This is a genomic window from Streptomyces sp. NPDC033174, from assembly GCF_055577795.1.
On record NZ_JBVIPQ010000006.1, the window covers coordinates 161,000 to 216,475 of the forward strand.

At 71.6% G+C, this 55,476-nt stretch carries 53 protein-coding genes and 1 tRNA gene (2 of these 54 only partly in view); 21 read left to right on the top strand and 33 right to left on the bottom strand.

Going from position 1 to position 55,476, the window contains the following annotated elements; all coding sequences use genetic code 11:
* Nucleotides 1-304 carry the 3' end of a hypothetical protein gene (locus ACZ5VC_RS20475; protein WP_469121439.1) on the top strand. Its footprint begins 806 nt before the window's first position, so only the last 304 of its 1,110 coding nucleotides appear in the window; its start codon lies off the left edge, out of view; the stop codon is at nucleotides 302-304.
* Nucleotides 301-1,392, top strand: coding sequence for a hypothetical protein (locus ACZ5VC_RS20480; RefSeq protein WP_469121440.1), 1,092 nt, complete (start codon nucleotides 301-303; stop codon nucleotides 1,390-1,392). Before ACZ5VC_RS20475 ends, ACZ5VC_RS20480 begins: the two co-directional genes overlap by 4 nt.
* 50 nt (nucleotides 1,393-1,442) lie before the next feature.
* Here ACZ5VC_RS20480 and ACZ5VC_RS20485 read toward each other — a convergent pair whose 3' ends face one another.
* The 6 genes from ACZ5VC_RS20485 to rsmI form a co-directional block, all read right to left on the bottom strand.
* On the bottom strand, nucleotides 1,443-2,336 hold the full coding sequence (locus ACZ5VC_RS20485) for a 4-(cytidine 5'-diphospho)-2-C-methyl-D-erythritol kinase (protein WP_469121441.1): 894 nt from the start codon (nucleotides 2,334-2,336) through the stop codon (nucleotides 1,443-1,445).
* Complete coding sequence (gene rsmA / locus ACZ5VC_RS20490; RefSeq protein WP_469121442.1) at nucleotides 2,333-3,193, bottom strand: 16S rRNA (adenine(1518)-N(6)/adenine(1519)-N(6))-dimethyltransferase RsmA; 861 nt, start codon at nucleotides 3,191-3,193, stop codon at nucleotides 2,333-2,335. Before rsmA ends, ACZ5VC_RS20485 begins: the two co-directional genes overlap by 4 nt.
* Nucleotides 3,190-4,488, bottom strand: a complete 1,299-nt coding sequence (locus ACZ5VC_RS20495; protein ID WP_469121443.1) for a ubiquitin-like domain-containing protein — start codon at nucleotides 4,486-4,488, stop codon at nucleotides 3,190-3,192. The genes rsmA and ACZ5VC_RS20495 overlap by 4 nt, the downstream gene beginning before the upstream one ends.
* A gap of 71 nt (nucleotides 4,489-4,559) precedes the next feature.
* A complete protein-coding gene (locus tag ACZ5VC_RS20500; RefSeq protein WP_469121444.1) occupies nucleotides 4,560-5,459 on the bottom strand; it encodes a TatD family hydrolase in 900 nt (299 codons plus the stop codon).
* A gap of 31 nt (nucleotides 5,460-5,490) precedes the next feature.
* Nucleotides 5,491-5,904: a hypothetical protein gene (locus tag ACZ5VC_RS20505; protein ID WP_469121445.1), complete on the bottom strand. Its 414-nt coding sequence runs from the start codon at nucleotides 5,902-5,904 to the stop codon at nucleotides 5,491-5,493.
* Nucleotides 5,905-6,032: 128 nt separating this feature from the next.
* Entirely contained in the window at nucleotides 6,033-6,911 is an 879-nt protein-coding gene (rsmI, locus tag ACZ5VC_RS20510) for a 16S rRNA (cytidine(1402)-2'-O)-methyltransferase (protein WP_469121728.1), read from the bottom strand.
* Nucleotides 6,912-6,984: 73 nt separating this feature from the next.
* On the opposite strand from rsmI, the gene ACZ5VC_RS20515 reads away from it, so the two are divergent.
* Nucleotides 6,985-8,715 carry a dolichyl-phosphate-mannose--protein mannosyltransferase gene (locus ACZ5VC_RS20515; protein ID WP_469121446.1) on the top strand — a complete coding sequence of 577 codons (1,731 nt, stop codon included), beginning with the start codon at nucleotides 6,985-6,987 and terminating at the stop codon, nucleotides 8,713-8,715.
* A 48-nt stretch (nucleotides 8,716-8,763) separates the two neighbouring features.
* Here ACZ5VC_RS20515 and ACZ5VC_RS20520 read toward each other — a convergent pair whose 3' ends face one another.
* A complete protein-coding gene (locus ACZ5VC_RS20520; protein WP_469121447.1) occupies nucleotides 8,764-9,081 on the bottom strand; it encodes a hypothetical protein in 318 nt (105 codons plus the stop codon).
* Nucleotides 9,082-9,339: 258 nt separating this feature from the next.
* Between ACZ5VC_RS20520 and ACZ5VC_RS20525 the strand changes: the two genes are divergently transcribed.
* Both ACZ5VC_RS20525 and ACZ5VC_RS20530 read left to right on the top strand, forming a co-directional pair.
* The gene (locus tag ACZ5VC_RS20525; protein ID WP_469121448.1) at nucleotides 9,340-10,977 is read left to right on the top strand and encodes a penicillin-binding transpeptidase domain-containing protein; all 1,638 of its coding nucleotides are present in this window, start codon (nucleotides 9,340-9,342) and stop codon (nucleotides 10,975-10,977) included.
* Nucleotides 10,974-11,825, top strand: a complete 852-nt coding sequence (locus ACZ5VC_RS20530; RefSeq protein WP_469121449.1) for an EamA family transporter — start codon at nucleotides 10,974-10,976, stop codon at nucleotides 11,823-11,825. Before ACZ5VC_RS20525 ends, ACZ5VC_RS20530 begins: the two co-directional genes overlap by 4 nt.
* 1 nt (nucleotide 11,826) lies before the next feature.
* Here ACZ5VC_RS20530 and ACZ5VC_RS20535 read toward each other — a convergent pair whose 3' ends face one another.
* Both ACZ5VC_RS20535 and ACZ5VC_RS20540 read right to left on the bottom strand, forming a co-directional pair.
* Entirely contained in the window at nucleotides 11,827-12,015 is a 189-nt protein-coding gene (locus tag ACZ5VC_RS20535; RefSeq protein ID WP_469121450.1) for a DUF397 domain-containing protein, read from the bottom strand.
* Complete coding sequence (locus tag ACZ5VC_RS20540; RefSeq protein ID WP_469121451.1) at nucleotides 12,012-12,863, bottom strand: helix-turn-helix domain-containing protein; 852 nt, start codon at nucleotides 12,861-12,863, stop codon at nucleotides 12,012-12,014. Before ACZ5VC_RS20540 ends, ACZ5VC_RS20535 begins: the two co-directional genes overlap by 4 nt.
* A gap of 156 nt (nucleotides 12,864-13,019) precedes the next feature.
* Between ACZ5VC_RS20540 and ACZ5VC_RS20545 the strand changes: the two genes are divergently transcribed.
* On the top strand, nucleotides 13,020-13,442 hold the full coding sequence (locus tag ACZ5VC_RS20545) for an ATP-binding protein (protein ID WP_469121452.1): 423 nt from the start codon (nucleotides 13,020-13,022) through the stop codon (nucleotides 13,440-13,442).
* Between the two features lie 60 nt (nucleotides 13,443-13,502).
* Here ACZ5VC_RS20545 and ACZ5VC_RS20550 read toward each other — a convergent pair whose 3' ends face one another.
* From ACZ5VC_RS20550 to ACZ5VC_RS20570, 5 genes are all read right to left on the bottom strand, one after another.
* Nucleotides 13,503-14,294, bottom strand: coding sequence for an SDR family NAD(P)-dependent oxidoreductase (locus ACZ5VC_RS20550; protein WP_469121453.1), 792 nt, complete (start codon nucleotides 14,292-14,294; stop codon nucleotides 13,503-13,505).
* Nucleotides 14,291-15,451 carry a serine hydrolase domain-containing protein gene (locus ACZ5VC_RS20555; protein WP_469121454.1) on the bottom strand — a complete coding sequence of 387 codons (1,161 nt, stop codon included), beginning with the start codon at nucleotides 15,449-15,451 and terminating at the stop codon, nucleotides 14,291-14,293. Before ACZ5VC_RS20555 ends, ACZ5VC_RS20550 begins: the two co-directional genes overlap by 4 nt.
* A gap of 120 nt (nucleotides 15,452-15,571) precedes the next feature.
* Nucleotides 15,572-16,333 carry an energy-coupling factor ABC transporter ATP-binding protein gene (locus ACZ5VC_RS20560; protein ID WP_469121455.1) on the bottom strand — a complete coding sequence of 254 codons (762 nt, stop codon included), beginning with the start codon at nucleotides 16,331-16,333 and terminating at the stop codon, nucleotides 15,572-15,574.
* Entirely contained in the window at nucleotides 16,330-17,091 is a 762-nt protein-coding gene (cbiQ, locus tag ACZ5VC_RS20565; protein WP_469121456.1) for a cobalt ECF transporter T component CbiQ, read from the bottom strand. The genes ACZ5VC_RS20560 and cbiQ overlap by 4 nt, the downstream gene beginning before the upstream one ends.
* A gap of 1 nt (nucleotide 17,092) precedes the next feature.
* A complete protein-coding gene (locus tag ACZ5VC_RS20570; protein ID WP_469121457.1) occupies nucleotides 17,093-18,166 on the bottom strand; it encodes an energy-coupling factor ABC transporter permease in 1,074 nt (357 codons plus the stop codon).
* A gap of 164 nt (nucleotides 18,167-18,330) precedes the next feature.
* On the opposite strand from ACZ5VC_RS20570, the gene ACZ5VC_RS20575 reads away from it, so the two are divergent.
* Entirely contained in the window at nucleotides 18,331-18,750 is a 420-nt protein-coding gene (locus ACZ5VC_RS20575; protein WP_469121458.1) for an SsgA family sporulation/cell division regulator, read from the top strand.
* A 99-nt stretch (nucleotides 18,751-18,849) separates the two neighbouring features.
* On the opposite strand, the gene ACZ5VC_RS20580 is transcribed toward ACZ5VC_RS20575, so the two are convergent.
* Complete coding sequence (locus ACZ5VC_RS20580; RefSeq protein ID WP_469121459.1) at nucleotides 18,850-21,006, bottom strand: MMPL family transporter; 2,157 nt, start codon at nucleotides 21,004-21,006, stop codon at nucleotides 18,850-18,852.
* A 110-nt stretch (nucleotides 21,007-21,116) separates the two neighbouring features.
* Nucleotides 21,117-21,692 (bottom strand): TetR/AcrR family transcriptional regulator, encoded by a 576-nt coding sequence (locus ACZ5VC_RS20585; RefSeq protein ID WP_469121729.1) that lies wholly within the window; start codon nucleotides 21,690-21,692, stop codon nucleotides 21,117-21,119.
* 135 nt (nucleotides 21,693-21,827) lie between these two features.
* Between ACZ5VC_RS20585 and ACZ5VC_RS20590 the strand changes: the two genes are divergently transcribed.
* Nucleotides 21,828-25,100 carry a S41 family peptidase gene (locus tag ACZ5VC_RS20590; protein ID WP_469121460.1) on the top strand — a complete coding sequence of 1,091 codons (3,273 nt, stop codon included), beginning with the start codon at nucleotides 21,828-21,830 and terminating at the stop codon, nucleotides 25,098-25,100.
* Nucleotides 25,101-25,215: 115 nt separating this feature from the next.
* On the opposite strand, the gene ACZ5VC_RS20595 is transcribed toward ACZ5VC_RS20590, so the two are convergent.
* From ACZ5VC_RS20595 to ACZ5VC_RS20610, 4 genes are all read right to left on the bottom strand, one after another.
* Nucleotides 25,216-25,395 (bottom strand): hypothetical protein, encoded by a 180-nt coding sequence (locus ACZ5VC_RS20595; RefSeq protein WP_468710402.1) that lies wholly within the window; start codon nucleotides 25,393-25,395, stop codon nucleotides 25,216-25,218.
* 119 nt (nucleotides 25,396-25,514) lie between these two features.
* Nucleotides 25,515-26,396: an SDR family oxidoreductase gene (locus ACZ5VC_RS20600; RefSeq protein ID WP_469121461.1), complete on the bottom strand. Its 882-nt coding sequence runs from the start codon at nucleotides 26,394-26,396 to the stop codon at nucleotides 25,515-25,517.
* Nucleotides 26,393-27,310, bottom strand: coding sequence for an alpha/beta fold hydrolase (locus tag ACZ5VC_RS20605; protein ID WP_469121462.1), 918 nt, complete (start codon nucleotides 27,308-27,310; stop codon nucleotides 26,393-26,395). Before ACZ5VC_RS20605 ends, ACZ5VC_RS20600 begins: the two co-directional genes overlap by 4 nt.
* The gene (locus tag ACZ5VC_RS20610) at nucleotides 27,307-28,839 is read right to left on the bottom strand and encodes a flavin-containing monooxygenase (RefSeq protein ID WP_469121463.1); all 1,533 of its coding nucleotides are present in this window, start codon (nucleotides 28,837-28,839) and stop codon (nucleotides 27,307-27,309) included. The genes ACZ5VC_RS20605 and ACZ5VC_RS20610 overlap by 4 nt, the downstream gene beginning before the upstream one ends.
* A gap of 183 nt (nucleotides 28,840-29,022) precedes the next feature.
* Between ACZ5VC_RS20610 and ACZ5VC_RS20615 the strand changes: the two genes are divergently transcribed.
* Nucleotides 29,023-29,658, top strand: a complete 636-nt coding sequence (locus tag ACZ5VC_RS20615) for a MerR family transcriptional regulator (protein WP_469121730.1) — start codon at nucleotides 29,023-29,025, stop codon at nucleotides 29,656-29,658.
* 98 nt (nucleotides 29,659-29,756) lie between these two features.
* On the opposite strand, the gene ACZ5VC_RS20620 is transcribed toward ACZ5VC_RS20615, so the two are convergent.
* A complete protein-coding gene (locus tag ACZ5VC_RS20620) occupies nucleotides 29,757-30,554 on the bottom strand; it encodes an exodeoxyribonuclease III (protein ID WP_469121464.1) in 798 nt (265 codons plus the stop codon).
* Between the two features lie 49 nt (nucleotides 30,555-30,603).
* Between ACZ5VC_RS20620 and ACZ5VC_RS20625 the strand changes: the two genes are divergently transcribed.
* Both ACZ5VC_RS20625 and ACZ5VC_RS20630 read left to right on the top strand, forming a co-directional pair.
* Nucleotides 30,604-31,083, top strand: a complete 480-nt coding sequence (locus tag ACZ5VC_RS20625) for a GNAT family N-acetyltransferase (protein WP_469121465.1) — start codon at nucleotides 30,604-30,606, stop codon at nucleotides 31,081-31,083.
* A 166-nt stretch (nucleotides 31,084-31,249) separates the two neighbouring features.
* A complete protein-coding gene (locus ACZ5VC_RS20630; protein WP_469121466.1) occupies nucleotides 31,250-32,215 on the top strand; it encodes a trypsin-like serine peptidase in 966 nt (321 codons plus the stop codon).
* A 277-nt stretch (nucleotides 32,216-32,492) separates the two neighbouring features.
* On the opposite strand, the gene ACZ5VC_RS20635 is transcribed toward ACZ5VC_RS20630, so the two are convergent.
* The 7 genes from ACZ5VC_RS20635 to galU all read right to left on the bottom strand — a co-directional run bounded on the left by ACZ5VC_RS20635 (nucleotide 32,493) and on the right by galU (nucleotide 37,865).
* Nucleotides 32,493-32,569 (bottom strand) — tRNA-Ala (locus ACZ5VC_RS20635).
* 75 nt (nucleotides 32,570-32,644) lie between these two features.
* On the bottom strand, nucleotides 32,645-33,739 hold the full coding sequence (sepX, locus tag ACZ5VC_RS20640; protein WP_469121467.1) for a divisome protein SepX/GlpR: 1,095 nt from the start codon (nucleotides 33,737-33,739) through the stop codon (nucleotides 32,645-32,647).
* A gap of 142 nt (nucleotides 33,740-33,881) precedes the next feature.
* Entirely contained in the window at nucleotides 33,882-34,496 is a 615-nt protein-coding gene (locus ACZ5VC_RS20645) for a GNAT family N-acetyltransferase (protein WP_469121468.1), read from the bottom strand.
* Nucleotides 34,493-35,008: a MogA/MoaB family molybdenum cofactor biosynthesis protein gene (locus ACZ5VC_RS20650; protein WP_468710412.1), complete on the bottom strand. Its 516-nt coding sequence runs from the start codon at nucleotides 35,006-35,008 to the stop codon at nucleotides 34,493-34,495. Before ACZ5VC_RS20650 ends, ACZ5VC_RS20645 begins: the two co-directional genes overlap by 4 nt.
* Nucleotides 35,005-35,505, bottom strand: a complete 501-nt coding sequence (gene moaC, locus ACZ5VC_RS20655) for a cyclic pyranopterin monophosphate synthase MoaC (protein WP_469121469.1) — start codon at nucleotides 35,503-35,505, stop codon at nucleotides 35,005-35,007. The genes ACZ5VC_RS20650 and moaC overlap by 4 nt, the downstream gene beginning before the upstream one ends.
* A 118-nt stretch (nucleotides 35,506-35,623) precedes the next feature.
* Nucleotides 35,624-36,958, bottom strand: a complete 1,335-nt coding sequence (gene glp / locus ACZ5VC_RS20660) for a molybdotransferase-like divisome protein Glp (protein ID WP_469121470.1) — start codon at nucleotides 36,956-36,958, stop codon at nucleotides 35,624-35,626.
* A gap of 4 nt (nucleotides 36,959-36,962) precedes the next feature.
* Nucleotides 36,963-37,865, bottom strand: a complete 903-nt coding sequence (gene galU / locus ACZ5VC_RS20665) for a UTP--glucose-1-phosphate uridylyltransferase GalU (protein ID WP_469121471.1) — start codon at nucleotides 37,863-37,865, stop codon at nucleotides 36,963-36,965.
* A 94-nt stretch (nucleotides 37,866-37,959) separates the two neighbouring features.
* Between galU and ACZ5VC_RS20670 the strand changes: the two genes are divergently transcribed.
* A complete protein-coding gene (locus ACZ5VC_RS20670; protein ID WP_469121472.1) occupies nucleotides 37,960-38,595 on the top strand; it encodes a 5-formyltetrahydrofolate cyclo-ligase in 636 nt (211 codons plus the stop codon).
* Here the strand turns inward: ACZ5VC_RS20670 and ACZ5VC_RS20675 are convergent.
* The gene (locus ACZ5VC_RS20675) at nucleotides 38,585-41,314 is read right to left on the bottom strand and encodes a penicillin acylase family protein (protein WP_469121473.1); all 2,730 of its coding nucleotides are present in this window, start codon (nucleotides 41,312-41,314) and stop codon (nucleotides 38,585-38,587) included. The two genes, ACZ5VC_RS20670 and ACZ5VC_RS20675, sit on opposite strands and share 11 nt — an antisense overlap.
* A gap of 270 nt (nucleotides 41,315-41,584) precedes the next feature.
* Here ACZ5VC_RS20675 and ACZ5VC_RS20680 point away from each other — a divergent pair, with 270 nt between their 5' ends.
* The 6 genes from ACZ5VC_RS20680 to mscL all read left to right on the top strand — a co-directional run bounded on the left by ACZ5VC_RS20680 (nucleotide 41,585) and on the right by mscL (nucleotide 47,446).
* Nucleotides 41,585-43,123 carry a potassium/proton antiporter gene (locus ACZ5VC_RS20680; protein ID WP_469121474.1) on the top strand — a complete coding sequence of 513 codons (1,539 nt, stop codon included), beginning with the start codon at nucleotides 41,585-41,587 and terminating at the stop codon, nucleotides 43,121-43,123.
* Between the two features lie 240 nt (nucleotides 43,124-43,363).
* Nucleotides 43,364-44,644 (top strand): MFS transporter, encoded by a 1,281-nt coding sequence (locus ACZ5VC_RS20685; protein ID WP_469121475.1) that lies wholly within the window; start codon nucleotides 43,364-43,366, stop codon nucleotides 44,642-44,644.
* Between the two features lie 68 nt (nucleotides 44,645-44,712).
* A complete protein-coding gene (locus tag ACZ5VC_RS20690; RefSeq protein WP_468710424.1) occupies nucleotides 44,713-45,045 on the top strand; it encodes an FmdB family zinc ribbon protein in 333 nt (110 codons plus the stop codon).
* Between the two features lie 103 nt (nucleotides 45,046-45,148).
* Nucleotides 45,149-45,991 carry an S-methyl-5'-thioadenosine phosphorylase gene (locus ACZ5VC_RS20695; RefSeq protein WP_469121476.1) on the top strand — a complete coding sequence of 281 codons (843 nt, stop codon included), beginning with the start codon at nucleotides 45,149-45,151 and terminating at the stop codon, nucleotides 45,989-45,991.
* A 312-nt stretch (nucleotides 45,992-46,303) separates the two neighbouring features.
* A complete protein-coding gene (locus ACZ5VC_RS20700; RefSeq protein WP_469121477.1) occupies nucleotides 46,304-46,807 on the top strand; it encodes a hypothetical protein in 504 nt (167 codons plus the stop codon).
* 138 nt (nucleotides 46,808-46,945) lie between these two features.
* Nucleotides 46,946-47,446, top strand: a complete 501-nt coding sequence (gene mscL, locus ACZ5VC_RS20705) for a large conductance mechanosensitive channel protein MscL (RefSeq protein ID WP_469121478.1) — start codon at nucleotides 46,946-46,948, stop codon at nucleotides 47,444-47,446.
* A 17-nt stretch (nucleotides 47,447-47,463) separates the two neighbouring features.
* Here mscL and ACZ5VC_RS20710 read toward each other — a convergent pair whose 3' ends face one another.
* Together ACZ5VC_RS20710 and ACZ5VC_RS20715 are read right to left on the bottom strand one after the other, a co-directional pair.
* Nucleotides 47,464-47,658: a hypothetical protein gene (locus ACZ5VC_RS20710; protein WP_469121479.1), complete on the bottom strand. Its 195-nt coding sequence runs from the start codon at nucleotides 47,656-47,658 to the stop codon at nucleotides 47,464-47,466.
* A gap of 72 nt (nucleotides 47,659-47,730) precedes the next feature.
* Complete coding sequence (locus tag ACZ5VC_RS20715; RefSeq protein ID WP_469121731.1) at nucleotides 47,731-48,099, bottom strand: hypothetical protein; 369 nt, start codon at nucleotides 48,097-48,099, stop codon at nucleotides 47,731-47,733.
* A 606-nt stretch (nucleotides 48,100-48,705) separates the two neighbouring features.
* On the opposite strand from ACZ5VC_RS20715, the gene ACZ5VC_RS20720 reads away from it, so the two are divergent.
* From ACZ5VC_RS20720 to ACZ5VC_RS20730, 3 genes are all read left to right on the top strand, one after another.
* A complete protein-coding gene (locus ACZ5VC_RS20720) occupies nucleotides 48,706-49,941 on the top strand; it encodes a low temperature requirement protein A (protein WP_469121480.1) in 1,236 nt (411 codons plus the stop codon).
* A 92-nt stretch (nucleotides 49,942-50,033) separates the two neighbouring features.
* Nucleotides 50,034-51,083 (top strand): P1 family peptidase, encoded by a 1,050-nt coding sequence (locus ACZ5VC_RS20725; protein WP_469121481.1) that lies wholly within the window; start codon nucleotides 50,034-50,036, stop codon nucleotides 51,081-51,083.
* Between the two features lie 134 nt (nucleotides 51,084-51,217).
* Entirely contained in the window at nucleotides 51,218-52,039 is an 822-nt protein-coding gene (locus ACZ5VC_RS20730) for a DUF6227 family protein (protein ID WP_469121482.1), read from the top strand.
* A 150-nt stretch (nucleotides 52,040-52,189) separates the two neighbouring features.
* On the opposite strand, the gene ACZ5VC_RS20735 is transcribed toward ACZ5VC_RS20730, so the two are convergent.
* Together ACZ5VC_RS20735 and pfkB are read right to left on the bottom strand one after the other, a co-directional pair.
* Nucleotides 52,190-54,619, bottom strand: coding sequence for a PTS fructose transporter subunit IIABC (locus tag ACZ5VC_RS20735; protein WP_469121483.1), 2,430 nt, complete (start codon nucleotides 54,617-54,619; stop codon nucleotides 52,190-52,192).
* On the bottom strand, nucleotides 54,616-55,476 hold the 3' portion of the coding sequence (gene pfkB / locus ACZ5VC_RS20740) for a 1-phosphofructokinase (protein WP_469121484.1). Its footprint extends 93 nt past the window's final position; the window shows 861 of its 954 coding nt (coding positions 94-954); the start codon falls outside the window, past its right edge; the stop codon is at nucleotides 54,616-54,618. The genes ACZ5VC_RS20735 and pfkB overlap by 4 nt, the downstream gene beginning before the upstream one ends.

The following is a 55,476-nucleotide window of genomic DNA, read 5'->3' on the forward strand; positions in this document are numbered from 1 at the left end:
GGAAAAGCTGCTGGCGGTGTCGTCCGCGAGCTGGTGGGGCGTGGCGGTGGGTGAGGTGCGCACCGAGTACGGCGCGGAGCTCGCGGCCGCGGGCAGGAGCCGGCCGCCGAAGGCCCGGCGTGTCTACGAGCTAGCCGCCTGGGCGCAGGCCACCTGCCGGCAGGGCACGACCCTGCACCGGGTGAGCGTGTCGGGCGAGGGCCGCGACACCTTGCCGTCCCGTGTCGACACCCTCCTGGACCGCTATCTGGACGCGTCCCCCGACTGCCACGACATCAAGATCCTCGGGAAGGTGTGGAAGTGAGCGGCGACCGGGACCAGGACCGGTACTGGCGTCGGCGGCGGGTGCGTCTGACGGCCGGCTGGACGGCGGCGGTCGTCGCCGTGGCGGGCGCGTTCTTCTGGCTGTCGGGCGGCTATGACGCCTGGCGCAACGACCGGGCGCTGGAGTCGGTCTGCGACGGCGACCTGGCGGCCGGACAGGTGCGGGCACTGTTCGACGACGCCGAACTGACCTCCTCGGGCGAGCACCACCAGGGCGACTGGTACTGCCGCGTACGCGCGGCCGACTCCGACGAGGACGGCAACCTCCGGCTCAATCTGGTCATCCGGTCCGCAGACGCGACCCGGGTGTTCGTCGACCCCGGCTACCGCGCCGCGCCCCTGGGCAACGGCTGGACCGGTTCGTTCGACTTCGACCCGGACCAGGGCGGCGACGACCGGAACAAGGCCACCGCGTCGCTGCTGCTCGACTGTGGCGCCAAGCCCGGGGACGGCTTGCTGGCGACGGTCGAGGCACAGATCGGCGCGGGCGACTTCGACCTGCCGCGGACCCGGGACCGGCTGGCCTCCGTGCTGACGGAGACGACGACGTCGTACGCGCGCCGCACGGGCTGCGAGGCCCGGCCGGGCAAGCCGGTGAAGGACGTCGGCGTCTCGGTGAGCACCTGGGACTACAAGCCGCTGGCCCAGGTCTCGGGGACCTGCGCGGGAGTCCTGGACGCCGCGGCCGCCGGGCGCTGGGGCGTCCGTACGGCGGTGGAGACCGTGGCCGTCCCGTCGCCGGTGGAGAGCTGTGCGCTCAGGGGGCTGCAAGGGGCGTCGCTGTACGACTTCAGCGCGTACTACGGTCCGTTCGCCGGACAGAAGCGGTTCGACCTGAAGTACGCGCCGCCCGAGAAGGGCGTGGCACCGGACGGCCACTATCTGCTGAAGGCCCGGTGCCCTGGCGCCGGCAACACGGCGGTGTACGAGGTCCGCACGCGCGGCGAGCGGTTCCAGAGTTCGTCGCTGGTCCTCGACCACCCGGGTCTGCGTGCGGCGCTCCAGCGCTTCGCGGACCGGTCGGCGAAGCGGCACGGCTGCCAGGCCCCCACCTCGCCCTGGGGCTGAGCCCCCGGTCCCGGGCGGCCGGGTCCCGGCGCCCTGGGCCCCTGGCCCTCTCAGAGCACCCGCGCGCCCGGCGCCGGGGAGGAGGCCACCCGTGCCGTGCGGCAGGTCCCCGACGCGAGCAGTGCCTCGGCGACCGTCCGTCCGGCGTCCGCGTCCTTCGTGAGGAAGGCCGTCGTCGGGCCCGAGCCGGAGACCAGCGCGGCCAGCGCGCCCGCTTCCGTGCCCGCCGCGAGGGTGTCCGCCAGCGAGGGCCGCAGGGAGAGCGCGGCGGGCTGGAGGTCGTTGCCGAGGGCGCCCGCGAGGGCGGTGGCGTCGCCGGTGCGCAGGGCGTCCAGGAGCTTCGGGGAGGCGGCGGGGGCGGGGACCGTCACGCCTTCGGTGAGCCGGTCGAACTCGCGGAAGACGACGGGCGTCGACAGCCCGCCGTCGGCGACCGCGAACACCCAGTGGAACGTGCCGCCGACCTCGAGTTCCGTCAGCTTCTCGCCCCGGCCGGTCCCCAGGGCTGCCCCGCCGACCAGGCTGAACGGCACGTCGCTGCCCAGTTCGGCGCAGATGTCGAGGAGTTCGGCGCGCGTCGAGTCCAGACCCCACAGCGCGTCGCACGCGAGCAGCGCGCCCGCGCCGTCCGCGCTGCCGCCGGCCATGCCGCCGGCGACGGGGATGTCCTTGGCGATGTGGAGGTGGACGTCCGGGGAGATGCCGTGCCGCGCGGCGAGCAGTTCGGCGGCGCGCGCGGCGAGGTTCGTACGGTCCAGCGGGACCTGGGCGGCGTCCGGCCCGGTGCAGCTGACCGTCAGCGACTCGGCGGGCGTGACGGTGACCTCGTCGTACAGGGAGACGGCGAGGAAGACGTTGGCGAGGTCGTGGAAGCCGTCGGGGCGGGCGCCGCCCACCGCCAGCTGCACGTTGACCTTGGCGGGGACCCGTACGGTGACGCTCACGCCTTGGCCTCCGCGATCCGGGCGAACTCCTCCACGGTGAGGGATTCGCCGCGGGCCTGCGGGGACACCCCGGCGGCGACCAGCGCGGTCTCGGCGGCGGCCGGGGATCCGGCCCAGCCGGCGAGCGCGGCGCGCAGGGTCTTGCGGCGCTGGGCGAACGCGGCGTCGACGACGGCGAAGACCTCGGCCTTCGACGCGGTCGTCTTCACCGGCTCTGCCCGCCGCACCAGGGAGACGAGCCCGGAGTCGACGTTCGGCGCGGGCCAGAAGACGTTGCGGCCGATCGCGCCGGCCCGCTTGACGTCGCAGTACCAGTTGGCCTTGACCGAGGGCACGCCGTAGACCTTGTTGCCGGGCGAGGCCGCGAGCCGGTCGGCGACCTCGGACTGGACCATGACGAGGGTCCGCTCGATGGTCGGGAAGCGGTCGAGCATGTGCAGCAGGACGGGCACGGCGACGTTGTACGGCAGGTTCGCGACGAGTGCGGTGGGCGGCGGCCCGGGAAGCTCCTGGACCTGCATGGCGTCGGAGTGGACCAGCGAGAAGCGGTCCGCGCGCGCCGGGATGCGGGCGTTGATGGTGGCGGGCAGGGCCCCGGCCAGTACGTCGTCGATCTCGACGGCGACGACACGGTCGGCGGCCTCGATGAGCGCCAGGGTCAGTGAGCCGAGGCCGGGCCCGACCTCCACCACGACGTCGTCCTCGCGCACCCCGGCGGTGCGGACGATCCGGCGGACCGTGTTGGCGTCGATGACGAAGTTCTGACCGCGCTGCTTGGTGGGGCGTACGCCCAGCTTCGCGGCCAGTTCACGGATGTCGGCGGGGCCGAGGAGGACGTCGGACTCAGTGGTGCTCACCGGTACAGCCTACGGCCGCAGTGCGGCCACGGACTCGCCCCCCGCTGCACGTAGAGCTTCTTGGCCCGGAACGTCTGCTCCGCGGCGGGCGCGTTCTGCGCGGCGCCGCTGCCGCCGAGGGCGCGCCAGGTACCGGGGTCGAACTGGTAGAGCCCGCCGTACGTCCCCGAGGAGTCCACGGCGCCGGGCCGCCCGCCCGACTCGCAGTGGGCGAGCGCGCCCCAGTCCAGACCGTCGGCGCCGGCGACGGACGAGGGCAGCGGCCTGGTGCCGACCTTGATCCGCTGGGTGACGGGCTCACGGACGATCTCCTCGCCGATCTTCCTGGGCTTCTGCTTGACGCCGTTGACGGTCCGCAGGGCGTAGGTGACGCGGCGTACGCCCTGCGCGCCCTGGCGCTCGACGACCTCGGTCCCGGCGAACAGCGACGGATCGCGGGTCTTCTCGGTGTCGTACGGGATGGGTTCCTCGCGGATCTCCTTCGTGCCGGTGATCCGCATGACGGTGATGGTCTGGCCGTCGCGGGGGAAGCTGTCGGGCGGCACGGACGTGGTGTCCTGGCCGCTGAGCGTGATGCCGGCCTGCTCGACGGCCTCGCGGACGGTGGCGGCGTTGGTGCGGATGGTGCGTTCGCGGCCGTCGGCCATGAAGGTCACGGTGCGCTCGGTGCGCACGTCGAGGGTGAGGCCCTTGCGGCTGATCTCCAGCGAGCGGGAGACCGAGAGGAAGGCGCCCTCGGCACGGACGCCGAGCTGGCGCAGGGCGCCGTCGACGGTGCGGGCCGTGGTCCACAGGCGGCGGCGCTGTCCGTCGAGGGTGAGGGTGACGGGCCGGCCGTAGCGGACGACGACCTCGTCTCCGTTGGCGAGGGCGGCGCCCGGGCCGGGGGCGACCAGGTCGTGGGCGCCGACGTCGACGCCCTCGTCGGCGAGGAGTTCGTCCACGTCGTCGGCGAAGGTGTGCATGGTGCGCGGGACGCCGTCGACGCTGAGCCGGATGGCCTTGTCGTTGGCGACGAAGGCGCTGGTGCCGCCGGCGAGGAAGGCGACGACGAGGGCCTGGGGGATGATCCGGCGCAGCCCTTCGGGGCCGCCCGGACCGGCCTTGCGGCGGCGGGCCGCCCGCCGGGCCTCGGCCCGGCCGCCCACGGGGGCGGGGGCCGGGGCCACCGCCTGTCCCGGGACGAGGACCGCTTCCTGCGTGTCGTACTCGTGGAGGGACGGCGGTGCGTCGACGGTCCTGGCGGCTCGGCGCCCGCCCCGTGCGGCTCGGTGACTGCCCTGCGAGGTGCTCACGAGGCCCGGACCCTAGCGGAGCCTCGGTCACTCTCCAAAGCAGCGCGGCTACACAGGGTCGCTGTAATGCATCAGTAATCGAATGCGCGGGCGGTATTGGTGGCGATGGCCCCGGCCAGGACGTCCTCGCCGATCCCTCGCACGGCCGCCATCGCCCGCACGGTGACCGGGATGAGGTACGGGGCGTTGGGCCGCCCCCGGTAGGGCGCGGGGGTCAGGAACGGCGCGTCGGTCTCCACGAGGACGAGGTCCAGCGGGGCGGCGGCGAGGGCGTCGCGCAGCGGCTGGGCGTTCTTGAAGGTCACATTGCCGGCGAAGGACATGAAGTATCCGGCGTCGGCGCAGACCCGGGCCATGTCGGCGTCGCCGGAGTAGCAGTGGAAGACGGTCCGCTCGGGAGCGCCCGCGTCGGCGAGGACGCGCAGCACATCGGCGTGCGCGTCGCGGTCGTGGATGACAAGCGCCTTGCCGTGGCGCTTGGCGATCTCGATGTGCGCGCGGAAGGAGCGCTCCTGCGCGGCCATGCCCTCGGGGCCGGTGCGGAAGTAGTCCAGGCCGGTCTCGCCGACCGCCCTGACCTCGGGCAGGGCGGCGAGCCGGTCGATCTCGGCGAGCGCGTCGTCGAGCGCCGCGTCCCCGCCTGCCTCGCGGGCGCCCTGCCGGGACCAGCCTCCCCCAGCCCCTGGGGGCTGGGAGGTGCCCCCAGGGTCCCCGAGGACGATCCGAGGGGCTTCGTTGGGGTGCAGGGCGACGGCGGCGTGCACGTTCTCGTACGCGGCGGCGGTCTCGGCCGCCCAGCGGGACCCCTTCAGGTCGCACCCCACCTGCACGACGGTGGTGACACCGACCGCGGCGGCCTTGACGAGCGCCTCCTCGACGGTGCCGGCCTGCATGTCCAGGTGGGTGTGCGAATCGGCCACGGCCACCGGCAGCGGCTCGGGCAGGGGCGGAGGGGCGTCCTTCGAACTCATGGGCCCGATGGTACGAGGGCCGGCGGCGGGCCTACTTCTTCTGGAAGGGGTGCAGCAGGTCCGAGAGGTGCCAGTGGTGGGGCTCGCGCGGCGCGCCCTCGGCCGGTTCGACGGACTCGGGCTGCTGGGCGACCGGTCCGGCCGGCGGGGACTCCGGCATCTTCTTGCGCGTGGGTTCCTGCGCCGCCCTCTCCATCAGGTTCCGCACGGAGGAGACCTGGCCGGCCCGCATGATCCGGACCACATGGCTTCCGCAATTGAGGCACGTGGGGCTGGAGAGCGGGGAAGGTACCCGTTCCCCGTCCGTCCTGTAGACGATGAATTCATGGCCGGAGGCGTCGATGTGGTGCTCTATGTCATACGCCTGCTCCCAGCCATGGCCGCAGCGCATACAAGCGAAGGCGTACGCCTCGTGGCCGACGGATGTGCCGGTGATCTCACTCATGCCAGCTCCTCTCCACTGACCCAGTGGACGCCTTTTCCGGCGGGAGCGCATCAGCGCCGGTCGAACAATGGAACGCTCTTTGGCGTTCCCTTGCCGAAAGGCCCGCTGCACGGTCTTGGCTTTGCCTTTTACGATAGACCTTTACTTTCCGCAGGGGCTTCTCGAGCCGCGTTCTTTGCCGCCACCACGGCATCGAAGACCTCCCGCTTGGGAAGGCCCGCCTCGGCCGCGACCGCCGCGATGGCCTCCTTGCGGCGCTCCCCCGCCTCCTCGCGGACGGTGACCCGGCGCACCAGCTCCTCGGGGCCGAGTTCGGCGGGGCCCGTCTCGGGGGCGCCCTCCACGACGACGGTGATCTCGCCGCGTACGCCCTCGGCCGCCCAGGCCGCCAGCTCGCCGAGACCGCCGCGCTTCACTTCCTCGTACGTCTTGGTCAGCTCACGGCAGACCGCGGCGCGGCGCGACGCGCCGAAAACCTCGGCCATCGCGGAGAGGGTGTCGTCGAGGCGGTGGGGGGCCTCGAAGTAGACGAGGGTGCGGCGCTCGTCGGCCACCTCGCGGAGCCGGCCGAGGCGCTCGCCGGCCTTGCGGGGCAGGAAGCCCTCGAAGCAGAAGCGGTCCACTGGCAGCCCGGACAGGGCGAGCGCGGTGAGCACGGCGGACGGTCCGGGGACGGCCGTGACCTTGATGTCCCGCTCGACGGCGGCGGCCACGAGGCGGTAGCCGGGGTCGGAGACGGAGGGCATGCCCGCGTCCGTGACCAGCAGCACCCGCGCGCCGCCGGCCAGCGCCTCGACGAGTTCGGGGGTGCGGGCCGACTCGTTGCCCTCGAAGTACGAGACGACACGGCCCGAGGTGTGGATGCCGAGCGCCCTGGTCAGCCCGCGCAGCCGCCGGGTGTCCTCCGCGGCGACGATGTCGGCGGTCTGCAGCTCGGCGGCGAGCCGTGGCGGAGCGTCCGCGATCTCACCGATCGGGGTCCCTGCGAGTACGAGTGTTCCGGTCACCGTTCCTGTCACAGGAGCCATCCTCGCAGCCCGGAGAGGCGACTCGCACAGACGCGTTCCCTACGATGGCGCGGTGACCAGTACTGCGCCAGAGGCTCTGCAGGGCCAAGACGCCGGGGAAGAGCCGCCCGCGTGGCAGCAGCGCCTGCGCCGATTCGGGTATGCGCCGCGGAAGGAGATCGGGCTGCGGGAGCGGCTGGTGCCGCCGTACACGCGGCCGTCCTGGCGGGTGTGGTCGCTGCTCGGGGTCTCCCCGGCGCTGGCGGACCGGCTGACGCGGATCGCCGCGTGGGGCGGGCCGGTGCTGGTGGCGCTGCTCGCGGGGGTGCTGCGGTTCTGGCACCTGGGCAGCCCGAAGGCGGTGATATTCGACGAGACGTACTACGCGAAGGACGCCTGGGCGCTGGTCAATCAGGGCTATGAGGGTGCCTGGCCGAAGGACGTCGACAAGTCGATCCTCGCGGACCCCTCGGCGGTGCCGGTGCCGGTGGAGCCGGGTTATGTGGTGCATCCACCGGTCGGCAAGTGGGTCATCGGGCTCGGCGAGCAGCTGTTCGGATTCGATCCGTTCGGCTGGCGGTTCATGGTGGCGGTGCTCGGCACGCTGTCGGTGCTGATGCTGTGCCGGATCGGCCGGCGGCTCTTCCGTTCGACGTTCCTCGGCTGTCTGGCGGGTCTGCTGCTAGCGGTGGACGGGCTGCATTTCGTGATGAGCCGCACGGCGCTGCTCGACCTGGTGCTGATGTTCTTCGTGCTTGGCGCGTTCGGCTGTCTGCTGATCGACCGTGACGCGGCGCGGCGGCGGCTGGCGGCTGCGCTTCCGGTGGACCCCGACGAAGACAGCGGGGTGCTGCGTCCGGACGCGGAGGTCGCGGAGACGCTGCGGCTGGGCCGGCGTCCGTGGCGCATCGCGGCGGGCGTGATGCTGGGCCTGGCGTTCGCCACGAAGTGGAACGGGCTGTACATCATGGCCGCGTTCGGTCTGATGGCGGTGCTGTGGGACGCGGGCGGCCGCCGGACGGCGGGCGCGATCCGTCCCTACGCGGCGGTGCTCAGGCGGGACCTGGTCCCGGCGTTCGTCTCGGTCGTCCCGGTGGCGATCCTCACCTACATCGCCTCCTGGACCGGCTGGATCGTCTCGGACAAGGGGTACTTCCGGGACTGGGCGGCCAAGGGACACGGCGGAGGCGCCTGGTCGTGGCTGCCGGACTGGCTGCGCAGCCTGTGGCACTACGAGACCGAGGTCTACAACTTCCACGTCAATCTGACGTCCGGTCACACGTACCAGTCCAATCCGTGGAGCTGGATCGTGCTGGGCCGCCCGGTGTCGTACTTCTACGAGGACCCGGCGGCGGGCCGCGACGGCTGCCCGGTGGACGCGACGGAGAAGTGCGCACGGGAGGTTCTGGCGATCGGTACGCCGCTGTTGTGGTGGGCGGCGTGTTTCGCGGTCCTGTACGTGCTGTGGCGCTGGTTCTTCCGGCGCGACTGGCGGGCGGGCGCGATCGCGTGCGGAATCGCGGCGGGCTGGCTGCCCTGGTTCCTTTATCAGGAACGCACCATCTTCCTTTTCTACGCGGTCGTGTTCGTGCCGTTCCTGTGTCTCGCGGTGGCGATGATGATCGGCGCGATGGTGGGGCCACCGGGATCGGACGAGCGGCGGCGGACGATCGGCGCGGTCGGGGCGGGTGTGCTCGTTCTTCTCATCGTCTGGAATTTCATCTATTTCTGGCCGCTGTACACCGGCGAGGCGATTCCGATGGATTCCTGGCGGAGCCGTATGTGGCTCGATACATGGGTCTAGCCGACCACGTCGTAAGAGGGGGCGGCCGAAGCGCTCACCGATCGCCTTTCATCTCGAGTTCCGGATGGTCTCCTCGAACGCCCGATCCATGTCGAACAGGGGCTCCCACGTGACCTGAACCACGTGGCCGTATGTCTGGTTGTGGAACGCCTGATAGCGCCCAAAGGCATCGGGATCCTCTACTTCGATCAGCACATAGCCACCCCATCCTGTGCCATACGTCTGGTGGTGCGTCACGCCCCCGTCCACTCCTCCCCAGTTGCCCGCTTGAGCGAAGGCCTTGAAGGCTTCGGCCCATGCTTGGTCGAGTTCGGACTTGCTCACACCATCCCGATACGCGAATCGCTGAAGATAGATTTGACCCATCGGTGTCTCCTCTGCGTCCCGGTTACCGCCGGTGCAGCGCAACGGCTGCCGGTTGTCGGCTGCTCGACGTTGTACGCGGACCGACCGGAGGTCGGTCCAGGACAATTCTCAGCTGCCGAACCCGCCACCGCCATCTGTGAGCCCCGGCCGAGCTCCGTTCAGGTAACAGCTGCCTTCGCCGTCGCTACTTCACGTAGAGTGCGTCCAGTCAGTCACTTGAACACGTTCAAGTGAACTCTTGGGGGAGGGACTGAACGGATGCGCAGCGGAGCGAAGGTCGCCGTTGTCGGGGGAGTCTTCGTCGTCGTCGCGGGCGGCGTCGGCTACGGCGGCTACAACCTCTGGAACGGATTGAGCGGCGGCGGCACGTCCACCAGGTCGGCCGAGGGACCCAGGAAGACCGGCCCGTTGGACGCCGAGGAGACCAGGACCACCGCGGAGGAGTTCCTCGCCGCTTGGGCCGCGGGCGAGAGCGAGAAGGCCGCCGCGCTCACCAACAACTCCGGCGCCGCCGGACCGGCCGTCCAGGGGTTCCGCGAGACGGCCCATGTCTCCAAGGCCGTCATCACCCCGGGCACTCCGGTCGGCGCCAAGGTGCCGTTCACGGTCGCCGCGACCGTCACGTACAACGGACAGTCCAAGCCGCTCACCTACTCCTCGTCACTGACCGTCGTCCGCGGCCTGACCAGCGGGAAGGCGCTTGTCGACTGGCAGCCGACGGTCATCCACCCGCAGCTCACCAAGACCGGCACGCTCAGGACCGGCGAGGCGAAGTCGGCGGAGATCAAGGCCGTCGACCACAAGGGCGTCGAGCTGACGAAGGAGAAGTACCCCTCGCTCGGGCCGATCCTGGACCAGCTGCGCACCAAGTACGGGGCGAAGACCACCGGCACCCCCGGAGTCGAGCTCTACATCGACAGCGGGGTGGAGGGCACGGCCGACACCACCCTGCTCACGCTCGCCAAGGGGAAGCCGGGCGAGCTGAGGACCACGCTCGACGCGGGAGTCCAGGCGGCCGCCGAGAAGGCCGTGCAGAAGTACGGGCACGCGTCGGTGGTGGCCGTCAAGCCGTCCACGGGCGAGGTCAGAGCGGTCGCCAACAGCCCGGCGGCCGGCTACAACACGGCCTTCCTCGGCGCCCAGGCCCCCGGCTCCACGATGAAGATCGTGAGCGCGGCGATGATGATGGACCAGGACATCGCCGGGCCCGGCACCAAGGTCGAGTGTCCGCCGACCGTCTCGTGGGAGGGGTACACCTTCCACAACCTCAAGGACTTCTCCATCCCGGACGGGACGTTGAAGGACTCCTTCCGCCGCTCGTGCAACACCGCCTTCATCAAGGCGATCAAGCCCCTCAACGCGAAGAACATCGCCGGTACGGCCCTGGGCGAGACCGCCCGGAAGTACTTCGGCATCGGCGAGAACTGGCAGACCGGCATCCCGGCCGCCGACGGGAACGTGCCGGAGTCCTCGGGCGTGGAGACCGCCGCCTCGTACATCGGCCAGGGGAAGATCACGATGAGCGCGCTCAATGTCGCCTCGATCGCCGCCACCGCCAAGAGCGGCGGCTTCAGGCAGCCCGTCATCGTCCCCAGGGACCTCGACAACCGTGAACTGGCCACCGCCCAGCCGCTCCCCGGCTCCATCGCCTCGGGCCTGCGGGAAATGATGCGGGCGGCCGCGACCGGCAACGGCACGGCGGCGGAGGCGATGGCGGGGGTCGGCGGCGACAAGGGCGCGAAGACCGGCTCGGCGGAGGCCGACGGCCAGGCCACCTCCAACAGCTGGTTCACCGGCTACGCCGACGACCTCGCGGCGGCGGCCGTCGTCCAGTCCGGCGGTCACGGGGGCGACGCGGCGGGCCCCGTCGTGGCCTCCGTGCTGAAGGCGCGGTGACCCCGCTCGTCGCAGCGGCCGTTCTCGTCGCGGCCGTCACCCACGCCAGTTGGAACGCGCTGGCGCACCACATAAAGGATCAGCTGCTGTCCTTCACCCTCATCTCGGGGGGCGGCGCGGTGCTCGGGGCGGCGACGGCGTTCCTCGTACCGGTGCCGGCCGCCGGGGCGTGGCCGTACCTGGTCGCCTCGGCGCTGTTGCACCTCGGGTACATGGCCCTGCTGATGCGCTCGTTCACGCTGGGCGACTTCGGCCAGATGTATCCCATCGCGCGGGGTACGGCCCCGCTGGTGGTGACCGTCCTCGCGGCGGTCTTCGTCCAGGAGGTCCCCGACGGCTGGCAACTGACCGGCGTGGCCGTGGCCTGCGCGGGGCTGGTGGGGCTCGCGCTGTGGGGCATCCGGGGCGGGGGGAACCGCCCCGACTGGCCGGCGTTGCTGGCCGCGGGCGGAACGGGGCTGGCGATCGCGCTGTACACGGTGGTGGACGGCGTGGGCGTCCGCGCGTCGGGCTCGCCGCTCGGCTACATCGCCTGGCTGATGATCCTCCAGGGCATGGTGATCCCCGCGTACACCGCGTACCGCAGGCGATCGGCCCTGGCCGCCCAGCTCCGCCCGCACGTGACGAGGGGCGTGCTCGGGGCGGCCCTGTCGGTCTCGGCGTACGCCCTGGTCCTCTGGGCCCAGACGAAGGCGCCCCTGGCCCCGATCGCGGCGCTGCGGGAGTCCTCGATCATCGTGGGCGCGGCGATCGGAGCGCTGTTCTTCAAGGAGCGCTTCGGGGGCCCGAGGATCGCGGCGGCGGGGTTGATGGTGGTGGGCATCGGGCTGATGCTCCACGCGGGGTGAGTCAGTGGGTGGTGCTTGAGATGAAGTCGGCCCAGGCGGTGGGGGCGAAGGTGAGGGGGGTGAGGGTGGTGTCTTTGGAGTCGCGGACGTGGATGTGGGAGGGGGTGTTGGCGACTTCGACGCAGGAGTCACCCTCACTACCGCTGCTGTAGCTGCTCTTGAACCACTCCAGCTCGGTCTTGCGGATCATCGCTCTCCCAGCAGTTGCTCGACGAAGGCCAGCGACTCCCCTGGAGTGAGAGCCTGGGCCCGGATCATTCCATAGCGCAGTTCAAGGATCCGGAGTTGCCTCGGATCGGAGACCGGGCGCCCTCCGAATGCTCCCTCTGAGCGCCCCACTGCCGTCCCGTCACCGAACTTCAGCAGTTCGATCCCGCCGTCCAAACCAGAGTGGATCTCGCGGTTGGTCGGCATCACTTGGAACGCGACGTTGCGATGCAAGTGGCACATTTCCAGTATGTGTTGAAGCTGACGACGCCAGACCATTGTGCCTCCGGTCGGACGCCGCAGGGCACTCTCTTCCTGGACGAAGTTGAGCGCCGGGGCAGGTGCCCGATCGAAGACGGACCGGCGAGCCATTCTCGCGGCGACGTACCGCTCCACCTCGTCCTGCGGGTACATCGGTTGCCGCATCTCGAACAGCGCCCGCGCGTACTCCTCGATCTGCAACAGGCCATGAATGGTGTGGTTCCCGTACACCCCGATCTCGACCGCCCGCTCCTCCAGCTTCGCCAACTCCCGGACCTTCTTCGGGTAGCGCGCCTTCTCCACGTCCTTCCTCATGGCCGAGATGAGGCCGTCCGCCCCCAGCACCTGATCCGCCCGCTCCAGGAACTCCGGGCGCGGGATGCGGTCACCCCGCTCCACCTTCCGGACGAGGTCCTCGCCATAGCCGATCGCCTCGCCGAAGTCCGCCGCGCGCAGCCCCTTCGCCTCGCGGCGGAGCTTGACCTGCCGGCCGACCGCCGCGATCACCGCCGCTCCCGATTCGTCGTCCGGGTCGACTTCCCACCCTGGCTCATCCGTGTCGCCGCTCATGAGTCCCCACCTCCGACGTGCCGTTCGTCCTCAGCGCCCTCTACCCGGGGGGTCGCGCGAGACAGTCGGGACAGGACCGGACAGTCTGCGGACAGTTACCGTACGTAAGGGCAGTGTTGCTGCGCAGCGTACGCACAACCCGCCACGCTGAGTGACATGAATCAAGAAGCCGCCCACGCTTTGGCGCCTGTACGCCAGTTCAGCATTCAGCTCTCGTCGACCCGCAGGGCAGCCCGACTGGCCAGGCTCCTGGCGGTGGAGCAACTCCGGGCGTGGGGGCTGCCGTTCGAGGACGCGGCCCATGTCGTCGCCGAGCTGGCGGCCAATGCCGTACTGCATGGGCGGGTACGGGGACGAGACTTCCGCCTGACCATCACCGCGTCCGGGGCCACGCTCCGGATCGAGGTCACCGATACACGGGGTGACCGTCTCCCGGCGCTCGGGAAGGCGGAGGGGGAGGGGGACGAGGAGTCGGGCAGGGGGCTCCTCCTGGTCGAGGCCCTCGCAAGCCGCTGGGGCACGACGGAGGGCCCCGTCCCGTGCAAGGCGGTCTGGGCGGAGCTCGCCCTCCCCACATGACCGGCCCCCAACGCTTCTGGCGCGGCCGCCCCAGAACTACCCGCTCCTGGGCATCCCCGGCTACCTAGTCCCCGCTCCGCCCCCCTCCAGCGCCTGCGCGAAGCCCGTGTTCACCGCCAGCAGGCCACCGTCCACCCGCAGCGTCACGCCGGTGATCCAGGACGCGTCCGACGACGCCAGGAAGGCCACCGCCGCGGCGATGTCGTCCGGCGTGCCGACGCGGCCCAGGGGGTAGACGCGCTCGGCGAGGACGGCGAGTTCCTTCTCGCGGCCCTGCCAGGCGCGGGTGTCGATCGTGCCGGGGTTGATCTGGTTCACGCGGACGCCGCGCGCCGCCGCGTCCCCCGCCAGGGTGCGGGTGAGTGAGGCGAGACCCGCCTTGGCCGCGCTGTAGGCGTGGTTGCCGAAGTCCTGCTCGGCGTTGATCGAGCCGATGTTGACGATCGCGCCGCGCCCGGACGCCGCGAGCAGCGGCATCGCCGCCCGGGCGCAGCGGAACGCGCCCATCAGTGTGACGTCCAGGTTCTGCCGCCAGCCCTCGTCGCCCTCGTCCTCGAAGCGTTCGGCGTCCGGTTCCACCCGGGCGAGCGCGTTGTTGACGAGAACGTCGAGGCCGCCGAGGTGTTCGGCCGCGTACGCCACCGCCGCCTCGACCGAGGCGCGGTCTGCCACGTCACAGCGGAACGCCAGCGCGCCGGGGATCGCGTCGGCGGCGGTCGCGGCCGCCTCGCTGTCGATGTCGGTCACCAGCACCCGCGCGCCCTCCGCCGCGAGTCTGCGGGCGGTCGCCTCGCCGATGCCGCGTGCCGCGCCCGTGACCAGTACGCCGTACCCCTCGAAGCGATGCGTCATAGGGCCGAACGTACCGCCCGGACCAGCGCCTGCGCCCGGGGATCCGCCGTCACCGTCTTGCGCATGCCGTTGGTGACGTAGCCGAACGCGACGCCCGACTCCGGGTCGGCGAAGCCCAGGGAGCCGCCGCGGCCCGGGTGGCCGAAGGAGCCGGGGCCCAGCAGGGGCGAGGCAGTGCTGTGGAGCATGTAGCCGAGCCCGAAGCGGGTGCCCACGACCAGGATCCGGTCCGGACCCTCGGACTCCTCCGTCCGCGCGAGGGTCAGGGTCGCCGGGGCGAAGAGGCGGAGGCCGTCCACCGCGCCGATCGTCGCCGCGTAGAAGCGGGCGAGGGCGCGGGCCGTGGAGACACCGGCGGATCCGGGGAGTTCGGCGGCGCGGTAGAGCGGGTCGTTCTCGTCGGGTGCGGGGTCGATCGCCCCGAAGGCGCGCCGGGTGAGCGAGGCCGGATCGCGGTAGGCGTCGGTGACCGCGCGCTTGGGGCGCAGCTTGAGTCCGCCGCCCTGGGGGGTCTCGGGCTCCTCGAGGGGGCCGACGCGGCCGGCCCGGTGTGCCTCGTCGGCCGGCAGCCCGATCCACAGGTCGAGGCCGAGCGGCCCGGCGATCTCCTCGGCGACCCAGCGTCCCAGCGTCCGGCCGGTGACCCGCTTGACCAGGCCGCTCAGCAGCCAGCTGAAGGTGTGCGGGTGGTAGCCGTGGTCGGTGCCGGGCTCCCAGACGGGGGCCTGCGCGGCGACGGCGTCCATGGCCGTCTCCAGGTCGACGGCCTCGGCGAGGGTCAGCGGACGGTCCAGTACGGGCAGGCCGACGCGGTGGGAGAGCAGATGCCGGACAAGGGCCCGGTCCTTGCCGGCCGCCTTGAACTCCGGCCAGTACGTGCCGACCGGGGCGTCCAGGTCGAGCTGGCCCCGCTGGTGCAGCAGCAGAGGTACGGCGGCGGCGACGCCCTTCGTCGCCGAGCGCATGACCTGCGCGGTGTCCAGCGCCCAGGGCGCGGTGCCGTCGACGTCCCGGCTGCCGGCCCACAGGTCGACGACCTTCACGCCGTGGCGGTAGACGGCGACGGCGGCGCCGCGCTCACCGCGCTGTTCGAAATTGCGCAGGAACGCGTCCCTGACCGGCTCGAATCCCGCCGTCACCGTGCCCTGGACGTCCACGTCCCACGCTCCCTCTCACGTTCGTCTCACCCCATGGTGCAACGTGGCCGGTGGGGGCCGGATTCCGGGGTTCGGACCGGCCCGGCCGGCCGCGTCCCTCATCCGCCCCGGCCCGTCCGGTCACGACCCCAGGGCCACGGACCGGGGATCGAAACCGAACGGCAGCTCCAGCCGGTGGCTGTGCATCAGCTCGGTGTCGGCCAGGATCTCCGGGGTCGGGCCGTCCGCCGCGATCACGCCGTCGCTGAGGATCACCGAGCGGGGGCACAGCTCCAGGGCGTACGGAAGGTCGTGCGTGACCATCAGGACGGTGACGTCCAGCGAGCGCAGGATGTCGGCGAGTTCCCGGCGCGAGGCCGGGTCCAGGTTGGAGGAGGGCTCGTCCAGGACCAGGATCTCCGGCTCCATCGCGAGGACAGTGGCGACCGCGACGCGGCGGCGCTGCCCGAAGGAGAGGTGGTGCGGAGGCCGGTCGGCGAACGCGGCCATGCCGACCCGCTCCAGCGCGCGGAGCACCACGGCCTCCAGTTCGGCGCCCCGGACCCCGGCGGCGGCCGGGCCGAAGGCCACGTCCTCCCGGACGGTCGGCATGAACAGCTGGTCGTCGGGGTCCTGGAAGACGATGCCGACCCGTCGCCGGATCTCGGCGAGGTTGTTCCTGGCGACGGGCAGCCCGGCCACGGCGACCGTGCCCGCGCCGCCGGTGAGGATGCCGTTCAGATGCAGGACCAGCGTGGTCTTTCCGGCGCCGTTGGGCCCCAGGAGCGCGACGCGCTCCCCCCGGCCGACGGTGAGGTCGACGCCGAAGAGGGCCTGGTGGCCGTCGGGGTAGGCGTACGCGAGCCCGCGTACCTCCAGGGACGGTTCGAGCGTGGGGGTCATAGCGTCCATCCCAGCAGACAGATGATCAGGGCGGCGGCGGGGAGGGCGGCGGCACACGCCCATTGGGCCCGGGAGGCGGTGGCCTCGTCGATGACGGGCATCGAGCCGGCGTAGCCGCGACTCACCATGGCGAGGTGCACGCGCTCGCCTCGTTCGTAGGAGCGGATGAAGAGCGCCCCCGCCGACTTGGCGAGGACACCCCAATGGCGCACTCCGCTGGCCTCGAAACCGCGCGAGCGGCGGGCGATCGACATCCGCCGCATCTCGTCGGTGATCACATCGCCGTAGCGGACCATGAAGCTCGCGATCTGCACGAGCAGCGGCGGCAGCTTGAGGCGCTGGAGGCCGAGCAGCAGCGAGCGCAGCTCGGTGGTGGCGGCGAGGAGTACGGACGCGGCGACGCCGAGGGTTCCCTTGGCGAGGACGTTCCAGGCGCCCCACAGGCCCGGGACGCTCACGGAGAGCCCGAGGATCCCGGTCTGCTCGCCGGGCACCACGAACGGCATCAGGAAAGCGAACGCCACGAACGGGATCTCGATCGCGAGGCGCTTGAGGAGGAAGCGGGCGGGGACGCGGGCCACGGCGGCGACGGCGGCGAGCAGGACGGCGTACAGCACGAAGGCCCACATCGCCTCGCGGGGCGTGGAGACCACCACGATCACGAAGGCGAGGACGGCGGCGAGCTTGCAGTGCGGAGGCAGCCGGTGCAGGGGCGAGTGCCCGTGCCGGTAGAGCTTGTGGGTGTGGCCCGCGCCCATGTCAGACCGTTTCCGTCGTACGCCGGCGCTGGGCGCGGCGGCCGCGCGCGGCCCAGAAGAGGCCGCCGCCGACGGCTGCCGTGGCGCCGACGCCGATCACACCGGCGAGGCCGCCGGAGAGCCGGGGGGCCTCGATGCCCTTGACGCCGTAGTCGGCGAACGGGGAGCCGGCGGCCGCGTGGTCCTCGGCCTTCCGGTCGATGCCCTGGTCGGCGGCGACCTTCTCGAGACCGTCGGGGCTGGCGGAGGCGTAGAAGGAGACGAAGCCGGCGAGGACGAGGGCGGTGATCAGACCGGTGATCCACAGCTTCTTGGTCGAGCCGGCGGCGACGGGGCGGGGCTCGCCGGCCGGCTCGGCGTCGACCAGTTCGCCGCCGACGCGGAGCTTGAGCGGCGCGCTCAGGCCGCGGGCGCCGTGGACGAGGTCCGGGCGCACGGCGAGGACGGCGCCGACGGTCAGCATGGTGATGACCGCCTCGCCGATGCCGATGAGGACATGGACGCCGACCATGGCGGTGAGGACCTTGGAGACCGGGACGTCGGTGGTGCCGCCGATCGCGTAGATGAGGGTGAAGGCGCCGGCCGCGGCCGGTACGGAGACCAGCGCGGCGACGAAGGACGCGATGGTCACCGAGCGGCGGCTCCGGGGCAGCACCTTGACCAGGCCGCGGAAGAGCGCGTACGCGACGACGACGGTGACGACGCCCATGACCGTGATGTTCACGCCGAGCGCGGTCAGGCCGCCGTCGGCGAAGAGGACGCCCTGCATCAGCAGGACCACCGCTATGCAGAGCACTCCGGTGTACGGCCCGACCAGGATCGCGGCGAGGGCGCCTCCCAGGAGATGTCCGCTGGTGCCGGCCGCGACGGGGAAGTTCAGCATCTGCACGGCGAAAACGAACGCGGCGACCAGTCCGGCGAGCGGCGCGGTCCGCTCTCCCCCGTGGCCTTCGGAAAGGTCGGTGCCCCCGAGCTCCCGGCGGGCCCCGCGCAGGCTGACCGCGACGGCGCCCGCCGCGACGACGCCCGCGGCGAGGGACGCGGGCGCGTTGATGAATCCGTCGGGCACATGCATGGAAGCTCTGCTTTCGGCCAGGTTGGGGGCAGAACGGAACCGTTTGATGATAGTGCCCACCTGCAAAGAGGTTGCAAGAGCGCATAGCTGACGACAGAGCGCGAGGCACACGCCTCGAAATATGCGACATTAGAGACAAATAAGACGAATGTGAGGAGCGGTCGATGTCTCCCGCCGCTGATGGCCCCGCCGTCGACAGCCATGCCGGCGCCGCGGTCGAACATCCCGCGGTCGAAAGCCCCGGGGTCGAACAGCTCGCCAAGGGCTGGCTCGTCACCGACGCCCCGCTGCCCCGCGTGATCCCGGTCGCCCTGCGCTACGACCCCCTCGCCGCCCCCTCCACGGTCCGCTTCGTCTTCCCCGGCGGCGTCGAATGGGCCTTCCCCCGCGACCTCCTCGAATCGGGCCTGCGCGCCCCCGCCCGGCACGGACCGGTCGGCGTGTGGCCCTGCGGCCGGGTCCAGGTGGTGGTCGAGTTCCACACCCAGGACAGCGTCTCGGTGGTGCAGTTCAACGCCTCGGCGCTGGTCCGGTTCCTCACACGTACGTACGCCGCCACCGCGTCCGTGACCCGGACGCGATGACGGCGTGACGACCGCCCGGCAGACCCCGTCCCCACGGGCTGCCCGGGCGAACCGGGAGCACCACCCCGCTCAGGTGGGGCCCCGGGTCCGGAGGGAGGGTCAGGCCTTGACCAGCTCCCGGTCCTCGTCCGGCGCCTCGCCCAGTTCCCTGCGCAGGCCCTCGCCCTCCACGTCCACGTTGGGCAGGACGCGGTCCAGCCAGCGCGGCAGCCACCAGGCGCGGTGGCTCAGCAGCGCCAGGACCGCCGGGACGATCGCCATGCGGACCACGAAGGCGTCGAACAGGACCGCGATCGCGAGACCGAAGCCGATCATCTTGATCATCTGCTCACTGGAGCCGATGAAGCCGGAGAAGACCGCCATCATGATCACCGCGGCGGCGGTGACCACGCGGGCCCCGTGCCGGAAGCCGGTCACGATCGCCTCGCCGGGCCGCTCTCCGTGGACGTACGCCTCGCGCATCCGGGTGACCAGGAAGACCTCGTAGTCCATCGCGAGGCCGAAGACCACGCCCACCATGAAGATCGGCATCATCGACATGATCGGGCCGGTCTGCTCGACTCCGAAGAGGGAGCCCAGCCAGCCCCACTGGAAGACCGCGACGACCGCGCCGAGGGCGGCGACGACGGAGAGCAGGAAGCCGAGCGCCGCCTTCAGCGGAACCAGGAGGGAGCGGAAGACCACCATCAGCAGCAGGAAGGCGAGGCCGACGACGAGCGCCAGGTAGGGCAGCAGCGCGTCGTTCATCTTCTGCGAGAAGTCGATGTTCATCGCGGTGGCGCCGGTGACGAGGACGTCGTCGCCGCTGGCGTCACGGATCGCGTGGACGAGGTTCTCCGTCTCGACGGAGGACGGACGGTCCTTGGGGATCACGGTGATCATCGCGGTGTCGCCGGCCTTGTTGGGGGTCGGCGGGGTGACGGCGACGACACCGTCGAGGCCCTTGATCGTCGTGACCGTCTCGTCGGCCGCCGCCCTGTCTCCGTCGACGACGACCAGCAGCGGACCGTTGAATCCCGGGCCGAAGCCGTCGGACAGCAGGTCGTAGGCCCGGCGCTGGGTGGTGGAGGTCGGCTGCGCGCCGTCGTCCGGCAGGCCCATCTCCAGCGACGCGGCCGGCAGCGCGATGGCGCCGAGTCCGATGACACCGGCCAGCAGGACGGCCACCGGGCGCCGCAGCACGAACCGCGCCCAGCGGGTGCCCATGTTCGGCCTGTCGCTCGGTGCCGCGCCCTTGCGCGTCTTGCGGCCCAGCACCCGCTTGCCCGCGAAGCCGAGCAGCGCCGGGATGAGGGTGAGCGCGATGAGGACGGCGATCACCACCGTGCCGGCGGCGGCGAAGCCCATCTTGGTCAGCATCGGGATGTTGACCACGGCGAGGCCGACCAGGGCGATGACCACGGTCAGGCCCGCGAAGACCACCGCGGAGCCCGCGGTGCCGACGGCCCGTCCGGCCGCCTCTTCGCGCTCGCGGCCCTCGGCGAGCTCGGCGCGATAGCGGGAGACGATGAAGAGCGCGTAGTCGATGCCGACCGCGAGGCCGATCATCATCGCGAGGGTGGAGGTGGTCGAACCGAGGTCCAGGACGCTGGCGAGCGCGGCGATCGTGGAGACGCCGATGCCGACACCGATGATCGCGGTGAGCAGCGGGAGTCCGGCGGCGACCAGCGAACCGAAGGTGATGACCAGGACGATCCCGGCGATGACCACGCCGACGATCTCGCCCGCGCCGGTCTTCGGCATGGCCTGGAGCGCGTCGCCGCCGATCTCGACGGTGAGCCCCTGTCCCTGGGCGTCGTGGCCGGCCTTCTCGAGCGCCTCACGGGTCGCGTCGGTCAGCTCCATGCCGCTGACCTTGTAGGTGACCGAGACGTACGCGGTCGAGCCGTCGCGGGAGACGGCCTTGCCGGTGTACGGGTCGGTGACGGTGGCGATCTGGTCCGAGCCGGACTTCAGCGCGGCGACGGCCTTGTCGACCCGGGCCTTGTTGGCGGGGTCGGTCATCTTCTGGCCGTCGGGCGCCTTGAAGACGACCCGGGCGGTGGCCCCGTCGGCGCTGCCGCCGGGGAAACGCTCTTCGAGCAGGTCGAAGGCCTTTTGGGCCTCCGTGCCGGGTATCGAGAAGGAACTGGAGGTCGCGGTGGGCGCGGTGGCGGCGCCGACGCCGGCGAGCGCCAGCAGCGCGACCCACAGCAGGGCGACGAGCCGGCGGCGCCGGAAGGCGGACCGGCCGAGCTTGTAGAGGAACGTGGCCACGGGGGCGTACTCCCATTGAGTGAGTGGGACAAGGGCATGGGGAGCCGACCCGACGGCGCGAGCGGTGACGCGTCAGGTGTTGCGGATGGTGCTGCTGTGCGGGGTGGTGCTCAGGGAGCGCCGAGGGCGGGGAGGACCACGGCGTCGAGGTACTGCCGGAGGAACTGCTGGTCGACCGATCGGTCCTCGATCAGCGGACGGGCGACGAACGCCCCGATCAGCATGTGCGGTACGAGGGTGAGGGCCGGGTTGTCCCCGGCGATCTCACCGCGCTCCACCGCCCGCCGCAGCACCTCGTCGAGCCCGGTCATCTCGGGTTCGACGATCAGCTCGCGCAGCGCCTGGAGCAGTTCGGGATGGTCGTGGACGGCATGGGCCAGGCCGCGCATCAGCGCGGAGTCCTTCTCGATCTGGCAGTCGTCGGTGCGCGCGACGATCTCGTGGAAGTCACCGCGCAGGGAACCGGTGTCGATCTCCGCGACCCCCACCGGCTTGTTGTGCCGCATCGCCCGCGCGACCAGCTCCGGCTTGCTCCCCCACTGGCGGTAGAGGGTGGCCTTGCTGGAGCGGGTGCGGGCGGCTACGGCGTCCATGGTGAGGGCGTCGTAGCCGACCTCGCGGAGAAGATCGAGGACGGCTCCGTACAGCTCGGACTCCCGTTCGGGGGTGAGCCTGCCGGCCATGATCAGCCTCCTGCGAAACGAAACGGTTTCGTACTCTTGCGGGTACGACGGTAGCCCACGCCCAGCGAAACGGCAACGTTTCGCATGTGTCCCGCACCACAAGTTGCCGACCCCCCTCCCCGCGGAAAGCATTGGGGAGTGAGTGATGACGTCGCGTATCTCCGCTATCCGCATCTGCACGACGACTTGCTGTGCTTCGCGGCCGAGGACGACCTCTGGGTCGCGCCCCTCGTCCCCGAGGGCCAGAAACCCGGACGGGCCTGGCGGGCCACCGTCGACCGGACCCGGGTGGGCCACCCGCGCTTCTCGCCGGACGGCCGGTTCATCGCCTACACGAGCTGGCGCAGCCTCGACCCGGAGATCCATCTCGCCCCGGTGGAGGGCGGCCCCTCCCGGCGGCTCAGCTACTGGGGCTCCACCGACACCCGCGTCTGCGGCTGGTCCCCGGACGGCGACATCCTCGCCGTCTCCTCGCACGGCCAGCCCTTCTCGTACTACTCCTGGGGCTACACCGTGCCCACCGACGGCTCCCCCGGCCGCCGGCTGCCCTGGGGCCCGCTCTCCGACATCGCCGTCGCCGACATCGAGGGGCAGCGGCGCACCCTGCTGCTGACGGGCAAGCCACCGCACGAGCCCGCCGCCTGGAAGCGGTACCGGGGCGGCGCGACCGGGCGGCTGTGGCTGCACGGCGAGCGGCTGCTGGCGGACCTCGGGGGCCACCTGGACTGCGCGATGTTCGTCGGGGGCCGGATCGCGTTCCTCTCGGACCACGAGGGCGTCGGCAACCTCTACTCCTGCCGGTACGACGGCGGCGATCTGCGCCGCCACACCGACCACGACGCCTTCTACGCCCGGCACGCCTCGTCCGACGGGCGGCGGGTCGTCTACCAGTGCGCCGGGGAGGTGTGGATCGTCGACGAACTGACCCCGGACTCGCGCCCCCGGAAGCTGGAGGTGCGGCTCGGCGGGCCGCGCACCGGCCGGCGTTCCTACCAGGTCCCCGCCGCCAACCACGTGGACGCCATCTCGGTCGACGAGACCGGCCGCGCCAGCGCCGTCTCGGTGCGCGGCTCGCTGTACTGGCTCACCCACCGCGACGGGCCCGCCCGCACCATCACCGACACCCCGGGCGTCCGCGTCCGGCTGCCGGAGATGCTGGGCAGCGGCGGCCAGGTCGCCTACATCACGGACGCCGAGGGCGAGGACGCCATCGAGATCGGCTACCTCCCCCGGGCGAGCGGTGACCGCGAGCCCCGGCGGCTCGCCTCCGGGGAGCTGGGCCGTGTCCACGAGATGGTGGCGGACCCGGACGGGGAGCGGCTCGCCATCGCCTCCCACGACGGGCGGCTGCTGCTCGTCGACGCCACGGAGGAGTCGAACGGTGAGGTCACCGAGCTGATTCACTCGATCAACGGGCCCGTGCGGGATCTGGCGTTCTCGCCCGACGGCGCCTGGCTGACCTGGTCGCAGCCGGGTATCGGCCGGTCGCTGCGGCAGATCAAGATGGCCCGGATCGCCGGGCCGGGCGACCGCACGGTCGTCGACGTCACCAACGGCCGCTTCGAGGACGAGAACCCGGTCTTCACCCGGGACGGCCGCTACCTCGCGTTTCTGTCCTGGCGCGGCTTCGACCCGGTGTACGACGTGCACACCGGCGATCTGTCGTTCCCGCTGGGCTGCCGCCCCTATCTCGTCCCGCTGTCCTCGACGACCCCCTCCCCCTTCGCGCTGCTGCCCGACGGGCGGCCCGCGGCCGGGGGGCTGGACCCGGGCGAGAGCGACGGAGAGGGGGCGGCCCAGGCCGGGGGCACCGTGATCGTGGAGATCGAGGGGCTCGCGGACCGGGTCACGCCCTTCCCGGTCGCCGCGTCCAAGTACTCGGCGCTGCACCCGGTGAGCGGCGGCGGCCTGGTCTGGCTGCGGTGGCCGATCTCGGGCGCGCTGGGCGAGACCTTCGCGAACCCGGCGGACACCTCGGGCCGGCCGACCCTCGAGTACTTCAACATCACCAAGGCGCGCAAGTCCGAACTCGTCGACCACCTCGACTGGTTCGCGGTCAGCGGCGACGGCACCCGGCTCGTCGTCGTCGACGAGGGTGATCTGCGCGCGGTCCCCTCCACCGAGTCCGGAGACGGAGACTCCACGGTCTATGTGGATCTGCGCCGGATCGTGCACCAGGTGGACCCGGAGGCGGAGTGGCGCCAGGCCTACGACGAGGCGGGCCGGATCATCCGCGCGTACTTCTGGGCGCCCGACATGGGCGGCCTGGACTGGTCGGCCGTCCTGGACCAGTACCGGCCGCTGGTCGAACGGGTCGCCTCCCCCGACGAGTTCGCGGATCTGATGCGGGAGGTCCTGGGCGAGCTCGGCACCTCGCACGCCTATGTCACTCCCGCGCGGCGCAACGAGGGGCCTCCGCACTACCAGCGCCCGATGGGGCTGCTCGGCACCAACCTGGTCTGCCGGGAGGGCCGTTGGCTGGTCAAGCGGATCCTGCCGGGCGAGTCCTCCGACTCCAAGGCGCGCTCACCGCTCGCGGGCACCGGCATCCGTGAGGGCGCGGTGCTCACCCATGTCGACGGGCGTCCGGTCGACCCCGTCACCGGCCCCTATCCGCTGTTCGCCGCGTCCGGCGGTACGACGGTGGAGCTGACCTTCGAGCCCGCCCAGGGCGAGGGGCGGGCCCGCCGGGTCGCGGTGGTCCCGCTGATCGACGAGCGGCCGCTGCGCTACCAGGACTGGGTCGCCAAACGCCGTCAGGTGGTGCGGGAGTTGAGCGGTGGCCGGTGCGGCTATCTGCACATCCCGGACATGGGCGGCTCGGGCTGGGCCCAGTTCAACCGCGACCTGCGCCTGGAGGTCTCCCGCCCGGCACTGATCGTGGACGTGCGCGGCAACGCCGGCGGACACATCAGCGAGCTGGTCATCGAGAAGCTGACCCGCAAGATCCTGGGCTGGGACCTGACGCGCGACGCGCAGCCCGTCTCGTACGCCTCGAACGCGCCCCGGGGCCCGGTCGTGGCCCTCGCCGACGAGGCGACCTCGTCGGACGGCGACATGATCACGGCCGCCTTCCGGCTGCTCGGCCTCGGCCCGGTGGTGGGGCAGCGGACCTGGGGCGGGGTGGTCGGCATGACGGGCCGGCACCGGCTCGGCGACGGCACGGTGATCACGGTGCCGATGAACGCGGCCTGGTTCGACGAGTACGGCTGGTCCATCGAGAACCACGGCGTCGAACCGGACCTGGCGATCCTGCGCACCCCACTGGACTGGGCCGAGGGCCGCCACGCCCAGCTCGACGACGCGGTACGGCTGGCGCTGTCGCTGCTGGCCAAGAAGCCCGCGGCGATGCCGCCCGGGTACGCGGGGATCCCGGACCTGCGCCGCCCGAAGCTGCCGCCGCGGGAGTGAGCCGCGGGGCGGCGGTGGGACACGGCAGGCGGTGGGACACGGCAAGAGGCGCACCCGGCGTCCCGGGTGCGCCTCTTCAGTGACCGGCGTCGGACGCCGGCATCGGACACCGACGTCAGATGTCGTAGTCCTGGTCGAACTTGTCCTGAGCCGCCTGCTGCTCCCTGAGCGTCTCCTGCTCGGCGTCGTCCTTCGCCTTCGAAGAGCGCTGCGAAGCCTGCTCCTTGGTACTGCGGGCCTTCTGCTTCGCCTGCTCCTTGAGCTGCTGCGCCTTGTCCTTTGACTGGTCTGCCATGCCCATCGAGGTTCACTCCTACAAGGGGTGTGGGGGATCGGGGGCACTGCTGCCCCCGGGGCCTCGACCAGCGTGGCACGACGGGACATTCCACGCATGTCGGCCAGGCGTCCGAGGAATCAGGCGCGCTCGGTGCGCTCCTGCTCGTCCGCCGCGCCCCCCGCCCCGACCAGGCCCTTGGAGACCCCGGCCAGCCTCGGCTCGAAGCGCTTCATCTCCCGCTGCCCCACCGTGGCGATGAGCCCCGGCAGATAGCCCCGGATCGACTGCATCCCCCGCAGCCACCACTGCGCGTACACATGCGCCGACCTCCGCTCGATGCCCTCGACGATCCGGTCCACGGCCGGGCCCAGCGGATACGTACGGTTCGACGGCCAGGGCAGCCGCTCCCGCAGCTCCCGCATCACGTCGTCCTGGTCGGCGCCCCGGACCATGTCGGTGTCCGTCCAGGACAGATAGCCGACGCCGACCCGCACACCCTTGTAGCCGACCTCGGCGCGCAGACTGTGCGCGAAGGCCTCCACGCCCGACTTGGAGGCGCAGTACGCCGTCATCATCGGCGCGGGGGTGATCGCGGCGAGCGAGGCGATCTGGAGGAAGTAGCCCCGGCTCTCCATCAGCACGGGCAGGAACGCGCGGCCGGTCACCGCCCCGCCGATCAGGTTCACCTCGATCACCCGCCGCCACGCCACCGGATCGGAGTCGACGAAGGGACCGCCGGACGCGACACCGGCGTTGGCGACGACGATGTCGACCTTGCCGAAGCGCTCCTTGACCTCCTGCGCCACCCGGGCCATCGCCTCGTGGTCGGTGACATCGGCGTGCCACCAGTCGCAGTCGGTGTGCAGCCGCCCCGCGACCGCCTTCAGCTCGTCCGGCTCCAGCCCGACGAGCGCGATCCTCGCCCCGCGCGCCGACAGCTTGCGGGCCAGCAGCTCGCCGACGCCGCGCGCGGCGCCCGTGACGACCGCGACCTGACCTTCCAGGCTCACCCTGCTCATACGGCTTCCCTCATCTCGATGTACGTCGTCACGAGCTCGCGGATCCGGGCGGTGACCGCCTCGGGCGCCTCCACCGGTGTCATGTGGCCCATCCCGGCGAGTTCGACGAGCCCGACGCAGTGGGGCAGCTCGGCCACCAGGGAGCGTGCGTGCACGGGCGGGGTCAGCCGGTCGGCGGTCCCGACGATCAGGGCCGTCGGCATGGTCAGTTCCCGGACGCCGGCCGCCAGGTCCAGCCCGGCCAGGACGTGCGACCAGGCGACGCGGGACGCCCTCGGGCAGGCGTGCACGATCCGGGCGCACGTGTCGACCCGGTCGGGTGCCGACCCCGGGCCCATCGTCCCGTACTTCAGGAACTTCTTCGACAACGCGGTGACCGGCCCCAGCGGCGCCCGTGCGCCCAGGATGGACCGGGTCAGCCGAGTGCGCAGCCCGCCGGGCCGCATCGGCAGCACGGTCGACTCGGCGACCAGTGCCGACGCGCCGGTGCTGCACAGCAGAACAGCGGCCGCGTGCTCCTGGAAGGCCGGCCGGCGGGCGGCGGCCATGAGCGTCATCCCGCCCATGGAGTGGCCGGCGAACACGGCCTTCTCGCCCGGTGCGAGGGCGGTGTCGAGCACCGCCTCCAGGTCGTCGGCGAGCGCGTCGGTGGAGTATCCGCTCCGGCCGACCAGCGGCGTGCGGCCGTGTCCGCGCTGGTCGTAGGCGATGACCCGGTGGTCGGCGGAGAGGTCGCGGATCTGCTCGGCCCAGAACTGTATGGAGCAGGTCCAGCCGTGGGCGAGCACCACGGCGGGGGCGCCGGCGGGGCCGTACACCTCGACATGGACGCGCGAGCCGTCGGCGGAGACGGCGGTCAGCTCGCGTTCGGGCTGCGGCGGAACGGGGCTGTCACGCTTCAGGAGTCGGCTCATGAGACGGCCTCGGTCTTCCGCGTGGCGTCCGCCGCGGCAGCCGTCACGGCCGGCCGGGACGGGGGCCGGAGCACTTCGTACTCGCCGAGGTCCACCTCGCGCGTCTCGCGCCGGAACTCGGCCGTCGTGCCGGGCCACAGGGTGGTGTTGCGGCCGTTCGCGTCGAGGTACCAGCTGTCGCAGCCGCCGGCCTTCCAGACCGTCCGCTCCATCCGGCCCTGGACCTTGCGGTTCCACGCGCCGACGGCGGACGGCCTGGCGGCGAGCGCGGCGCGGCCGCCGAGGACGTCGAGCTGGCGCAGATAGTCGGCCATGTAGTTCAGCTGCGACTCGATCATGAGGATCATCGAGGAGTTCCCGAGGCCGGTGTTGGGCCCGATGATCGTCATCCAGTTGGGGAAGCCGGCGGCGGTGGCCCCGCGCAGCGACTCCATGCCGCCCTTCCACGACTCCGCGAGCGTGATGCCGTCCGCGCCCACGACCCGCTCGGCGATCGGCATGTCCGTCACATGGAAGCCGGTGCCGAAGATGATCGCGTCGACCTCGGTCTCGGTGCCGTCGGACGCGACGAGCGTGCTGTCGCGCACCTCGGCCAGACCCGAGGCGATGACGTCCACATTCGGCTTGGCCACGGCCGGGTAGTACTCGCTGGAGAGCAGGATGCGCTTGCAGCCGATGCGGTACGAGGGCGTCAGCTTGGCCCGCAGCGCCCGGTCCTTGATCGCCTTGGCCATGTTGGCCTTGGCGAGCGACTCGACGAGGCCGAGTTCGTTGGGGCGCTTGGTGAAGGCGCTGACCTGCAGCTCGCGGATGCCCCAGAACAGTCCGCGCCGCGCTGTGCCGGTGAAGGGCAGCTGCCGGTGCAGCCAGCGCTCGACGCCGCTGATGCGCCGGTCCATGCGGGGCATCACCCACGGGGGCGTGCGCTGGAAGAGGGTCAGCGAGCCGGCCTTCGGCTGGATCGCCGGGACGATCTGGATCGCGGACGCGCCCGTCCCGATCATCGCGACGCGCTTGCCGGTCAGGTCGTAGTCGTGGTCCCAGCGGGCCGAGTGGAAGACCTTGCCGGGGAAGCCGGCGAGGCCCGGGACGTCGGGGATCTTGGGGTCGGAGAGCGGCCCGGTCGCGGAGACGACCACGTCGGCGGTGAACGAGCCCTGCGAGGTCTCGATGTCCCAGCGCAGCTCGTCGTTGTCCCAGCGCATCATCCGCACCTCGTGGTTCAGGCGCAGGTGCGGGCGCAGCCCGAAGGTGTCGGTGACGTGCTCCAGGTACGCGCGGATGTGGCGCTGCCCGGAGAAGGTGCGCGGCCAGTCGGGATTGGGCGCGAAGGAGAACGAGTACAGATGGGAAGGGACGTCGCAGGCGCATCCCGGGTAGCTGTTGTCCCGCCAGGTCCCGCCGACGGAGTCCGCCCGCTCCAGGACGACGAAGTCGGTGATCCCCTCGCGGCGCAGCCGGACCGCGGCCCCCAGGCCGCCGAATCCGGATCCGATCACCGCCACTCGAACATGCTCGTGCTTCGTCATGCTGCCTCCTGCCGCACAGTACCCAGCCAGACCGCGCCAGCAATCACTGGCACGATGGGGAGACTAGAGCAGTCCCCTACCGAGCGGTAGAGGTGCGGAGAGTAAAAGTTACCGGCGGTACAACATAGGCTGGCCGGCGTGGCAGAAGGATCTGGACCGGTGTCCGACGTACGCGAATACCGCATGGCGGAGCTGGCCGAAGAGGCCGGCATCACCGTGCGCACCCTGCGCTTCTACCGCGAGCGCGGACTGATCCAGCCACCGCGCCGCGAGGGCCGGATCGCCTGGTACGACAGCCACCACCTGGCCCGGCTCCGCACGATCGCCGCCCTTCTGGAGCGCGGCCACACCCTCAACGGCATCGCCGACCTCGCCACCGCCTTCGAGAGCGGCAAGGACGTCGGCGAGGTACTGGGCCTCGGCGAACCGACCGAGGAGGAGCCGGTCCGGCTCACCCCGCAGGAGCTCGCCGACTACTTCGAGGGCGAGGTCACCGCGGAGAACCTCATGGCCGCGCTGGACCTCGGCTATCTGGCCACGGACGGCGACGCGATCGTCCACATCAGCCGCCGCCTGCTGGACGTCTCGGCGGCGCTGGTCAAGGAGGGCATACCGCTGGCGGCGGTACTGGCGGCCGGCCGCCGGGTCAGGGAACACGCGGACGAGCTGGCGGGCCTGTTCACCGATCTGCTGCGCACGCACGCCGAGGAGAAGGACATCGAACGCCTCCGCCCCCTCGCCAAGAGCGTGGTGGAGGCGGAGCTGTCGATGGCCCTGGACCGTCGGCTGAGGACGGACACGGACGGCCGCGAGCCATAGGCCGGCCGGGGGTCCGGACGCCCTGAGCCGGTGGACCGAAGTCGTGAAGCCGGACAACGGGCCCCGCCCTCGCGGACCGCGGGCCGGAGCCCGCAGCTCTAGAGCTCGTAGACCGCCGTCACGGGTGCGTGGTCGCTCCAGCGCTCGCCATGGGTGGCCGCCCGCTCGACCCAGGCCTTCACCGCGCGGGCGGCGAGACCCGGAGTGGCGACCTGGTAGTCGATGCGCCAGCCGGCGTCATTGTCGAAGGCGCGGCCGCGGTAGGACCACCAGGAGTAGGGGCCCTCCTGATCAGGGTGCAGGGCGCGGACCACATCGACATAGGCGGCCTCGCCGAAGACGCGGGTCAGCCACTCCCGCTCCTCGGGGAGGAAGCCCGCGTTCTTCCGGTTGGACTTCCAGTTCTTGAGGTCGGCCTCCTGGTGGGCGATGTTCCAGTCGCCGCACACCAGCACCTCGCGGCCGTCGGCGGCCGCGCGCTCCTTGAGGGCCTTCAGATACGGCAGGAACTCGCCCATGAAGCGCATCTTCTCGTCCTGCCGCTCCGTGCCGGCCTCACCGGAGGGAAGGTAGAGACTGGCGACCGTGACGCCCGGCAGATCCGCCTCGACGTACCGGCCGCTGCCGTCGAACTCCGTCGAACCGAAGCCGACGCGCACGTGATCCGGCTCACGCCGGGTGTACAACGAGACGCCCGCGCGGCCCTTCGCGGCGGCCGGGGCGTGGACGGTGAACCAGCCCTCCGGCGTCCGGACCTCGTCGGGAAGCTGCGCCGCCTCGGCACGCACCTCCTGCAGACAGACCACATCCGCCTCAGTGGTGGCCAGCCACTCCACAAAGCCCTTCTTGGCGGCGGCGCGCAGCCCGTTTACATTCGCGGTTGTCACGGTGAGCATCCCGGCACCTTACCGACACCAGGTCACGCATAGATGTACGATGCTTCGCATGAATATCCAAAGAATCGCCTTCGACCACCCGGACGCCGTCAAACTCAACGACCAGGTCCAGCTGGAATACGCCGCCCGGTACGGCGACGAGGGCGATGTCACACCGCTGGACCCGTCGATGTTCGCCCCACCGAGGGGCCTCTATCTGATGGCGTACGACCTCCAGGACCGCCCCGTCGCCACCGGCGCCTGGCGCTCCCAGGAGCAGAACGACGAGGGCTACTCGGACGGCGATGCCGAGCTCAAGCGCATGTTCGTGGTCCCCGAGGCGCGCGGCCTGGGCCTCGCCCGCCGCATCCTCGCGGCCCTGGAGGAGGACGCGCGGGAGGCGGGGCGTACCCGGATGGTGCTGGAGACGGGCACGAAGCAGCCGGAGGCGATAGCGCTGTACGTCTCCAGCGGGTACGAACCGTGCTCCAAGTTCGGCGCCTACCGGCACTACGACAACAGCCGCTGCTTCGCGAAGCCGCTGGCCTAGCCGGACACCTCGCCGGCGCTCCCGGCGCGAGAGCCCCGCTCCCGTGCACCCGCAACCTACGCCTGACGCGCCCCTGACAAACACCCCGCTCTCGTGGCACGCTGCCTCACGCAAGCCGATCCGCACCGTTCTCATCCCCCACCTGCCCCGGCAGAAGGAGACATGCGTGAGACGCCAACGCACAGCCACGGCCATCCTGTTGACAGTGGGCGCTCTGCTCACCGGCGGCCTGTCCGCCGCGAGCGCGGCCACCGCGGCCGCCCCCGGGCCCTCCTCGGCCCCCGCCTCCCGTGCCGCGTCCGCCGCCGAGCAGCACCGCGCTCGTAGCTTCTGGACCGCCGAGCGGATGCGCGGTGCCACCCCGCTCGACCTGTTGCTCACTCCCAGCGCGCTGGGGAGCCTCAAGACACCGAAGCCGGGCGCCAGGACGACGACCGTCGCGCCCACCGCTTTCCCGCAGGCGGGCGGCGCGTGGACCGGCGGCGGCGCGGTCGTGAAGACCTCGGGCCGGGTGTTCTTCAGCTTCCAGGGGCGTACGGCCTCCTGTTCGGGCAACGCGGTCACCAGCCAGAACGCCAGCACCGTGATCACGGCCGGCCACTGCGTGAAGTACCAGGGCAGCTGGCACACCAACTGGGTCTTCGTCCCGGCCTACAACAACGGCAGCGCGCCGTACGGCCAGTGGGCCGCGTCCAAGACGCTGACCACACCCCAGTGGGAAGCGAGCGAGGACATCAACTACGACGTCGGCGCGGCCGTCGTCGCCCCGCTGAACGGCCAGAAGCTCACCTCCGTCACCGGCGCCCAGGGCATCCAGTTCAACGGCGGCTACAACAAGCCGATGTACGCCTTCGGCTTCCCGGCCGCGTCACCGTACGACGGGACCAAGCTCGTCTACTGCAGCGGGAACTCCTCGAAGGACTTCCTGTTCTCGCAGGACCACAGCCTCGGCTGCAACATGACCGGCGGCTCCAGCGGTGGCCCCTGGCTCACCGGGTTCAGCGAGTCGGCGGGCACGGGGCTGCAGGTCTCGGTGAACAGCTTCGGCTACAACTTCCTGCCGAACCGGATGTTCGGCCCGTACTTCGGCAATGACGCCAAGGCCCTCTACGACAAGGCCCAGACGTCCTGACAGACGGCGGCGGGGTCCGGCGGGCGAGCCCCACCGGACCCCGCCCTCGCTGACCCCGCCCGTTCCGGCATGATCCAACCGCCCCTGCCCCCGGCCCCGCTGATGGGCGTCGACACGTACTGCGGTGCGCTGATGGCCCGCTGGGGGTGAGCCGGCCCGGATGGCCGTGACCCGCGTCACGGCCGCCCGGATCACCGAGTCGCCGTTCACATGCCGATAAGGCACAACACAAAGATCCCGCCCGATCAATCAGATCGGACGGGATCTCTTTGTGCGCTGGTGGACCTGTGGGGATTTGAACCCCAGACCCCCTCGATGCGAACGAGGTGCGCTACCAGACTGCGCCACAGGCCCTTGCGACGTGTGAAACATTAGCATCCCGATCGGGGTGGTTGGAAATCCGTTCCCCCGCTGGTCAGCCAAGGCCCTTCACTCGTTGGCGGCTCTGGGCCGGTCCTCGTCCGCGTACTGGTCGAAGAGCGGCGTGCGGCCGTGGTCGTGACCCCGGCGCTGCGGGGCGGTGCGCCGCGGCGGCGCCGGTGGCGGGGTGGGGGTCGGGTCCGCCGCGGAGGAGCGGGCCGAGCTCCAGGTCTCCGGGTCGGTCACGTCCACACCGCTCGTGGCGCGCGGGGCGACCGGGGCGGTGACGTACGTGGGGAGCGGGACCGGGACGGGGTCCCAGCTGTCGCCGCGGGCCGGGCCGCGCTCGCGTTGCTGGTCGACCCACTCCGCGTGGTCCGTCTGCTCGACGAGCGCGCGGCGGCCGGCCTCCTGCGGGGAGAGCGCGGGGGCGGGTTCCGGTTCGGGGTGGGACGTCTCCTCGTCAGGCTCCGGCGTGGCCTGCCGGCGCGGCGGGCGGCTCTCGCGCAGGCGCTGGGCCGCCACCTCGGCGCGGCGGCGGTCCATCACGTACACGAAGCGGCGCCGCTCCTGCGAGCGCAGATGCACGATGTACGCGCTCAGCAGCACCGCCGGGGCCGCGGGGGCCCAGAGGAAGGCGAGGCCGCCGACGGCGGCGACGATCGTGCCGAGCGTGAAGGCGAGGAAGAGGACCACCGTGGTGCGTCGGCGGCGGGCCAGGACCCGGCCGCGGCGGGCGCGTTCGGCTGCCGACCGGTCGGGGCGGCGACGCCGCGCCGACGCCTGGGCCGGGACGGGGGCCGGGAGTTCGATGCGCGCTTCCGTACGGTCCGGAGGCGCGGCGAAGGCCCGGACGTCGACAGAACTCAATCGATCCGTCACGGCGTCCGGGTCCACGGCTGGAACCGCCCGCCCGTCGCCCGAGCGCCACTCCTCGTCGGCGCCGCCGTGCGGCGGCTGCTCCGACTCGGCGTCGCGCTCCCGCAGCTCCTTGGCGTAACGGCGCTCCATTCCCGCCCGTCCGGACAGCAGCCGGATGGCGGTGCTGAAGCGTTCCGTCGGACGGGCCTCGTTGAGCTCGTCCTGCCTGCGGAGCCACATCGGCACCAAGTAGGCGGCCCAGGCCCCGACAATGACTGCGTAGATGAGGCCGCTGCTGCTCACGCCTCACACCGTAGAGGGGTTCGCGCGGGGGGATCGGCCAATTGAGCCGGTGTGTCGCACGATCTGGCTGATATCACTGACTTTTTTTATGACTCTTCAGATCAGTTGATGGTCAACCGTTGATTGAATTCGAACGTTTATTTCATTTACGGGACTGTGCCGCGTGCCAGCGGCGCAGCAGTCCCTCGGGGACTTCCTCCGCCGTCAGCGCGAACACCAGATGGTCACGCCACGCACCGTCGATGTGCAGATAGCGCGGGCGCAGCCCTTCCTCCCGGAATCCCAATTTCTCGACCACCCGCCGACTCGGCCCGTTCTCCGGGCGAATGCAGACTTCCATCCGGTGCAGTCCGACCGTACGGAAGCAGTGGTCGACGGCGAGCGCCACCGCGGTCGGCATGACGCCGCGGCCCGCCACATCGCGGTCGACCCAGTAGCCGACGTGGCCCGAGCACATGGATCCCCAGGTGATCCCGGCGACCGTGATCTGGCCGACGAGGCGGCCCTCGTACTCGATCACGAAGGGCAGCATCCGGCCTGCGTTGGCCTCGGCCCGCAGATGGCGGACCATCTGGCGGTACGTGGGGCGCCGGGCGACCGGGCCGCCGGGTCCGGGCGGCGGGATGGTGGCCTCCCAGGGCCGCAGCCAGTCGCGGTTGCGCCGGTTGACCTCGCGCCAGGCCCGCTGGTCACGGTGTTTTATCGGCCGCAGCACCACATCGCCGTCGACCAGGACCGCGGGCCAGGACGGGATCATGACGTTCTGGGGTGGTCGCCGCCCCGGAGCTGATCGGCCGCGTGGACCAGCAGCCGGTCCAGGACGGCGAGTCCGTCGCGCACACCGCCGGGCGAGCCCGGCAGATTGACGATCAGGGTGCGGCCCGCGACCCCGGCGAGACCGCGGGAGAGCGCGGCGGTGGGGATCTTCTCCCGGCCGTACGCGCGGATCGCCTCGGGGATGCCGGGGATCTCGTAATCGAGGACCCGTCCGGTGGCCTCCGGGGTGGCGTCCGTCGGCGAGATGCCGGTGCCGCCGGTGGTCAGGATGACGTCGTACGCGGCGGCGACCCCGGCCCGGAGGGCGGCCTCGACGGGCTCCCCGTCGGGCACCACCTGGGGGCCGTCGACCGCGAAGCCGAGCGCGGCCAGGCCCTCGGCGAGGACCGGCCCGCCCTTGTCCTCGTACACGCCGGCGGCGGCCCGGTTGGACGCGGTGACGACCAGCGCACGGTAGGCGGCCCGCGGAGTGTCGGGTGATGCGGCGCTCACGCCCCGGCCTCCTCACCCGCGTCGCGCGCCCAGTCGCCGGACTTGCCGCCGGTCTTCTCCTCGACGCGGATGTCGGAGATCACCGCGGCCTTGTCGACCGCCTTCACCATGTCGACGACGGTCAGCGCGGCGACGGAGACGGCCGTCAGCGCCTCCATCTCGACGCCGGTGCGGTCGGTGGTCTTCACGGTCGCCGCGATCTCCACCGCGTCGTCCGCGACGGTCAGGTCCAGTGTCACCCCGGAGACCGCCAGGGGGTGGCAGAGCGGGATGAGGTCCGGGGTGCGCTTGGCGCCCATGATCCCGGCGATCCGTGCGGTGGCGAGCGCGTCGCCCTTGGGGACGCCCTCGCCGCGCAGCAGCTCGATCACGCGCGGCGAGACCAGGACCCGGCCGCTGGCGCGCGCGGTCCGCGCGGTGACGTCCTTCCCGGAGACGTCGACCATGCGGGCCGCCCCCGCCTCGTCGATGTGCGTCAGCCTGCCTTGCGTACTCAACTGGACTCCGCCTCGCGTTCTGGCGCCGGTTCCCCGCACGGCCCCGCAGGGCGGCGGAGGTCCGGGGGACGTCCCCCGGAAGGCACAGCGCAGACACGTTACCGCCACCTGGGCGTCGTCAGCGGATGAGGACCACTTCGAGCTCGGCGCCCGGGTCCACGGACGTGGTGTCCTCCGGTACGACGAGCAGGGCGTCGGCGTGGGCGAGCGCGGCGATCAGGTGGGAGCCGGTGCCGCCCACCGGAGTGACGGTGCCGCTCTCCGCGTCGTAGCTCCCGCGCAGGAACTGACGCTTCCCGGCCGGTGAGGACAGCGCCTTGTCGGCCTTCAGCACGGCACGCACGCGGGGCCGGTGCAGATCGGTGAGACCCATCAGCGCGCGGATCGCGGGGCGGACGAAGAGTTCGAAGGAGACGTACGAGGAGACCGGGTTGCCCGGCAGGGCGAGCAGGGGGGTGTGCTCGCGGCCGATCGAGCCGAAGCCCTGCGGCTTTCCCGGCTGCATGGCGAGCTTGCGGAAGTCGATGCCACTACCCGGCTCTTCCTGGTCGCCGACGGAGGAGAGAGCCTCCTTGACGACGTCGTACGCGCCGACGCTGACACCGCCGGTGGTGACCAGCAGGTCGGCGCGGATCAGCTGGTCCTCGATGGCCGCGCGCAGGGTCTCGGCGTCGTCGGTGACCGCGCCGACGCGGTAGGCGATGGCTCCGGCGTCCCGCGCCGCGGCGGCCAGTGCGAAGCTGTTGGAGTCGTAGATCTTGCCCTCGCCCAGGGCCTCGCCGGGCTGGACCAGCTCGCTTCCGGTGGAGATCACGACCACCCGGGGACGGGGGCGGACCCGCACGGTGCCGCGGCCGATGGCGGCGAGCAGACCGATCTGGGGCGGCCCGAGGACCGTGCCGGCCTCCAGCGCGAGGTCGCCCGCCTGGACGTCGCTGCCCCGGGCGCGGACGTGCGCGCGGGCCTGGACCGGCCGGTGGACCCGGACCTCGCCGCTCGCGCCCTCGGGGGCGGCGCCCGCGGGGCGCATGGTGGTGGCCGCTCCGCCGCCCGTGCCCCCGTCGGTCCACTCGACCGGCACGACGGCCTCGGCGCCGGGCGGCAGCGGGGCGCCGGTCATGATGCGCGCCGCCTGTCCGGGTCCGACGGCCGGCGGCTCACCGCTGCCCGCCGCCACGTCGCCGATGACGGTCAGGACCGCCGGGAACTCCTCGGAGGCGCCCGAGACATCGGCGACCCGGACCGCGTACCCGTCCATGGAGCTGTTGTCGAACGGCGGCAGCGCGACCGGCACCGTGACGTCCTCGACGAGGACACAGCCCTGCGCGTCGGGGAGTTGCAGCTCGATGGGTTCGAGCGGCTTCACCGCGGCGAGGATGTCGTCCAGGTGCTCGTCGACCGACCAGAGGCCGGAGGACGGCGATGACGGTGCCGGTACTGCCGTGCTGCTCAAGGTGCTACATCTCCTCGGTGACGTAACTGCGAAGCCAGGCCCGGAACTCCGGCCCCAGGTCCTCACGTTCGCACGCGAGTCTGACAATGGCACGCAGATAGTCGCCCCGGTCTCCGGTGTCATAGCGGCGGCCCTTGAAGACGACGCCGTGCACCGGACCCCCGATCTTCTCGTCCATGGCGAGTTTCTGCAGCGCATCGGTGAGCTGGATCTCGCCGCCCCGGCCGGGCTCGGTCTCGCGCAGTATCCCGAAGATCGCCGGGTCCAGGACGTACCGCCCGATGATGGCGTAGTTGCTGGGGGCGTCGGCCGGGTCGGGCTTTTCCACCAGGTCCGTCACCTTGACGACGTCGGAGTCGATGGTGGCCTCGACGGCGGCGCAGCCGTACATGCCGATCTGGGCGGGCTCGACCTCCATCAGGGCGATGACGGTGCCGCCCTCGCGCTCCTGGATCTCGACCATGCGGGACAGCAGCGGGTCGCGCGGGTCGATCAGGTCGTCGCCGAGCAGGACGGCGAAGGGCTGGTCGCCGACGTGCGGGGCGGCGCACAGGACGGCGTGGCCGAGCCCGCGCGGGTCGCCCTGCCGCACGTAGTGCATGGTGGCGAGGTCGCTGGACTCCTGGACCTTGGCGAGGCGCTCGCTGTCCCCCTTGCGGGACAGCGCTTCCTCCAGCTCGTAGTTCCGGTCGAAGTGGTCCTCCAGGGGTCGCTTGTTCCGACCGGTCACCATGAGGACGTCGGTGAGGCCGGCGACGACCGCCTCCTCGACCACGTACTGGATGGCGGGTTTGTCGACGACAGGCAGCATCTCTTTGGGAGTGGCCTTGGTGGCCGGGAGGAACCGGGTTCCGAGCCCGGCGGCCGGGATGACAGCCTTGCTGATCCTGAAGGGCGACTGAGTCATGCGGAGCACCATATCCGGTCGGTATGTGGCGAAGATGAGACTCCGATTAACTTCCTGATCATAAGGACTGATACGAGAGGTTTGTGAGTTCCCCATGCCAGGCGACATGTCCGACAAGGCCGCTCTGCGACGCCAACTGCTCGCCTCGCGGGCGCTGCTGACCGGCGACGACGTACGCGACACCGGAACGATTCTCGCTCATGTCGCACTGGAGCTCACCGAACTGGCGCACGCCCGCACGGTGGCCGCCTATGTGTCGGTGGGGAGCGAGCCCGGCACACGCGCCCTGCTGGACGCGCTGCGCGCCCGGGGCGTGCGTGTCCTGCTGCCGGTGCTGCTCGAGGACAACGACCTCGACTGGGGACCGTACGAGGGCGCCCAGAGCCTGGTGCGCGCCGGGCGCGGCCTGCTGGAGCCCGCCGGGGAACGGCTCGGCCCGGACGCCGTCCTGGGCGCCGACGCCGTGCTGCTGCCCGGCCTCGCGGTGGACGCCCGGGGGATGCGCCTGGGACGGGGCGGCGGCTCGTACGACCGGGTCCTCGCGCGGCTCGCGCGGGCCGGCGCGGATCCGGCGCTCGTGGTGCTCCTGTACGCGAACGAGGTGGTCGCCCGGGTCCCGGAGGAGCCGCACGACCACCCCGTACACGCGGTGGTGACGCCCGAGGGCGTCGTCCGGTTCAGGGCCTGGGGCCCCTCGGGCCGGAGCCCTGCCCCCCGTCCTACGGACTGAGGACCAGGGTGTCCTGCGTGGCCGCCGTGACGGCCTGCTCGCCGTAGGCCCAGTCGAGCAGCTCGCCCTTGGTCCACAGCTCGGTCTGATCGGTGTAGTGCGCGTTGTAGGCGTGCCCGGAGGCGCCGGTCAGGTTGATCCAGCGGGACTTGTCCCAGTCGCCGACGTTGACGACCATCCGCATGGACGGCACCCAGATGACGTCATAGCCGCCCGCCGCGTTCCATCCGGTGGCGTTGACGGCCGCCTCACCGCCGCCCAGGTTCCACGGCCCCCTGTTGAGCATGGACTGGAGGAAACCGGGTCCTTCCGTACCAAGGGTCCGGTTCTTCAGCGTCAGCTGGTGCAGCCGGCCCCAGCTCCAGGTGGAGACGTCCTTGCCGAGCTTGGCGGTCAGCTCCCAGCGGGCGTCCTCCATCGCGCGGGCCAGCAGCTGGTCGCGGGTCACGGTGGCCTCGTCCGTACGGCTCGGCTCGGACTTCCACCACTCGCTCTTCTCGTTCTTGAGGAGCGGGCGGACCACCTCGTACCAGCGGTCGCCGCCGTCCGGCTGCGCCGACTCCGGGTCGCGCTGACCGCACTCGCGCACCAGCTTGTTCTGCTCGTCGACCGGACCCGTGAAGTCGGCCGGGCGGACGTTTATGCAGTCGCCCTCGACCCGCAGCTCCTTGGGCAGCTTGTTGCCGAAGGCCAGCTTCAGGACGTTGCGCCAGACCGCGTTGAAGTACGCGGCGGCGGCCGAGTCGGGCTCCTGGGTGTAGTCCCAGCCCTCCAGCAGCTTCTGCGCCTCGCGGACGTACGGATCCGAGATGTCGATCTTCAGCAGCAGCGGGTTGAGCAGCGTCGCGATCTCGCTGCGGTTGTCCGTCTGCATGGTCCGCATGTCGTCCGGCGAGATCTTCCCGCCGTCCTTGATCTTCGACTCGATGAGGTCGTTGATGCGCTGGCTGCGCGAGCCGTAGCCCCAGTCCTTGGTGAGGAGGTAGGGGTACTTCTCGGCGTCGACGACGGCCTGGTTGGCGGTGACGATGTAGCCGCGGTCCGGGTCCTCCTCATAGGGAAGTTCCTCGAAGGGGACCGTCGTCCTCTTCCACGTGTACGCCGGGTCCCAGCCGGGGGCCGGCAGGGTGCCGTCGTGACCCGCCGCGCGGACCGGGATCTTTCCGGGTGCCTGGTAGCCGATGTGGCCCTCGGGACCCTTGGCGTCGGCGTAGATCAGGTTCTGCGAGGGCACGTCGAAGTCCCTGGCGGCCGCCCGGAACTCCTTGAAGTCCCTGGCCCGGTTGAGCTCCAGGACGGCGTCCATGGACTTGCCCGGGTCCAGCGCGGTCCAGCGCAGGGCCACCGCGTATCCGTCGCCGCGGTCGGGGGCGGAGTTCTTGACGGGGGCCTTCTCGCCGACCTTCTCCAGCTCACCGCTGCGGTCGGACACCAGGGGGCCGTTGTTCGTGGACCGTACGGTGATGGTCCTGCTCGTGCCCCCCGCGATCTTGATGACCTCGTCGCGGTTGGTGAACGGCACCTCCCGGCCGCCGTACTGGTAGCCCGTGTCGGAGACCTTCTCGAGGTACAGATCGGTGACGTCCGCGCCAAGGTTGGTGAACCCCCAGGCGATGTCCTGGTTGTGGCCGATGATCACGCCGGGCATACCGGAGAAGGTGTAGCCGGCCACGTCGTAGCGGCAGGTGGCCGTGACGCTCCGGCAGTGGAGGCCCATCTGGTACCAGAGGGAGGGCAGCTGCGGGGCCAGGTGCGGGTCGTTGGCGAGCAGCGGCTTGCCGGAGGTCGTGTACTTGCCGGAGACGACCCAGGAGTTCGATCCGATGCCGTTGCCGTTGGGGCCGAGCAGCGCCGGGATCTCGTCGAGGGTCTCGGAGAGCGCGGAGAGCTGCGACTGCAGACCCCGCGTCGCACCCTCCGGGCCGTTCGCACCCTCCGAGGACGGCATGCGGTCCGGGTCGAACTTCCCGGTGGCCTTGTTCACGCCGCCCTTGTCGAGGATCGGCTTGTGCAGGCCGTACGGGTAGGCCGGGTACAGCTGCTGGATCTGCGACGCGCTGAGCCTGCTGGTCATCAGCGAACGGTCGATCTCGTCCTGCATGTTGCCGCGCAGGTCCCAGGCCATCGCCTTGAGCCAGGCCACCGAGTCGACCGGCGTCCACGGCTCGATCTTGTAGTCGTTGACGAAGCCGAGGGCCGCGTACTCGACCGAGACGTCACTGCCCTCCTTGCCCCGAAGATAGGCGTTGACGCCCGCCGCGTAGGCCTGGAGGTTCTTCTTGGTCTCGGGCGTGAGCTTGGTGTCGTACTCCCGCTGGGCGACCTGGCGCCAGCCGAGCGTGCGCAGGAAGGCGTCGGTGTCCACCTGGTCCTTGCCGAACAGCTCCGAGAGCCGGCCGGAGGTCATGTGGCGCCGGACGTCCATCTCGTAGAACCGGTCCTGCGCCTGGACGAACCCCTGGGCGCGGAAGAGGTCCTCGTCGCTGGAGGCGTAGATCTGCGGGACGCCGTAGGCGTCGCGTTTGACGTCGACGGGTCCGGAGAGCCCGTCGATCCTGATCGTGCCGCTCGTCTGCGGATACGAGGCACGAACGGTACTGATGCCCCAGTACGTGCCATAGCCGACGCCCGCGACCAGCGCCAACACCAGGACGATGATGATCAGGCGGGCGCGTCGCCCCTTCTTGCTGGCGGAAGAGGCAGTGGTGTTGGCGGGCATCGCTGTCCTTCGAGGGGCAGGGTGGTCCTGGAGTGCTGGAGCAACCATAGGCGCAGCGCTCCCCCGGCCCGGACGCGGTGTCAGTAAGGAAGCGGCCGACGCACTTTCGGACGGTTGCCGGACGAATGATCGACCGTGTCAAGAAAACGTTAAAGATTAGGTAAGGTAACGAAGTACCGGCTGCTGGAGGAACGATCCGGCCGCCCGCCAGGGAAGGAACGGCCACTGACTGTCCACCAGCTCAACGAACTCCTGCTCATCTGCTCGCTCGTGCTGCTCGTCGCCGTCGCGGCGGTGCGCGTCTCGTCCCGGAGCGGGCTCCCCAGCCTGCTGCTGTACCTCGGGATCGGGGTGGCCATCGGACAGGACGGCATCGGCAACGTCCACTTCGACAACGCCGGGCTGACCCAGGTGATCGGCTATGCCGCACTGGTGGTGATCCTGGCCGAGGGTGGCCTGGGCACCAAGTGGAAGGAGATCAAACCCGCGTTGCCCGCGGCGGTCGTGCTGTCGACCGTCGGCGTCGCGGTGAGTGTGGGCATCACGGCGGCCGCCGCGCACTATGTGGTCGGCCTGGACTGGCGGCCCGCCCTGATCATCGGCGCGGTCGTCTCCTCGACGGACGCCGCCGCGGTCTTCTCCGTCCTGCGCAAGATCCCGCTGCCCTCCCGGGTCACCGGCGTCCTGGAGGCCGAGTCCGGTTTCAACGACGCGCCCGTGGTGATCCTCGTGGTGTCCTTCTCCACGGTCGGGCCGGTCGACCACTGGTACGTCCTGGTCGGCAAGATCGCGCTGGAGCTGGCGATCGGCGCGAGCATCGGCCTCGCGGTCGGCTTCCTCGGCTCGTTCGGACTGCGGCACGTCGCCCTGCCCGCCTCGGGCCTCTACCCGATCGCCGTCATGGCCATCGCGGTCGTGGCGTACGCCGCCGGCGCCATGGCGCACGGCAGTGGCTTCCTCGCCGTCTATCTCGCCTCGATGGTGCTCGGCAACGCCAAGCTGCCTCACGCGCCGGCCAACCGGGGCTTCGCCGAGGGACTCGGCTGGATCGCCCAGATCGGCATGTTCGTCCTGCTCGGTCTGCTGGTCACCCCGCACAAGCTCATCAGCGACTTCTGGCCGGCCGTCGTCATCGGCCTGGTGCTGACGGTGGTGGCCCGGCCCATGGAGGTCCTGGTCAGCCTGCTGCCCTTCCGTATCCCCTGGCAGGAGCAGGCGCTGATGTCCTGGGCGGGGCTGCGCGGAGCCGTGCCCATCATCCTGGCGACCATCCCCATGGTGTCCGGGATCGAGGGAAGCGAGCGGGTCTTCAACATCGTCTTCGTACTCGTCGTGGTCTACACCCTGGTCCAGGGGCCCACCCTGCCGTGGCTGGCCCGGGCGCTGCGCCTCGGCGACCCGTCCGAGGCGGCCGACCTCGGCGTCGAATCGGCGCCCCTGGAGCGCCTGCGCGGGCATCTGCTGTCGGTCGCGATCCCGCAGAAGTCCAAGATGCACGGCGTCGAGGTCGCCGAGCTCCGCCTGCCCGCGGGCTCGGCGGTCACCCTGGTCGTACGCGACGGGAAGAGCTTCGTACCGGCGCCGTCGACCGTGCTGCGGCGCGGGGACGAGCTGCTCGTGGTCGCGACCGATCCGGTGCGCGACGCGGCCGAGGGGCGGCTGCGCGCCGTGGGCCAGGGCGGCAAGCTGGCGGGCTGGCTCGGCACGGGCGGCGCGACCGCCCAGGGCGGGCCTTCGGCGAGGACCGCGGCTCTGAGGGGACGTATCGCCGGCGCCGAGCGCTTCTTCGGTCGGCGAACGTCCGGTTAATCACAGGTGCACAGCGAAATTGGGAGGTCTTTTCCCAGGCGCGAGGTCGTCACTCCCTGTACCATGAAGGAACACTTGATCGACCAACTCTGCCTGACGCAGAGCTGGCGCGACCGTATGGCGGCCGCGGCACCCTCACCACGGGGCCTGGCATCTACCGCAGTTCCGCGCAAGAGGACAGCTCTCGGCGGCTCCCGTACACCCAGGGGAGCGCTACCAGGCGGCAGAAAGGCAAGGACCGTGGCATCCACGGTCACCACGTCCGCCACGAAGCGCCCGGGCTACGGACAGCTCCTGCGCACCCCCGGCGCCCTCTCGTTCCTGCTGCCCGGCTTCGCGGCCCGCCAGCCCTTCGCGATGCTGACCATCGGCATCGTCCTGCTCGTCCAGCACACCACCGGCTCGTACGGCAGCGCCGGTGCCGTCGCCGCCGTGACCGGCGTCTCCATGGCGATGTTCGCCCCGCAGAGCGGCAAGCTCGCCGACCGCGTCGGACAGCGCGCCGTGCTCGTCCCCGGAGTGCTCGTCCACACCGCCTCGGTGTCGGCTCTGGTGGCGCTCGCGCTCGTCGGCGCCCCCATGTGGGCCCTGTTCCTCGCGGCCGTGCCCACCGGCGCCTCCGTGCCGCAGATCGGCCCCATGGTCCGCGCCCGCTGGGCGGCCAAGCTGGAGAAGTCGCCGCTGATGCCGACCGCCGCGGCCTTCGAGTCCGTGACGGACGAGTTCACCTTCGTCGTCGGCCCGGTCCTCGCCACCGCCCTGTGCACCGGCGTCCACCCGGCCGCCGGTCTGATCGCCGAGGCGGCCCTGACCCTCTTCGGCGGCCTGTTCTTCGCCGCCCAGCGCTCCACGGAGCCGGCGTACGGCCTGATCGCCGCGGCCTCGTCCGAGCAGCCGCACGCCTCCGCGCTGTCCATTCCCGGCGTCCGCGTCCTGGCCGTGGCCTTCCTCGGCATCGGCTCGGTCTTCGGCGGTATGCAGGTCTCGCTGACCGCCTTCACCGAGGAGATCGGCAACCCCGGCGCCAACGGTCTGCTGTACGGAGTCTTCGCCGCCGGGAACATGCTCGCCGGCATCGCGTGCGGCGCCGTCGCCTGGAAGATCGGACCGCGTCGCAGGCTCGTCCTGGGCTACGCGGGCCTGACCGTGGCGGCCTCGCTGCTCTGGTCGGTCCACTCGGTGCTGCTGCTCGGCGCGCTGGGCCTGGTCGTGGGCCTGTTCATCGCCCCGGCGCTGATCACCGGCTACACGCTGGTCGAGACGCTGGTTCCGGCGACCGCCCGCACCGAGGCCTTCACCTGGCTGACGGGCGCGGTGGCCCTGGGCCAGGCCGCCGCCGTGACGGTCGCCGGCCGGCTGGCCGACGAACACGGCGCGAGCACCGGATTCCTGGTGCCGCTGGTCGGCACCGTTCTGGCGCTGGCCACCCTCCTCGCCCTGCGGTCGCGGCTCTCGCCGAGGCCCGCCGGACGGATCGCGGCACGTGGTATCGGTCACCGAGTGCCGGTGACGGTGGACTGATTCCGCGGAATACGTCAGTATGGACAGTCGTTAGCACTCATTGAGTGAGAGTGCCAGGAGGAAGACAAGTGCCGACCTACCAGTACCAGTGCACCGAGTGCGGCGAGGGCCTCGAGGCGGTGCAGAAGTTCACCGATGACGCCCTGACCACGTGCCCGAGCTGCGAAGGACGCCTGAAGAAGGTGTTCTCCGCCGTCGGCATTGTCTTCAAGGGCTCCGGCTTCTACCGGAACGACAGCCGCGGCTCGTCGTCCAGCAGCTCGCCGGCCTCGTCGTCGAAGTCCTCGACCTCGTCGACGTCCAGCACGAGCTCCTCGTCGTCGGACGCGAAGCCCGCTGCGTCGACGTCCTCGTCGTCTTCGACGGCGTCCTCGTCGAGCGGCTCCAGCTCCGCCGCCTGACCGTATTTTTCCGCGCGTCCCAGAACCTCACCGTTTCGCACGGTGGGGTTCTCGGCGTATGCGGACGTACCGGGGCGGGGCGGACTTGGTTAGGGTGGCCGCCATGGCGACCAACGCGTACGCGGGCATAGGTGTGATCGGCGGTTCGGGGTTCTACTCCTTCCTGGACGACGTCACGGAAGTGTCCGTGGACACTCCGTACGGACCGCCGAGCGACTCGTTGTTCGTCGGGGAGATCTCCGGGCGTCAGGTCGCCTTCCTCCCCCGGCACGGACGCGGACACACGCTGCCGCCGCACCGGATCAACTACCGGGCCAATCTGTGGGCGCTCCGGTCGCTCGGCGTGCGGCAGGTGCTCGGGCCCTGCGCGGTGGGTGGCCTTCAGCCGGAGTACGGGCCGGGCACGCTGCTCGTACCCGACCAGCTCGTGGACCGCACTAAGGCGCGGGCGCAGACGTACTTCGACGGTGAGCCGCTGCCGGACGGCAGCGTGCCGAACGTCGTGCACACGACCTTCGCCGACCCGTACTGCCCGGATGGGCGCAGGGCCGCCGTGAAGGCGGCCCGCGGCCGCGGCTGGGACCCGGTGGACGGCGGCACGATGGTGGTCGTCGAGGGCCCGCGGTTCTCGACCCGGGCCGAGTCGCGGTGGCACGCGCAGGCGGGGTGGTCGGTGGTCGGTATGACCGGGCACCCGGAGGCCGTGCTCGCCCGTGAGCTGGGGCTCTGCTACACCTCGATGGCGCTGGTGACGGACCTGGACGCGGGAGCGGAGACGGGCGAGGGCGTCTCGCACACCGAGGTGCTGAAGGTGTTCGGCGAGAACGTGGGCAGGCTGCGCGAGGTGCTGTTCGACGCGGTGGGCGCGCTGCCGGAGACGGCGGACCGGGACTGCTTGTGCACGCACGCGCACGACGGATGGGACCTGGGGATCGAGCTGCCGTAACCCCTTGGGGGCGCTGTGGCGCCTGTGGGTGAGCGGGTTTTCCACAAGGGCAGGCTTGTCCACAGGCCCGAGCGGGATCGGAGCGAAGGCGGGATCGTCGGGGGGTGTTCTCCGGATGGTCCGGAGAGCGGTCCTTCGCGACAGGCGGTGTTCGCCATGACATCCGATCCCTCGTCTTTCCCGCACTCGTCCTTTCCGCCCTTCCCTTCTCCGCCCTCTTCGCCCCCTTCGTTCCCGTCGCCTTCCCCGCCCTCTTCGCTCCCGTCGCCTTCTTCGCCTTCTTGGCCTTCTTCATCCTTCTTTCCGTCGACCGTGCCCGGGATCCGGACGGTGGCGCACTTCCCGCCGCTGCGGGTGCGGGGCGGGAAGCTCCGGCTGCGGCGGGCCCTGCGGCGCCGGAGGCGGGCGCTGGCCGCCGGGCTCGCGATGACGGCGGCCGCGCTGGCGGCCATGGGCACCGGCGTCCTGGGCCCTTCACCGGGGGACGCGCCGGGCCCGGGTGCGGTGGCCGCCGAGCGGGAGTCGCGGCCGCCCGTACGGATGGTCTCCGCGCCGGTACGCATCGCGGACGCCGACTCCGTACGTCTGCTGCGGCCCGGCGACCGGGTCGATGTGATCGCCGCTGCCCCTTCGGCGATCGGGGGCGGGGGCCGACCCCGTGTGGTGGCCAGTGGGGCGCGGGTGAAGGACGTTCCGGCGCCGGGTGGGACTTCCGCGGACGGCGGCGCCCTGATCGTCCTTGCCGTTCCTCGCTCCACGGCGACGGCGCTGGCCGGCGCGGGCTCGACGTCCCGACTGGCGGTGACGGTGTGCTGATTCGCACTGACGCTCCGTCAAGTAGCTGGTCCGAGTGTACGGATTGGACTGCTATGCACCGTGAGCGGCCTAATGACTCAGCCAACTGCACACGCGAGGAAAGGCGCTTGGGTGAGCCCGAAGGAGAAGGAGAGCGTGATGGCAGGCTTCAAAGCCTTCCTGATGCGCGGGAACGTGATCGATCTGGCGGTCGCCGTCGTCATCGGCGCCGCGTTCACGCAGATCGTGAACTCGGTGGTCAAGGGGGTCATCAACCCGCTCGTCGGCGCCTTCGGCACCAAGGACCTGGCCGGCTACCAGTCGTGCCTCAAGGACCCCTGCAGGGTCAACGACGCCGGGGAGGTGGTGAGCGGTATCCCGATCCTGTGGGGAACGGTGCTCAGCGCCACGCTCAGCTTTGTGATCACGGCGGCCGTCGTCTACTTCCTGATGGTCCTCCCCATGGCGAAGTACCTGGCCAGGAGGGCCGCGATGGACAGGGAGAAGGCAGGCGTGCAGGAGACCATGGAGATCAGCGAGCTGGAGGTGCTCAAGGAGATCCGGGACGCCCTGATCCATCAGCGCGGTCCGGTCACGGCCGGGGTGAACTCGACCGGGGCGAGCGCGGCGGGCGTGGGGCCACAGGGCACCACCCCCTAGCCGGCGCGCGGCCGGCGTCAGAGGTGGTGCGGCGGCTTCTCGTCGAGGAAGCGCGCCAGGTCGGTGGCGCTGTCACCACCGGGAGGCCGCTCACCCCATCCACGGTCCGTGTCGTCCGCGGATTGCTGGTCCAGCGGATCGTCGAAGATCAGCTTCGGTGTGGGCTTCGGCTGCTTCGCGTCTCGCGGTCCGAGGGCGGGGGCGGTACTCATACGTCCAGAGTACGCCGGGAAGTCAACGGCTCTTCGGGGTCAGCGGTCCGTCGGGGTCAGCGGTCCTTCGGGTCAGCGGTCCTTCGGGGTCAGCAGCCACAGGCCGAGGACCGCGAGGAACGACAGCACCAGGAAGCCCGCACCCCACCAGGCGGTGTGGGTGTCCCCGGTCACCCACTCGTCGACGACCACCGTCAGGCCCCACAGCTGGCCGATGAGGACGGTGAGCGCCAGGACGAGGCGCGCCGGCAGCTTCGAGGAGCGCTCCGGGTCCTGCTCACCGCCGGCGCCCGAGCCCGGTCCGGTGTGGCGGATCCGGGGGTCTCCGTAGCCGCTGGTCGGGCGGATCTGCGGATAGCGCTCGCCGAGCGGCCGGTTCAGCCGCCGCTGAGCACTGCCCGGGTTGTAGGCGGGTCCCGTGGTGGGCTGTTCGTCGTTCATGTCCGCCTGTTCCTCTCCTCCATACGGTGTGCGGCTCCCGCGCCACCCCAGGCGCTCGGCCATGGCTGCCTGGCCGTCGCCGAGCTGCCGGCACAGGCCGTCCTTGACGCTCTCCCCCGACTGGGTGGTGCCGACCACCCAGACGCGGCCGTCGTCCTGCTCGACCAGGAGCACCTTGGGCAGCGCGCGGGGCGGCGGGCCAGCTGTCACCGACGACCCAGCCAGGGGTCCACGCGGTCGAGGCGCTCGCGCCGCCCGCCACACCCTCGACAAGGCCTCGCCCTCGGCCGGGGAGCTGTACTGCCCCTGCCGCGAAGGCCTCTTCGACGCCCGCACCGGTGAGGGCTCTGCGATGGCTCGGTCACCCGGTCACCGTAGGGTATTACGTACATATTTAGCCGTTTTTGGGCGGCGGGTGGGTGAGCGGGTTCCCCCGGATGGTTCAGGTGCTGTCGGCCCGGCGGGTCAAGGGGGCGGCGGGGCAGCGAGTCCGTTCGGCTGGAGCGCGCCGGCGGACCGGGTTGTGCCGCCGGCGCCCGGATCAGCGCGGCGGTGGGCCGGTGGGTCGGTGGGTCGGCGGCGGGGAGGCTCTGCTGTCCTGGGCTCATGACGCACACGCCCGACGAAACACCGCCCAGTGCCTCATCCGGCCAGGCCCGCCCCCCGATTTCCGCTCGCCCCCTGCGGCCCCTCACCTCCCGCCGCCGCGACGAGGCGCATCGCGCCGCCACGCCCCTGGAGCTGTTCTTCGACCTGTGCTTCGTGGTCGCCATCGCGCAGGCCGGCGCGCAGCTGGTGCACGCGGTCGCCGAGCATCACACCGGTGAGGGCATCGCCAGTTACGCGATGGTCTTCTTCGCCATTTGGTGGGCGTGGATGAATTTCACGTGGTTCGCCTCGGCGTACGACAACGACGACGCCCTCTACCGTGTCGTCACCCTCGTACAGATCGCCGGCGTCCTCATCCTCGCGGCAGGGGTGTCCCGGGCCTTCCAGGACCAAGACTTCCTGATGGTCTGGCTCGGGTACGTGGTGATGCGGCTCGCGCTCGTCTCGCAGTGGCTCAGGGCGGCACACCATGCCTCGGGCGCCGAGCGGACCACGGCCCTGCGGTACGCGGGAGGGGTGATGCTGTGCCAGGTCGGCTGGACCGCATTGGTGTTCGCGCCCGAAGGGGCACGCCCCTGGGTCTTCCTGGTGATGGTGGTCGCCGAGCTGTCCGTGCCGGTCCTCGCGGAGAGGAAGTTCAGCACGCAGTGGCATGCGCACCACATCGCCGAGCGGTACGGGCTCTTCACCATCATCGTGCTGGGCGAGACGATCGCCGCGGCCACTGTCGCCGTGAAGTCCGGTGTCGACGAGAACGACGGGCTGGGTGAGGTGCTGCCCATCGCGGCCGGTGGGCTGCTGATCGTCTTCGCCGCATGGTGGATCTACTTCGCGGTGCCCGCGCACAACCGGTTGTTCTCCAACAGGCAGGCGTTCCTGTGGGGTTACGGCCACTATCTGATCTTCGCGTCGGCGGCGGCGATCGGGGCGGGCATGGAGATCGCGGTCGAGCAGGCCATCGGCAAGGCCCACCTCTCGACGCTCGCCGCGTCGTCCGCCGTCACCGTCCCCACGGCGATCTTCCTGCTGACGGTCTGGGCGCTCCACGCGCGGTACTTCAAGTTCGGCATCGCCCAGCAGCTGGCCCTGCCGGCGGCGGCGCTGGCGATCCTGTGCAGTTCGTTCGCGGGCAGGTGGGCGGTCCTGGTGGCGGGCCTGGTATCGGGGGCGACGATCGTGGTCGGCATGGCGCTGACGGCTCGTATGCGGCGCAGGGAGCGCCGGGCGGTCTGAGACGGAGGCGGCGGACCAGGCGAAGGCGGAAGGCGCGGGGAGTAGTGGCGGAGGAAACGCGGTGGCGTCCGGCGCGTGGTACGCAGGCGGACATGACCAAGAATGACGCACTGACGGACGTGGTGGGACTGCGCGTCGGCCACGCGCGCGTGGCCGGGCCGAACGCGCTCAGCGGGACCACCGTCGTCCTCGCGCCGCCGGGCGGCGCGATCGCCGCCGTGGACGTACGGGGCGGGGGGCCGGGCACCCGGGAGACGGACGCGCTGGACCCGCGCAATCTGGTCCAGCGCATCGAGGCGGTGGTCCTGACGGGCGGCAGCGCGTACGGCCTCGACTCGACGGCCGGGGTGGTGGCGTGGCTGGAGGAGCAGGGCCGGGGCGTACCGGTCGGCCCGGACCCGTCGCAGGTGGTGCCGGTCGTCCCGGCGGCCTGCCTGTTCGACCTGGGGCGCGGCGGGGACTGGAAGGCCCGCCCGGACGCCTCGACCGGGCGCGCCGCGGCGGAGGCCGCGGCGGCGGTGGAGTCCGGCGCCCCGGTCGAGGAAGGGGCGGTCGGCGCGGGCACCGGCGCGGTGGTGGGCGGGCTCAAGGGCGGTGTCGGGACGGCGAGTACGGTCCTGGAGTCGGGTGTGACCGTGGGCGCGCTGGTGGTGGCCAACGCGGTGGGTTCGGCGGTCGATCCGCTGACGGGGGTGCTGTACGGGCGGTACTTCGAGGGGCGGCCCGAGTATCCGTCGCCGGAGGTCCACGCGGCGGCGCTGCGGCGGCTGGAGGAGGCGCGGGGCCTGAGTGCCCCGGCGCCGCTCAACACCACCCTCGCGGTCGTCGCGACCGATGCGGCACTGACGCGCGCGCAGGCGCAGAAGCTCGCGGGGACGGCGCACGACGGCATCGCGCGCGCGGTGCGGCCGGTTCACCTGCTCAACGACGGCGACACGGTCTTCGCCCTGGCGACGGGCGATCTGCCGCTCGGCGAGAATCCGTTGGCCCTGAACCCGATTCTCGCGGCGGGCGCGGACACGGTGACGCGCGCGATCGTCCGGGCGGTGCTGGCGGCGCGCGGCGTGGCGGGGCCGGGCGGCACGTTCCCCTCGTACGCCGAGCTGTACGGCCCCGACTTCCTTATGAACAAGGGAAGTTGAACGAGTCGCTCCGGGGCGCACGGGAACTTGCCGCGCGCCCCCTTCGTTTTGCCGAACCCCAGACGCGATGTCAGACCCAGGGACTACGTTAAGCAAGCATCAAGTGACATGCGGCGACGGCCTGGAGACCCCTCTTGAACGATCCGTACGAGACAACCGAGACACACCTCGAGCGACTCATGGGTCGGGCGCTCAACTCCTTCGATCTGCCCGACTCGACGGTCGAGCGCCTGGAATTGGCGCTGGCGCACGCCAGTTCACTGCACTCCTCCCACCACAGCGCGACGCTGCACCGGACGACCTTCCGGCACACGTATCTGCTGAGCGACGGCACGACGCTGACCCTGTGGGAACTGGCGCACAACACGGGCCGGGACTCCGGGGAGCAGTACGAGCTCTACACGGAGGAGGCGGAGGCGATTCTGGCCGCGTCGTGGCTGCCACTGACGGCCGGCCGGGGCGGGGGCGCCGAGGGCACGGTCCCCTCGACGGACGCTCGGGCCGAGGGTGCTCTGGTCGAGGACGCCCTCGCCAAGGGCTCGCCGGCCGGGGACGCCCTGGCCGAGGACATGGAGCTGGTGGCGAGACTGCTGGCGCGCCCGCTTCCGGCGGGGCCTCGTAGGTACGTGCCGGACAATTCTGCCGATCACGCCCGTCGGGTCCTGCGGCGCGCGGAGAACCCGGACCGGCCGGGCGAGGAGACCGCGACCCGCCTGCGGTCGGCGTTCGCGCACCACATCACCCAGGCCTTCGGGCGCCACTGCGCCACCGAGGGCGCGAGCGGAAGCGCCGGTTTCACGCTCTACGAGCACGCGTTCCTGCTCCTCGACGGCAGCGAGCTGAGCCTCTGGGAGGTGGAGCACACGGCGACACCGGACGGCCGGCACATGTGCGAGGTGTATGGGGAGGAGCGCGTGGCGCGGGAGGCGATGGAACACCGGGCACGAGTCCGCTGAAGCGAGCGAGGCGACGAGGCGACGGCTCGGACCACGAAGCCGCTGAAGCCGCGGAGGCCACTGAAGCCAGGAGACCGTGGGCGGCGCGCCCGGGGTGTGCGGGCCGCCCACGGCCGGCCCAGGTGGGTCCGGGCCGGGCTTCGGTACGGGTCAGGCGGCGACGGCCACCTTGGGCTCCGACCGCTCCGAAGTCGACCGAGCGGGCTTGGTCTTCCGAGCGCCCTTGAGGAGGATCACCAGACCCGCGCTGACGAGGGTGCCGGCGACGATGGCGACCAGGTAGAGCAGCGGGTTGCCGATCAGCGGGATCACGAAGAATCCGCCGTGCGGCGCCCGGAGCGTGCACTCGAAGGCCATCGAAAGAGCACCGGTCACGGCGCCGCCCGCCATCGCGGCGGGGATGACGCGCAGCGGGTCGGCCGCGGCGAAGGGGATCGCGCCCTCGGTGATGAACGAAGCTCCGAGGAACCAGGCCGCCTTGCCGTTCTCCCGCTCGGGCTCGGTGAAGAGCCTGCCGCGCACGGTGGTGGCCAGCGCCATCGCGAGCGGCGGGACCATGCCCGCGGCCATCACGGCGGCCATGACCTTGAGGGACCCGTCGTTGGGGGTGGCGAGACCGCCGACGGCGAAGGCGTAGGCGACCTTGTTGAGGGGTCCGCCGAGGTCGAAGCACATCATCAGCCCGAGGATCACGCCCAGGATGATCGCGTTGGCGCCGGAAAGGCCGGACAGCCAGCCGGTGAGGGACTTCTGAAGGGCGGCGATCGGCTTGCCGACCACCAGGAACATCAGGAATCCGACGATCGCGGACGAGAGCAGCGGGATGACGACGACGGGCATGATGCCGCTCAGCACCGGTGGCACGCGCAGCCGTTGGACGGCGAGGACCGTGCCACCCGCGATCAGACCCGCCACCAGGCCGCCGAGGAATCCGGCGTTGATCGTGAGCGCGATCGCGCCGCCGACGAAGCCGGGTACGAGGCCGGGGCGGTCGGCCATCCCGTACGCGATGTATCCGGCGAGGACGGGCACGAGGAAGCTGAACGCGAGCCCGCCGATCTGGAAGAGCAGGGCGGCCCAGCCGGCGGCCTCGCCCCAGGCGAAGTGTTGGGCGACGGAGGGGGCGTCGCTGATGCCGTAGCCGCCGATTGCGAAGCCGAGGGCGATGAGGAGGCCGCCCGCCGCGACGAAGGGGACCATGTAACTGACGCCCGACATCAGCCACTTGCGGAGCTTGGTGCCGTAGCCCTCGCCAGGTTCGCCGCCCTTCTCGACGGGCGTGGCAGCCGCGGCGCCCGCGGTGATCTCGCCGCGCTCCGCCTTGCCGCGCACCTCGGCGATCAGCTCACCGGGCCGGTTGACTCCCGCCTTGACGCCCACGTCGACCGTCGGCTTCCCGGCGAAGCGCTCCTTGTCCCGTACGGGCACGTCGTGCGCGAAGATCACCCCGTCGGCCCGGGCGATCACCTCGGCGTCCAGCCGGGTGAACCCGGCGGACCCCTGAGTCTCGACGGCCACCTCGACGCCGGCCGTCCGGCCGGCCCTCTCGAGGGCCTCGGCGGCCATGTAGGTGTGGGCGATCCCGGTCGGACACGAGGTGACGGCGACGATCCGGAACGGCGCGCGGGAGTCCACGGGCGGGGCCGGGGAGTTCGCGTCCTCGGTGGACGAGTCCGCGCCGGCGTCCGGAGAGTTCGCGCCCCCGGCCGAGGGGTTCCCGGCTGCCACCGGAGAGTTCACGCCTGCGGCTGACGGGCTCCCGCCAGGCTGCGGCTCGCTCGCGCCCACGGCCGAGGAGTTCCCGGGTGCCACGGGAGACCTCGCGCCTGCGGCCGGCGACTGCACATCCATCCCCGGCAGGCCGGTTTCCGCGGCCTGCGGGTTCACCCCGGAGTCCGACGAGCTCGCGCCCGCAGCCAACAGGGACCCGGCCGCCACCGGAGAGTTCGCGCCCGCAGCCGACAGGGACCCGTCCGCCGCCGGAGGGTTCGCGCCCGCAGCCGCCGCCCGCGCGTCCCCCGTCGGCAGGTCAGCCTCCGCAGCCGACGCGCTCACGCCTCGCGCCGGCCCGTTCGGCTCCGCGGCAGGAGACCTTCCCGTGGCCGTCGCCTGCGCCACGCCCCCGCCCGCCCCCGGCGCGATGTCGCCCGCGATCAGTGACGCCGCGATCCCCGCGTCCCCCGCGCCCCGCAGCGCCGTTGTGAATGCCTCGTTCATCAGGCGGCGAGCCAGGGCGGACAGGATCGTCAGGTGGGCGTCGTCCGCTCCCGACGGGGCCGCTATGAGGAAGATCAGGTCCGCCGGGCCGTCCGGGGCGCCGAAGTCGATGCCGCCGGTGGCGCGGCCGAACGCCAGGGTGGGCGCGGTGACATGGGCGCTGCGGCAGTGCGGGATGCCGATTCCGCCGTCCAGTCCGGTCGGCATCTGCGCCTCGCGGGCCGCCACGTCGACGAGGAAGCCGTCGAGGTCGGTGACCCGGCCCTGGGCGACCAGGCGCTCGGCGAGCAGCCGGATCGCGTCCGACTTCGTGCGGGCGGCCAGGTCGAGGTCGACCAGGTCCGCGGTGATCATCTGGCTCATCGCGGGCTCCCTTGCTCGCTGAGTACTCGGTCCAGAGGGATGTCCTCGGTCACGGTGACCGCCGACGGGTCGAGGTCGGCCGGGGTCGGCATCTCGCTGCCCGGCAGTCCGACCGCCGCCGCGCCGTGCGCGACCGCCGCCGCAAGGGCGTCCGGGCCCTCGCCGCCGGCCGCCAGGAATCCGGCGAGCGAGGCGTCACCCGCGCCGACGTTGGAGCGGACGGCCGGTACGGCCGCCGAGCCGAACCACAGGCCCGCCTCGGACACCAGCAGCTGTCCGTCCGCCCCGAGACTCGCCAGGACGGCGCCCGCGCCCCAACCACGCAGCTCCTCCGCCGCCTTGACCGCGTCGCCGACCGTGGCGAGGGGCCGGCCGACGGCCTGGGCGAGTTCGTCCGCGTTCGGCTTCACGACGTCGGGCTGGGCACGCAGCGCGGCGAGCAGGGAGGGACCGGAGGTGTCCAGCGCGATCCGCGAGCCGTAGCCGTGGGCGCGGGTGACCAGGTCGGCGTACCAGGCGGGAGCGAGCCCGCCCGGCAGGCTGCCGCAGCAGGCGATCCAGTCCGCGGCGGGGGCGTGGGCCCCCACGGCGGCCAGGACGGCTTCGGACTCGCCGGGGGTCAGCACGGGCCCCGGCGCGTTGATCTTCGTCAGGGTGCCGTCGGGTTCGGCGACGGCGACGTTGGAGCGGGTGTGCCCGCCGAGGGGGACGGGGACGACCTCGATGCCCTGGCCGGCGAGGAGTTCCGCGACGAGTGCGCCCGGTGCGCCGCCGAGCGGGATGACGGCGACCGTGCGGTGGCCGGCCGCCGCGACGGCACGCGAGACGTTGACGCCCTTGCCACCGGGGTCCATGCG

Bases quoted from the DNA above. Each gene is read 5' to 3' on its own strand.
- mscL (WP_469121478.1), top strand. From the start codon at position 46,946: ATGGCAGGCTTCAAAGCCTTCCTGATGCGCGGGAACGTGATCGATCTG.
- ACZ5VC_RS20615 (WP_469121730.1), top strand. From the start codon at position 29,023: ATGGCGGAGCTGGCCGAAGAGGCCGGCATCACCGTGCGCACCCTGCGC.
- ACZ5VC_RS20645 (WP_469121468.1), bottom strand. From the start codon at position 34,496: ATGATCCCGTCCTGGCCCGCGGTCCTGGTCGACGGCGATGTGGTGCTG.
- ACZ5VC_RS20525 (WP_469121448.1), top strand. From the start codon at position 9,340: ATGCGCAGCGGAGCGAAGGTCGCCGTTGTCGGGGGAGTCTTCGTCGTC.
- ACZ5VC_RS20575 (WP_469121458.1), top strand. From the start codon at position 18,331: ATGTCTCCCGCCGCTGATGGCCCCGCCGTCGACAGCCATGCCGGCGCC.
- ACZ5VC_RS20535 (WP_469121450.1), bottom strand. From the start codon at position 12,015: ATGATCCGCAAGACCGAGCTGGAGTGGTTCAAGAGCAGCTACAGCAGC.
- ACZ5VC_RS20600 (WP_469121461.1), bottom strand. From the start codon at position 26,396: ATGAGCAGGGTGAGCCTGGAAGGTCAGGTCGCGGTCGTCACGGGCGCC.
- ACZ5VC_RS20625 (WP_469121465.1), top strand. From the start codon at position 30,604: ATGAATATCCAAAGAATCGCCTTCGACCACCCGGACGCCGTCAAACTC.
- ACZ5VC_RS20570 (WP_469121457.1), bottom strand. From the start codon at position 18,166: ATGCATGTGCCCGACGGATTCATCAACGCGCCCGCGTCCCTCGCCGCG.
- cbiQ (WP_469121456.1), bottom strand. From the start codon at position 17,091: ATGGGCGCGGGCCACACCCACAAGCTCTACCGGCACGGGCACTCGCCC.
- ACZ5VC_RS20560 (WP_469121455.1), bottom strand. From the start codon at position 16,333: ATGACCCCCACGCTCGAACCGTCCCTGGAGGTACGCGGGCTCGCGTAC.
- galU (WP_469121471.1), bottom strand. From the start codon at position 37,865: ATGACTCAGTCGCCCTTCAGGATCAGCAAGGCTGTCATCCCGGCCGCC.
- ACZ5VC_RS20500 (WP_469121444.1), bottom strand. From the start codon at position 5,459: ATGAGTTCGAAGGACGCCCCTCCGCCCCTGCCCGAGCCGCTGCCGGTG.
- ACZ5VC_RS20545 (WP_469121452.1), top strand. From the start codon at position 13,020: ATGAATCAAGAAGCCGCCCACGCTTTGGCGCCTGTACGCCAGTTCAGC.
- ACZ5VC_RS20595 (WP_468710402.1), bottom strand. From the start codon at position 25,395: ATGGCAGACCAGTCAAAGGACAAGGCGCAGCAGCTCAAGGAGCAGGCG.
- ACZ5VC_RS20620 (WP_469121464.1), bottom strand. From the start codon at position 30,554: ATGCTCACCGTGACAACCGCGAATGTAAACGGGCTGCGCGCCGCCGCC.
- ACZ5VC_RS20720 (WP_469121480.1), top strand. From the start codon at position 48,706: ATGACGCACACGCCCGACGAAACACCGCCCAGTGCCTCATCCGGCCAG.
- ACZ5VC_RS20710 (WP_469121479.1), bottom strand. From the start codon at position 47,658: ATGAGTACCGCCCCCGCCCTCGGACCGCGAGACGCGAAGCAGCCGAAG.
- ACZ5VC_RS20610 (WP_469121463.1), bottom strand. From the start codon at position 28,839: ATGACGAAGCACGAGCATGTTCGAGTGGCGGTGATCGGATCCGGATTC.
- ACZ5VC_RS20605 (WP_469121462.1), bottom strand. From the start codon at position 27,310: ATGAGCCGACTCCTGAAGCGTGACAGCCCCGTTCCGCCGCAGCCCGAA.
- ACZ5VC_RS20505 (WP_469121445.1), bottom strand. From the start codon at position 5,904: ATGAGTGAGATCACCGGCACATCCGTCGGCCACGAGGCGTACGCCTTC.
- ACZ5VC_RS20695 (WP_469121476.1), top strand. From the start codon at position 45,149: ATGGCGACCAACGCGTACGCGGGCATAGGTGTGATCGGCGGTTCGGGG.
- ACZ5VC_RS20670 (WP_469121472.1), top strand. From the start codon at position 37,960: ATGCCAGGCGACATGTCCGACAAGGCCGCTCTGCGACGCCAACTGCTC.
- ACZ5VC_RS20725 (WP_469121481.1), top strand. From the start codon at position 50,034: ATGACCAAGAATGACGCACTGACGGACGTGGTGGGACTGCGCGTCGGC.
- ACZ5VC_RS20550 (WP_469121453.1), bottom strand. From the start codon at position 14,294: ATGACGCATCGCTTCGAGGGGTACGGCGTACTGGTCACGGGCGCGGCA.
- ACZ5VC_RS20540 (WP_469121451.1), bottom strand. From the start codon at position 12,863: ATGAGCGGCGACACGGATGAGCCAGGGTGGGAAGTCGACCCGGACGAC.
- ACZ5VC_RS20520 (WP_469121447.1), bottom strand. From the start codon at position 9,081: ATGGGTCAAATCTATCTTCAGCGATTCGCGTATCGGGATGGTGTGAGC.
- ACZ5VC_RS20675 (WP_469121473.1), bottom strand. From the start codon at position 41,314: ATGCCCGCCAACACCACTGCCTCTTCCGCCAGCAAGAAGGGGCGACGC.
- ACZ5VC_RS20735 (WP_469121483.1), bottom strand. From the start codon at position 54,619: ATGAGCCAGATGATCACCGCGGACCTGGTCGACCTCGACCTGGCCGCC.
- ACZ5VC_RS20715 (WP_469121731.1), bottom strand. From the start codon at position 48,099: ATGAACGACGAACAGCCCACCACGGGACCCGCCTACAACCCGGGCAGT.